This window comes from Streptomyces sp. NPDC023723 (genome assembly GCF_040639815.1).
Classification (GTDB): Bacteria; Actinomycetota; Actinomycetes; order Streptomycetales; family Streptomycetaceae; genus Streptomyces.
Genome location: NZ_JBFAAP010000038.1, coordinates 1 through 55,859 on the forward strand (window position 1 = coordinate 1; position 55,859 = coordinate 55,859).

Sequence of the window (55,859 nt, forward strand, 5' to 3'; positions counted from 1 at the left end):
CGATTTCCTCGGTGCTTTCCAGGTTTCCGCTTCCGCGTTTCCCTTTCCGGCGGTTCCGACTCTATCAGATCCTTTCGGGCCTGATTCCCAGTCAGTGGGCTTGTCTTCCCGGCTGTTTGGGCCGTTCCGACGAGTGAGACTTTAGCGGATTCACCGCCCTCGACCTAATCGCAGGTCGCATTCCGTAAATACGCATGCCAGTGGCACCTGAGGTGACTGGAGTACGTGCGGAATGGCTGTCCGGGGACCGACCGGACTCGGCGCTCACGTCGGACAACTCGGAGAACCTTACGGAGGTGGCACCGGTGTGTCAACTTCGGCGCCCCGATGGCGGGCGAGGCGCTGTTCTGTGTCGTGGATCTGCACGCGCTGACCGTGGAGCATGGTCCGGCGCGGGTGCGCAGGACCATGCGGGCCGTCACCGACAGCGCGGGGGTGGCGTCGAGCCAGAAGGGCCGGGCGTCAGCCGTTGTTGCCGGAGGCCAGTTCGCGGCTGCGGTCGCGGGCGGCCTCCAGGGCGGCGATCAGGGCGGCGCGGACGCCGTGGTTCTCCAGCTCGCGGATGGCGTTGATCGTCGTACCCGCGGGGGAGGTGACGTTCTCGCGGAGCTTGACCGGGTGTTCGCCGCTGTCGCGGAGCATGGTGGCGGCGCCGATCGCGGACTGCACGATCAGGTCGTGCGCCTTGTCGCGGGGCAGGCCGAGCAGGATGCCGGCGTCCGTCATGGCTTCGACCAGGTAGAAGAAGTACGCCGGGCCGGAGCCGGAGAGGGCGGTGCAGGCGTCCTGCTGGGACTCGGGGACGCGCAGCGTCTTGCCGACGGCGCCGAAGATCTCCTCGGTGTGCGCGAGGTGCGCGGCGGTGGCGTGGGTGCCGGCGGAGATGACGGACATGGCCTCGTCGACCAGGGCGGGGGTGTTGGTCATGACGCGGACCACCGGGGTGGCGGCCGCGAGGCGGTCCTCGAAGTAGGCGGTCGGGATGCCTGCCGCGCCGCTGATGACCAGGCGGTCGGCGGGGACGTGGGGGGCCAGTTCGTCGAGGAGGGTGCCCATGTCCTGCGGTTTGACCGTGAGGATCAGGGTGTCGGCGCTCTTGGCGGCCTCGGCGTTGGTGACCGGGGTGACGCCGTGCCGGGCGTGGAGCTCGGCGGCCCGTTCCGGGCGGCGGGTGGTGACCAGCAGGTCGGCCGGGGTCCAGCCGGCCCGGATCATTCCGCTGAGCAGGGCTTCGCCGATCTTGCCGGTGCCGAGGACTGCGACTTTCTGGGTCATGGCTGCGGGTGCCTCCGAGGGTGCGTCGTCCAGGGTCATCCTCGCATCCCGGGGGCGGGCGGGAGCGGTGCGTCCGGTGGGCGGGACGGCGGGCGGGACGGCGGGCTGGTTCAGGGCGCGGGGGCGAACAGGAGGATCAGGTCGTAGACCTCTTCGACGATTCCGTCCGGGAAGACGGTCAGGAGGCGCTCGCGCTCCGCGGTGAGGAAGGCAGTGCCCTCCTCGCCGCGGACGAGGAAGAGGGAGTGGCTGCCGAGGTTGGCCAGGTGGGTGTCGAGCGGGACGCGGCGGCTCCAGCGGATGACCCGGCGGACCGGAACGAGGCGGTCGGCGGGGTCGTTGAGGCCGGTGCTGGTGTCGCGCTGCTCGGCGGAGACGTCCAGCCGGAAGTGGCGCCGGACCCGTTCGGCCGCCTCGGCGATCCAGGGCACGCCGACGGCCTCGGTGTTCCACCACAGCGCCAGGGCGCCGCCGGGGCGCAGGACGCGCAGCGCCTCCGGCACGGCGGTGGCCGGGTCGGTCCAGTGCCAGGACTGGGCGTAGGTGAGCAGGTCGGCGGAGGCGTCGGCGAGCGGGAGGGCGTCGCCGGTGCCGCGGACGAGCGGGACGTCCGGGAGGGTGCGGCGGAGCTGGGCGGCCATGCCCGCGCCGGGTTCGACGGCGACCAGGTCGGCGCCGCGGGCGTGCAGCAGGGCGGTGGCTATGCCGGTGCCGGCGCCGATGTCCGCGACGCGGGCACCGGTGAGCGGGCGGCCGGTGAGTTCCTCGAGGGTGTCGAAGAGGGCGGGCGGGTAGCCGGGGCGGTTGGCGGCGTACTGGGCGGCGGCGCGGTCGAAGGAGCGGGCGCGGGCGGTGGTGGCGGGGCTGGGGGTGGTGGCGGGGCCGGGGGTGGGGGTCGGCCTGGGTGTCGTCATGGGGACATGGTGGCCGGGGGGCGCTGGGCGGGGGCCGCTTTTTTGAGGCTTTGGGCTAGCGGCGGCGTTTCTTCGGGTTGCCCGAGCGGCGGGTCGTGCGCTTTTCGTACTGGGTGCGGGCCGCCTCGTACTCGGTGCGGTGGAGTTTTTCGCCGGGGGCCTCGACCAGGCAGCGCACGGCGTAGGCGAGGAGGGAGCCGAGGAAGCCGATGGCGAGCAGGCCGCGCAGGGATGCCTGGCGGTCGGGGTCGGGGCGGGTGGTGAAGGCGCCCCAGGTGTGGCCGAAGGCCAGGGCGCTGCACACCGCGAACATCACGACGACCAGGACGGTGACGAAGCTGCCGATCTCCGCGATCTGGAGGCCCTGGTAGGCGATGCGCAGGACGAGGCAGGCGGCGGCCGTGAGGACCAGCGCGCCGGCGGCCAGACCGAGGCGGCGGGCGGTATAGCCGCCCTCGTGCCGCACCCAGGTCGTGCCGAAGAACCGGATGGGTTCCGGGCGAGGGCCACCGCCCGGGGCGGGGTCCGCCGGGGTGCCCGCGGTGGTGCCGGTGGTCTCGGGGCTGCCGTTCGCTGCGCTCACGCCTCGATTATGGCCGCCGGTCCCGCCGCGGGCGCCGGGTGGTGCGGTCGCGTGGTTCAGGAGCAGCGCGGCCGGATGTAGCCGTCGCTGCCGGTCTTGACGTAGGCGTCCGAGACGAACTGGCCGTTGTCGATGTTGTCCCAGATGGTGGTGGTGCCGTAGGTGCCGGTGACCCGGGTGCCCGGGGACTGGCAGAAGATCGGCACCTTGGCGCCCAGCGGCAGCACCTTCACCAGTGCGTACTGGGTGCCGGGGCCGCTGCGCACGTTGAGGCGCACGCCCGGCGCCACCGAGTAGTACGTGAGGTCCGCCGCCGCCGTGCTGACGGCCGCCGCTCCCTCGTCGCCGCTGGTGACTTCCGTGGTCTGTTCGATCGACATGAGAACTCCCCCCGCTGATACCTCGCGCCCCACGACTGCCGTGGGGTCACTTCGGTTTCGCACGCGGAGGCTAGCAAGCCCCCTCGGTCTCGCACGAGACTTCGACTAGGCTCCGTGCGTCGCGCGCGTGGACGAACAGCACGGGGGATCCGATGGCGCCGCAGCGAAGTACCGGTACGGATGCGGAAGCGGAACTTCCCGAGTACGCCGGTCACTACCGGCTGGAGTCCTGTCTCGGGTCGGGCGGCATGGGCGTCGTACATCTGGCGCGCAGCACCTCGGGGATGCGGCTCGCGGTGAAGGTGGTGCACGCCGAGTTCGCCCGGGACCCGGAGTTCCGGGGGCGGTTCCGGCAGGAGGTGGCGGCGGCGCGGCGGGTCAGCGGGGCGTTCACGGCGCCGGTCGTCGACGCCGATCCGGAGGCCGAACGGCCCTGGATGGCCACGCTGTTCATCGACGCGCCGACCCTCGCCGAGCAGGTGAAGCGGAACGGGCCGCTGAACGCCGACCGGTTGCGCCGGCTGATGGCGGGGCTGGCGGAGGCGCTGCGGGACATCCACCGGGTCGGGGTCGTGCACCGGGATCTCAAGCCGAGCAATGTGCTGCTCGACGAGGACGGGCCGAAGGTCATCGACTTCGGGATCTCGCGGCCGGCCGACAGTGAACTGCGGACCGAGACCGGGAAGTTGATCGGGACGCCGCCGTTCATGGCGCCCGAGCAGTTCCGGCGGCCGCGTCAGGTGGGGCCGGCCGCCGATGTCTTCGCGCTGGGCTCGGTGATCGTGCACGCGGCGACCGGGCGGGGGCCGTTCGACTCCGACAGTCCCTATGTCGTGGCGTATCAGGTGGTGCACGACGAGCCGGATCTGGCCGGGGTGCCCGAGTCGCTCGCCGCGCTGGTGCTGCGGTGTCTGGCGAAGGAGCCGGGCGAGCGGCCCACGCCGGACGAGGTGATGCGGCAGCTGAGGTCGGTGGCGGCGTCGTACGACACGCAGGCGTTCATACCGGCGCAGCGGGCGTCCGGGCCGGCCTCGGAGGCGGACGCGTCTGCTTCGGAGGCGGACGCGCCTGGCTCGGAGGCGGACGCGCCTGGCTCGGTGGGGCACGGGCCGGCCTCGGTGGGGGACGGGCCGGCCGAGGAGGTGGACGCGCCGACCCATGTCAAGGCGCCGGTCCGCCGGTCCTCCCGCCGGCTGCGCGACCGGCTGCTGCTGGCGGCGGGCGTGGTCTGTCTCGCGGCGGTCGGCACGCTGGTCCCGGTCCATCTGCTCGGCGGTACGGCGGCGGAGCCGGCCGGGGCCGCCGCCGGGACCGGGGCGGCGGCGCCGTTCGCCGGGTGGGCGACCGCGGTGGCGACCGGGGCGGGGAGTCCGGTGTGCGCGTACGGGGCCGGGCGGCTGCTGTGCGCGCGGGACGGGGCGGTGCTCGCCCTCGATCCCGACGACGGGACGCGGATGTGGCGGCGTACCGTCGCGGGCGGTTCCCGCGGCGGGCCGCCGGTGATCGCGGGCGGTCTGGTGCAGCCCGCGCTGAACGAGGGTGCCGCGCTGACGGCGTTCGACCCGGGCACCGGCGAGCCCGTCTGGCGCCGGGACGTGCCCGCGTACCAGGGGCTGCGTCCGGCCGCCGGCATGCTGCTGCTCACCGGCGCGGACGGCGAGGTCACCGGGGTGGACGGGGCGACCGGCGAGACCGTGTGGTCGCGGCGGATACCGGGGCAGGCGATGCCGTACTTCTCGTCGTTCGCCGGGGATTCGACCGCGTACGCGGCGAGCGGGTCCGGGGACGGGGCGAGCACCCGGGTCACCGCGGTGAACCCCGCGACGGGTGACGTGCGGTGGGCGGCGGAGCTCGCGGGGGAACTGGAGCCGGTGGGGGCGGCGGACGGTGCGGTCGTGCTGCTCGACACCGACGCGGTCTACGGCGAGACGCGCGCCGTCGTCCGCTACGACCCGGCGACGGAGACCGTGCGGCGGGTGCCGCTGCCGGTGCCGGTGGCCCGGGCGCAGGGCGCGGTACGCGGGGACACCGTGTACCTGATGGGCGCGGGCGGCACCCTGGCCGCCGTCGATCTGGCGGCGCGCGAGCAGCGGTGGAGCCTGGAGACGGGCGTGAGCCGGGGTTCGGCGCCGGTCACCGACGGGCGGCGGGTGTACGTCGCCGCTCCGGACGGGCGCCTGCTGGGGGTGGACGCCGGTACCGGGAAGCTGCTCGGGCAGACGGCGCCGCGGCTGGGGACCGGCTCGGACCAGGTGGCCGCCGCGCTGCCGGCCCCCGTCGTCGCCGGGGGCCGGGTGTACTCCGGGGCCCCCGACGGGACGGTCTTCGCGGTGGCGGGGCGGGATCCGGGCTCTTGGTGAGGGGTCCGGCCCCGCGTCGTGGCCGGGCGGGTCAGCCCAGCTTGCTGATGTCGCGGACCGCGCCCTTGTCCGCGCTGGTCGCCATCGCGGCGTAGGCGCGCAGCGCGACCGAGACCTTGCGGTCGCGGTTCTTCGGGACGTACTCGCCGTTCAGCGCCTGCTCGCGGCGGGCCAGCTCGGTGTCGTCGACCAGCAGCTCGAGGATGCGGCCCGGGATGTCGATGCGGATGCGGTCGCCGTCCTCGACCAGCGCGATGGTGCCGCCGGAGGCCGCCTCGGGGCTGGCGTGCCCGATGGAGAGGCCGGAGGTGCCGCCGGAGAACCGGCCGTCGGTGACCAGCGCGCAGGTCTTGCCCAGCCCCCGGCCCTTCAGGAAGGAGGTCGGGTGGAGCATCTCCTGCATGCCGGGGCCGCCCTTGGGGCCCTCGTAGCGGATGACCACGACGTCGCCGTGGGTGATCCGTTTGTTGAGGATCTTCTCGACGGCCTCCTCCTGCGACTCGCAGACCACCGCCGGACCCTCGAAGGTCCAGATCGACTCGTCCACGCCGGCCGTCTTGACGACCGCGCCGTCGACGGCGAGGTTGCCGCGCAGCACCGCGAGGCCGCCGTCCTTGGAGTAGGCGTGCTCGGCGGAGTGGATGCAGCCGTGCTCGGCGTCGAGGTCGAGGGTGTCCCAGCGCTCGGACTGGGAGAACGCCTCGGCGGAGCGGACGCAGCCGGGGGCCGCGTGCCACAGTTCGACCGCCTCGGGGGACGGGGAGCCGCCGCGCACGTCCCAGGTCTTCAGCCAGTCGGCGAGCGACGGGCTGTGCACGCTGTGCACGTCCTCGTTGAGTAGGCCGGCCCGGTGCAGCTCGCCGAGCAGGGCGGGGATGCCGCCCGCGCGGTGCACGTCCTCCATGTAGTACGTGCCGTTCTTGGTGACGTTCGGCGCGACCTTGGCGAGGCACGGCACCCGGCGGGAGACCGCGTCGATCTCCTCCAGGCCGAACTCGACGCCCGCCTCCTGGGCGGCGGCCAGCAGGTGCAGGATCGTGTTGGTGGAGCCGCCCATGGCGATGTCCAGCGCCATCGCGTTCTCGAACGCGGCGATCGAGGCGACGTTGCGCGGCAGGACCGTGTCGTCGTCCTCGTAGTAGTAGCGGCGGGTGATGTCCATGACCGTGGTCGCCGCGTTCTCGTACAGCGCGCGGCGGGCGGTGTGGGTGGCGAGCACCGAGCCGTTGCCGGGGAGGGAGAGGCCGATCGCCTCGGTCAGGCAGTTCATCGAGTTGGCGGTGAACATGCCGGAGCAGGAGCCGCAGGTCGGACAGGCGCTCTCCTCGATACGGAGCATGTCCGCGTCGGAGATGTTGTCGTTCACCGCGTCGGAGATCGCGTCGACCAGGTCGAGGGTCCGGACCGTGCCGTCGACCAGGGTGGCGCGGCCGGACTCCATCGGGCCGCCGGAGACGAAGACCGTCGGGATGTTGAGGCGCAGGGCGGCCATCAGCATGCCCGGGGTGATCTTGTCGCAGTTGGAGATGCAGACCATGGCGTCGGCGCAGTGCGCCTCGACCATGTACTCCACGCTGTCCGCGATCAGGTCGCGGGAGGGGAGGCTGTACAGCATGCCGCCGTGGCCCATCGCGATGCCGTCGTCCACGGCGATCGTGTTGAACTCGCGCGGGATGCCGCCGGCCGCCGTGACCGCCTCGCTGACGATCCGGCCGACGGGGGCCAGGTGGGTGTGGCCGGGCACGAACTCCGTGAAGCTGTTGGCGATCGCGATGATCGGCTTCCGGCCGATGTCCGCACCGGGTACACCGGAGGCGCGCATAAGGGCGCGGGCGCCCGCCATGTTGCGGCCGTGGGTGACTGTGCGGGACCTCAGCTCGGGCATCGTCGCTCGCTCCTTCAGAGAGTGCGGCCAGAGATTACTGACTGCCGTGAATGCCGACTGCCGTCAGCACTGACTGACGTCGAGCGTACGCCGGTCATCCACGGGGCGGGACGGAGTGTCCGGATCGCGGGACATACGTCTCGGGGAGCGGTGCCGTCGGGGGCCGGTGAGGTGGCGCTGGACGGCCGGGGCCAGGTGGGCGAGCGCCTGTTCGATGCCGGTCGGGGGGCGGTTTCGGCGCCGGGGTGCGCCCAGGCGGACGGGGTGCGTCCTGGCGGACGGGGTGCGTCCAGGCGGACGGGGTGCGTCCTAGCGGACGGGGTGCGTCCTAGCGGACGGGGTGTGTCCAGGCGGGCGGGGTGTGTCCAGGCCGGGCAGGGAGCGAGCGGGCCCCGGGCCGTCGCTCACCCGCGGGCGGCTCTGGTCGCGGCGGCCAGGTGGAGGCGGGTGAAGGCCAGCGCCTCGGCCAGGTCGGCCTCCCGCTCGGCGCCGGACATCGCCCGGCGGGTGTTGACCTCGATGACGACATGGCCGTCGAAGCCGGTCAGCGCGAGGCGCTCGAGCAGTTCGGCGCAGGGCTGGGTGCCGCGCCCGGGGACCAGGTGCTCGTCCTTGGCCGAGCCGCGGCCGTCGGCGAGGTGAACGTGGCCGAGCCGGTCGCCCATCCGGTCGATCATGCCGAGGGCGTCGGTGCGGGCGGTGGCGGTGTGGCTGAGGTCGATCGTGAAGTGCCGGTAGTCGTCCTTGGTGACGTCCCAGTCGGGGGCGTAGGCGAGCATCTCGCGGTCGCGGTAGCGCCAGGGGTACATGTTCTCGACGGCGAACCGGACGTCCGTCTCGTTCGCCATCCGCCACACGCCGTCGACGAAGGCGCGCGCGTACTGGCGCTGCCAGCGGAACGGGGGGTGCACGACGACCGTGCTCGCGCCGAGCTTCTCGGCGGCGGCGCGGGCGCGCTGGAGTTTGACCCAGGGGTCGGTGGACCAGACCCGCTGGGTGATGAGCAGACAGGGGGCGTGGATGGCCAGGATCGGGACCTGGTGGTAGTCGCTGAGTCGGCGCAGGGCCTCGATGTCCTGACTGACCGGGTCGGTCCAGACCATGACCTCGACGCCGTCGTAGCCAAGACGTGCGGCGATCTCGAAGGCCGTCGCCGTCGACTCCGGGTAGACGGAGGCCGTCGACAGGGCGACCTTCGCGTCCGGAATGCGTAGGGGCTCCGCCATGCGTTCAGGTTACGGGGTGCGGATGGGTGGGCCTGGCCGCCCGATCGCCGTTGTGGTGTTCGCCATAGGCGGGTGCGGTGCCGTCGCGGCTTGTCGCGCCCACGCGGCGGAGCCGCACATCGATACAGCCCCGCGCGCCCTGGTTCCTCACTCCTGCCCCATGTGATCGAGGCGGCGGAGGATTACTCCCTCCCGCAGCGCCCACGGGCAGATTTCCAGGGTCTCCACACCGAAGAGGTCCATCGCCGCCTCGGCCACCAGCGCGCCCGCGACCAACTGGTTGGCGCGGCCCTCGGAGACGCCGGGGAGTTCGGCGCGTTCGGCGGTGCTCATGGCGGCGAGGCGCGGGACCCAGCTCTCCAGGGAGGACCGTTTCAGTTCCCGCTGGACGTAGAGGCCCTCGGCGGAGCGGGCGGCGCCGGTGAGGCGGGCCAGCTGCTTGAAGGTCTTCGACGTGGCGACGACGTGGTCGGGGGCGCCGAAGCGGCTGAACTCGCCGACCGTACGGGCTATCTCGGTACGGACATGGCGGCGCAGGGCGCGGACGTCGTCCGGGTCGGGCGGGTCGCCGGGCAGCCGGCCGGCGGTCAGCCGGCCCGCGCCGAGCGGCAGCGAGACCGCGGCGTCGGGTTCCTCGTCGATGCCGTACGCGATCTCCAGGGAGCCGCCGCCGATGTCGAGGACGAGCAGCTTGCCCACGGACCAGCCGAACCAGCGGCGGGCGGCGAGGAAGGTGAGCCGGGCCTCGTCCGCGCCGGTCAGGACGGTCAGTTCGACGCCGGTCTCGGCCCGTACCCGGGCGAGGACCTCGTCGGCGTTGCCCGCCTCGCGCACCGCGGAGGTGGCGAACGGCAGCAGGTCCTCCACGCCCTTGTCCTCGGCGGCCTGGAGCGCCTCGGTGACCACCGATATCAGGCGGTCGACGCCGTCCGTGCCGATCGCGCCGTCCGGGTCGAGGAGTTGGGCCAGGCGCAGTTCGGCCTTGTGCGAGTGCGCGGGCAGCGGGCATGCGCCCGGGTGCGCGTCCACCACCAGCAGGTGGACCGTGTTCGAACCCACGTCGAGGACACCGAGTCTCATGTACGGAACGCTACTGCCAGGACGGCCGCCAGTGGTGGGGGTATCGGCGGCGGGCGACTTACCCTGGAAAGGTGCCAAAGACGAAGCAGGCGAAGGACGCGAAGCTGCCCAAGAAGGGCAAGCGGCAGAAGACCGACGCAAAGGTCGTGGACGTGCCGACAGGTGACGAGAAGGGGCTCGACTTCGCGCGCGCGTGGGTGGAGTTCCCGGATCCGGCCGACGACGAGCAGGTCTTCCGCTGCGACCTGACCTGGCTGACCTCTCGCTGGAACTGCGTCTTCGGCAGCGGCTGCCAGGGCATCCAGGCGGGCCGCGCGGACGACGGCTGCTGTTCGCTGGGGGCCCACTTCTCCGACGAGGAGGACGAGGCCCGGGTCGCCGGCCATGTGGCCAGGCTCACACCGGACATCTGGCAGCACCACGCCGAGGGCCGGGCGAACGGCTGGGTCTCCGAGGACGAGGAGGGCTCCCGGCAGACCCGGCCCTTCCAGGGCTCGTGCATCTTCCAGAACCGGCCCGGGTTCGCCGGCGGCGCGGGCTGCTCGCTGCACATCCTGGCGCTCCGGGAGGGCCGCGAGCCGCTGGAGACCAAGCCGGACGTGTGCTGGCAGCTTCCGGTGCGGCGGACCTACGAGTGGATCGACCGGCCCGACGACACCCGGGTGCTCCAGGTGTCGATCGGTGAGTACGACCGGCGCGGCTGGGGTCCCGGCGGCCACGACCTGCACTGGTGGTGCACGTCGGCCACCTCGGCGCACGGCGCGGGCGAGCCGGTGTACGTCTCCTACCGGCCGGAGCTGATCGAGCTGATGGGCAAGGCGGGCTACGACCGGCTGGCCGAACTGTGCGCGGAGCGGCTGGCCTCGCGGCTGCCGCTGCTGGCACCGCATCCGGCGGACCCGGCCGCACCGGCCGCACCGGTGACATGACCGCCGGGCCCGGTGGTTACGGGCCTGGCGGTTACGGGGCCGGTGGCTACGGCGCCGGTGGCATCGGGCCCAGCGGCTACAGGCCCGGCGGTTACGGGGCCGGTGGCTACGGGCCCAGCGGCTACAAGCCCGGCGGTTACGGCGCCGGTGGCATCGGACCCAGCGGCTACAAGCCCGGTGGCTACAGGTCCGGTGGCTACAGGTCCGGTGGCTACAGGTCCGGTGGTTACGGGCCCGGCGGGCTCGGGGCGGTGGTGCCGCCGGGTGGGGCCGAGGGGCCGCCCGGGTCGGTGGGGGCCGGGTCGTCGGGCGTGGGGTCGGGGGGCGTGGGAGTCGGCGTCGCGGTCGGGGTGGGGTCGGCCGGTGCCGGGGCGGTGAAGGTGGGGTCCGGGTCGGTGGGGGACGGGCGGTCCGGCGCGCTCGGTACGCCGGGGTGGGCGGGGCGGCCGGGCGCGCTGCCGTAGCCCTCGATGGAGACGACGGCGCCGACCGGCCCGACGGCCACCCGGGCGCTCCAGTGGCCGGCCGGTTCGCGCAGCTGATCGACGTAGACCTGGACCGTGGTGGTGGTGCCGGGGGCGAGGGTGCCCGCGGCGCGGTTCAGGTAGAGCCAGGGGGCGCCGGTCGAGGCGGACCAGCGCACCGGGGAGCTGCCGGTGGCGGTGAGGGTGATGACGGTGGCCCCGCCGGTGCGGGCGGCCGTCACCTCCATCTCGGCGGCGCCCTCGCGGCCGGCGCCGCCGAGGACCTTCACCGAGACGCCGGAGACGCCGGCCGGGCCGGTGGCCGTGCCGGGGGCGGTGCCGGTGCTGCTGGTGTTCTGGTAGCCGCCCGCCGCCATGTCGTCGGCGCCGTCGCCGTCGTGTGACTCGCTGGCGCTGGTGGTGCGGCCGTCCTCGGGGCCGGCCGCCGGGGTGCCCCGGTAGGCCGCCCACAGGGCGAGGACGGGGGCCGCCACGACGGTGGCGACGACGGTGGTGGTGACGGCACGCGCGCGTAGCCGCTCGCGGCGGGCGGCGCGGTCCCCGGGGTCCATCGGGAAACCCCGCCGGTCGAAGCGGGGCGCGGCGACTCGCGCGCGCGGGAGGTTCGCCGTCGCCGGACGCAGCGCCGCGCGGGGCGCGCTCAGCACCGGGAGTGCGGCGGGCGTGACGCTGGTGCCGGGCCAGCGGCCGGGGATGGCGCGCTCGGCGGTGCGGCGGCAGCGCGGGCAGTCGTCGACGTGCCGGACCAGTTCGCGGCGGAGCGGCACGCTCAGCGCCGGCCGGCCGTCGCCGGCGAACCGGGCGACGCCCGGGCAGCCGCCGGTCTCGACGACGGCGAGGGCCGCGCGGGTGCGCTCGACCTCGCAGGCGGCACCGGCGAGGAGTTCGCGCGCGGCGGCCGGGGCCAGGCCGAGGACGGCGGCGACCTCGTGGGCGGCCAGGTGGTGGCGGACGGCGAGTTCGAGGGCCTCGCGCTGCTCCGGGGTGGTGCCGGCCGCCTCCGGCCAGGCGAGCAGGGCCAGTTCGCGGCGGCGGTGCTCCTGGACGTCCGCGGGGATGCCGGGGACGGGCGGGCCGGACGGGACGGCGGACTCGGCGGGGGTGTCCGCGCGGCCCGCGGCGTGCGCGGCCTGACGTTTCTGCTGGGTCTCGGCCAGCTTGCGCAGACAGGCCCAGCGGGCCAGCGCGTACAGCCAGGCCCGGCGGTCGCCGGCGGCCTCGGGGCGCCGGTGGTGGCGGCGCTCGGCGACCGCGAGGGCGTCGCCCAGGGCGGCGGTCGCGGCGTCGTGGTCGCACAGCACGGAGAGGCAGTAGGTGAACAGGCCGTCCAGATACGGCTCGTAGGGCGTGGGCGGTCGCTGGGCCACCGTGCGCGCCGCGGAGCGGTCACGCGCTTCCCGGTGCGCCCGGTGTGCGCCGGTCGTGCGGGTCGTGGTCTGCGGACTGCTGCTGCTCATCCGGTGACCGTAGGGGGCTATGGGTGGCGCGGAGTGGCGCGTTCGCCACTTTTAACCCGTACGGGTGAAACGATCCCTCAATAGGGGACAGGAACCCTTTGTTCCGCCCTGGCGCTTTACGGCAGATGGCCGATGCGCGCCCGCCGACGCCGGGCCGACGCCGGGCCGACGCGCGCCCGGCGGTGGACCGTCGGCGGGGCTGTCAGTGGGTGCGGCTACGGTTTCGTGCATGGCTGCCCGTACGAAGACCACCAAGGACCGTCCGTCCTACCGCTGCACGGAGTGCGGCTGGCAGACGGCCAAGTGGCTCGGTCGCTGCCCCGAGTGCCAGGCGTGGGGGACGATCGAGGAGTACGGCACGCCCGCGGTCCGCACCACGGCGCCGGGCCGGGTCACCACCTCCGCGCTGCCCATCGGCCAGGTCGACGGCCGCCAGGCCACCGCCCGCTCCACCGGCGTGCCCGAGCTGGACCGGGTGCTCGGCGGCGGGCTGGTGCCGGGCGCGGTGGTGCTGCTGGCCGGCGAGCCCGGCGTCGGCAAGTCCACGCTGCTGCTCGACGTGGCGGCCAAGGCGGCCGACGACGAGCACCGGACGCTGTACGTCACGGGCGAGGAGTCGGCCAGCCAGGTCCGGCTGCGCGCCGACCGGATCGGCGCCCTCGACGACCACCTCTACCTGGCCGCGGAGACCGACCTCGCCGCCGTCCTCGGCCACCTCGACGCGGTCAAGCCGTCGCTGCTGATCCTGGACTCGGTGCAGACGGTGGCCTCCCCGGAGATCGACGGCGCGCCCGGTGGCATGGCGCAGGTGCGGGAGGTGGCGGGGGCGCTGATCCGCGCCTCCAAGGAACGCGGCATGTCCACGCTGCTGGTCGGCCATGTCACCAAGGACGGCGCGATCGCCGGACCCCGCCTGCTCGAGCACCTGGTGGACGTCGTGCTGAGCTTCGAGGGCGACCGGCACGCCCGGCTCCGCCTGGTCCGCGGCGTCAAGAACCGCTACGGCGCCACCGACGAGGTCGGCTGCTTCGAGCTGTCCGACGAGGGCATCGTGGGCCTGGCCGACCCCAGCGGACTGTTCCTGACCCGGCGGGCCGAGCCGGTGCCCGGCACCTGTCTGACCGTCACCCTGGAGGGCCGCCGTCCGCTGGTGGCCGAAGTGCAGGCGCTCACCGTCGACTCCCAGATCCCCTCCCCCCGGCGCACCACGTCCGGTCTGGAGACGTCCCGGGTGTCGATGATGCTGGCCGTCCTGGAGCAGCGCGGCCGGATCAGCGCGCTCGGCAAACGGGACATCTACTCCGCGACGGTCGGCGGCGTGAAGCTCTCCGAGCCCGCCGCCGACCTGGCCATCGCGCTCGCCCTGGCCAGCGCGGCCAGCGACACCCCGCTGCCGAAGAACCTGGTGGCGATCGGCGAGGTGGGTCTGGCCGGCGAGGTGAGACGGGTCACGGGCGTGCAGCGCAGACTCTCCGAGGCGCACCGCCTGGGCTTCACGCACGCGCTGGTACCGGGCGATCCGGGGAAGGTGCCGACCGGTATGAAGGTTCTGGAAGTGGCGGACATAGGGGACGCGCTGCGGGTGCTTCCGCGGTCCCGTCGCCGAGAGGCCCCACGGGAGACGGAGGACCGCCGGTAGACTTTGCCCTGGTCTCGCCCGTCCGTACGAACCGAGTGCGCGAAACGGGGGCGTCCCAGAACCAGCGACCGGAGGAGTGCAGTGGCAGCCAACGACCGGGCGGCGGCTCCCGGGAAATCCGGTGGGAGCACCGGTTCCGATGGCCTGATGCGCGCCTCACTGCGGGCCGTGGCGCCGGGTACGGCGCTCCGTGACGGCCTGGAGCGGGTGCTCCGCGGCAACACCGGCGGACTGATCGTGCTCGGCTCCGACAAGACCGTCGAGCTGATGTGCACCGGCGGCTTCGTGCTGGACGTGGAGTTCACCGCGACCCGGCTGCGCGAGCTGTGCAAGCTCGACGGCGGCATCGTGCTCTCCTCCGACCTGTCGACGATCCTGCGGGCCGGCGTCCAGCTGCTCCCGGACCCGACGATCCCCACGGAGGAGACGGGCACCCGGCACCGTACGGCGGACCGGGTCAGCAAGCAGGTCGGCTTCCCCGTCGTCTCCGTCTCCCAGTCCATGCGGCTGATCGCGCTCTACGTCGACGGGCAGCGCCGGGTCCTGGAGGACTCGGCGGCGATCCTGTCCCGCGCCAACCAGGCGCTGGCCACGCTGGAGCGGTACAAGCTGCGGCTCGACGAGGTGGCGGGCACGCTGTCCGCGCTGGAGATCGAGGACCTGGTCACCGTCCGGGACGTCTCCGCGGTCGCGCAGCGCCTGGAGATGGTCCGCCGGATCGCCACCGAGATCGCCGAGTACGTGGTGGAGCTGGGCACGGACGGGCGGCTGCTCGCCCTCCAGCTCGACGAGCTGATCGCGGGCGTGGAGCCGGAACGGGAGCTGGTGGTACGGGACTACGTGCCCGAGCCGACCGCGAAGCGGTCCCGCACGGTGGACGAGGCGCTGGCCGAGCTGGACAAGCTCAGCCATGCGGAGCTGCTCGAACTGTCCACGGTGGCGCGGGCGTTGGGGTATCCGGGCTCGCCGGAGACGCTGGACTCGGCGGTGTCGCCGCGCGGCTTCCGGCTGCTGGCCAAGGTGCCGCGGCTGCCGGGGGCGATCATCGACCGGCTGGTGGAGCACTTCGGGGGGTTGCAGAAGCTGCTCGCGGCGAGTGTGGACGACCTTCAGACCGTGGACGGGGTCGGGGAGGCTCGGGCCCGTAGTGTGCGGGAAGGGCTTTCGCGGTTGGCGGAGAGTTCTATTCTGGAGCGGTACGTGTAGCCTTCGGCGGTTTGGTGCCGGGTGTGGTTTCTGGGTGTGCGTTGTGGTTGCTCGCGCCGTTCCCCGCGCCCCTTGCGGGGCACGGTTCAGCTGGGTTCCAGTACGAAAGAGCTCTGCGCCTTGGTGAAGCCCGGGGCCTTCGCCTCCACCAAGTAGGTGCCGGCCTTGGCCGAACCGGCCTTGGGGGTGGCGCACTCGGGGGCGCTGGGCTTGCGGTCCCACTTCACGGTGTAGGTGATGCCACTGCCGGCGGGCACCCGGTACTGGAGGCTCTTGGCGCCCTTCACGCAGTCGTCGGAGGACCAGAACGCGTCGTCGCCGTCGGCCTGAGTGATCGTCACCACCGCGTTCTCCGGCCCGAGGTCGACCTTGCAGTCGCTGCCCGAGGTGTTGCGCGCGGTGAGTTCGAAGGCGGGGGTCTGGCCGGGCTCGTAGGTGTTGCGGACGCTGCGCAGGCTCAACTGGACCGCACCGGCCGTGCAGTCGGGCAGCGAGGTGCCGGCCGGCAGGGCGTCGCCCGAGCCGACACCGGCGGCCGTACCGCCGCCCGAGCCGCTTCCCGAGCCGGAATCGCCGCCCGCGGCACCGGAGTCACCGCCGGACTCCCCCGCACCGGAACCCGATCCGGTGCCGGACCCGTCGCCCGAGCCGTCCTCGTCGCCGGAGCCGGAGCCGGTGCCGCCGGACTCCTCGTCCCCCGACTCGTCCCGCCCGCCCGGCGCCTGGCTGATCGCGGGTCCGGAACCCGAGGGGCCCGGCGTGATCGAGGGAGCGGGATTCTTGCCGTCGGCACCGTCGTCGTGACCGCCCCCGCCGCCTCCGCCGCCCATCGTCACGATCCACGTGACCACGAGCGCCAACAGGGCGACGACGGACAGCAGTACGGCCCTCCGACGCCAGTAGATGGAGGAGGGAAGCGGCCCGACCGGATTGCGCAGAGATCCCACGGCGGAAACTGTACGAGAGATCGGTGCGTTACCTTGCGCCACCCGCCGTTCGGGTCATCAACTTTTGCGGATCATCATTCCGGAACCGGTTACTGACAGTGTGTCAGTCACTGGGGACTACGGTGTGGTCACTCGCTGTGACGACTGGTTCGCGGACGTTCGCGGACGTTCGCGGTCGCGGTGCTTGCAGCTCTGGCCATTGCTTGACCCACGTCGTCGGGTGGCGCTGCGCCCGCGAGGGCGTCCCCCCGTGGCAGGATCGGTAAGTCATGACTGCGCCCACGAAGCCCCCGCACACCGGTCCCGCCGATCCCGCCCCCGAGCCCGGCCCGGCCGAATCGCCGCTGCACTCCCCCGTCATCGACTGGTTCGACGAACACGCCCGCGACCTTCCGTGGCGGCGCCCGGAAGCCGGTGCCTGGGGCGTCATGGTCAGCGAGTTCATGCTCCAGCAGACGCCGGTCAGCCGGGTCCTGCCGGTCTACGAACAGTGGCTGGCCCGCTGGCCCCGGCCCGCCGACCTCGCCGCCGAGGCCCCCGGGGAGGCGGTCCGCGCCTGGGGCCGGCTCGGCTACCCGCGCCGCGCCCTGCGGCTGCACGGCGCCGCCGCCGCCATAACGGAACGGCACGGCGGCGACGTACCGTCCGATCACGCGGCGCTGCTCGCACTGCCCGGCATCGGCGAGTACACGGCCGCCGCCGTCGCCTCGTTCGCCTACGGTCGCCGGCACGCCGTGCTGGACACCAACGTCCGCCGGGTCTTCGCCCGCGCCGTCACGGGTGTGCAGTACCCGCCGAACGCCACCACCGCCGCCGAGCGCCGGCTCGCCCGTGAGCTGCTGCCGGACGACGAGCCGACCGCCGCGCGCTGGGCCGCCGCCTCGATGGAGCTGGGCGCGCTGGTGTGCACCGCGAAGAACGAGTCCTGCCACCGCTGCCCGATCGCCGCGCAGTGCGCCTGGCAACTGGCGGGCAAGCCCGCGCACGACGGTCCGCCGCGCCGCGGCCAGACGTACGCGGGCACCGACCGCCAGGTACGGGGCCGGCTGCTGGCCGTCCTGCGGGAGGCGCACGGTCCGGTGCCGCAGGCAGCGCTCGACCGGGTGTGGCACGAGCCGGTGCAGCGGGCCCGCGCGCTGGACGGCCTGGTCGCCGACGGCCTGGTGGAACCGCTGGCCGGCGGCCGGTACCGGCTGCCACTGAGCTGAGCCGCCGCCCCCACCGCCGCGACCGCAGCGGCCTCGGCGGCCTCGGCGACAAACCTCCCGCAACAGGACCGATCAGCCCCCTCCTTTATCTCGGCCTTACTTCCGTTACACAACCGACGGACAGCCGAGTGCCAGTCGCGGCCTTCCTCGCACAGCGTCGTGACAACGCTTCCCTAGCTTCGTTTCTGTGCCCTTCAGGCACAGCGGCAGCACGGAACACAACGGGGAACGGGAGGCGGTTCACCATGGCGCAGGCGCAGACGCAGGGCGAGGTGCTGGGCTTCGAGGAGTACGTCCGTACCCGGCAGGACGCGCTGTTGCGCAGTGCCCGCCGGCTGGTCCCGGACCCGGTCGACGCCCAGGACCTGCTCCAGACGGCGCTGGCCCGGACGTACGGCCGCTGGGAGACCATCGAGGACAAGCGGCTCGCGGACGCCTATCTGCGCCGGGTCATGATCAACACGCGGACCGAGTGGTGGCGGGCGCGCAAGCTGGAGGAGGTGCCGACCGAGCAGCTCCCGGAGCCCTGCGTGGACGACGCCGCCGAGCAGCACGCCGACCGGGCCCTGCTGATGGACGTACTGAAGGTGCTCGCCCCCAAGCAGCGCAGTGTGGTCGTCCTGCGACACTGGGAGCAGATGTCCACGGAGGAGACCGCCGCCGCGCTCGGCATGTCGGCGGGCACGGTCAAGAGCACGCTGCACCGGGCGCTCGCCCGGCTCCGCGAGGAGCTGGTCGCGCGCGAGTCGGACGCACGCGCGCTGGAGTACGAGGAGCGGGAGCGGTGCGCGGCCTGAGCGGCGGCCCACGGTCCGGACCGGACCGGGTGAGTGCCAGGGCGGCGGGTCCGGCGGTGGCCGGGACCGTCGCCGTCGCCGTGCTGCTCAGCGGCTGCGCGGCGGACGGCACCGGTGCCCGGGACGAGGGACCCGCCCGCGTCGAGTCGGTGACCGGCCCGGCGGCCGCCTCGCCGTCGGCCTCCCCGGCCAAGGCGGCCGGCCGGGTGGACGCGGTCCGCCTGGTCAAGGACGACCCGCAGGTCTCGGCGGAGGTCAAGCGGGAGCTGAAGCCGTGCGTCGCCGACGAGTACCCCGTCGACGTCAGCTACGGGGACCTGACCGGCAGCTCCGCCGAGGACATCGTCGTCAACGTCCTGACCTGCGGCGACGCGGTGGGCGTGGGCAGCTATGTGTACCGGGAGCAGAACGGCGGGTACCAGCACGTGTTCAAGGCGGAGGCGCCGCCGGTCTACGCGGAGATCGACCGCGGCGACCTGGTGGTGAGCAAGCAGGAGTACGAGAAGGACGACCCGGTGTCGAACCCGTCCGGCGAGAGCGTGATCACGTACCGCTGGTCGGCCGGCCGGTTCGTGGAGAAGTACCGCACGCACAACGACTACAGCAGCGCCGCCGGGACCGGTGCGTCGCCGGTGCCGGACAGCTGACCCGACGGAAAGCACTTGATGACCGAGCAGACCCATGTCCTCTTCGTCGAGGACGACGACGTCATCCGCGAGGCCACCCAGCTCACCCTGGAGCGGGACGGCTTCGCGGTCACCGCGATGCCCGACGGGCTGTCGGGCCTGGAGGCGTTCCGGGCCAGACGGCCCGACATCGCGCTGCTCGACGTCATGGTCCCGGGCCTCGACGGCGTCAGCCTGTGCCGCCGCATCCGGGACGAGTCGACGGTGCCGGTGATCATGCTGTCGGCGCGGGCCGACGCCATCGACGTGGTGCTGGGCCTGGAGGCGGGCGCCGACGACTACGTGACCAAGCCGTTCGACGCGGCGGTGCTGGTCGCCCGGATCCGCGCGGTGCTGCGCCGCTTCGGCCACGCGGGCGGCGACCGGCACGACGACCGGGGCGCCGCTTCCGGCGGGGTGCTGACCTTCGGGGCGCTGGAGGTCGACACCGAGGGCATGGAGGTGCGCCGGGCCGGTGAGCCGGTGGCGCTCACGCCGACCGAGATGCGGCTGCTGCTCGAGTTCTCCACCGCGCCGGGCACGGTGCTCTCCCGCGACCGGCTGCTGGAACGGGTGTGGGACTACGGCTGGGGCGGGGACACCCGGGTCGTCGACGTCCATGTGCAGCGGCTGCGGACGAAGATCGGCCAGGACCGGATCGAGACGGTCCGCGGCTTCGGCTACAAACTGAAGGCCTGAGGGGCTGAGGGCGTATGCGGCGGTTCCTCCGACGCCTGCGGGCCGCGACACCGCGTCGGCGCACGGATGCGGGTGGGAATGACGCGCACGCGGGCGGGCGTGGAAGTGGCGTGCACGCGGGCGGGCGCGGGGACGACGTGCACACGGGCGGGCGTGGGAGTGACGTGCACGCGAAGGTGCGTACGGGGCCGGGGGGCGGCGGGACGCCCCGCACCCCACTGCGCACCGTCCTGCTGCGGCGGGCCGCCATCCGTACCGGGCTGCGGTGGAAGCTGAGCGCGGCCATCGCGCTGGTCGGTGCGCTGGTCGCGGTCGTGCTCAGTCTGGTCGTGCACAACGCCGCCCGGGTGTCGATGCTGGACAACGCGCGGGACCTGGCCGACGAACGCATCCTGGTCGCCCAGCGCAACTACGAGCTGTCGGGGCGGCTCAACTTCCCCAACGCCCAGATCGACGACCGGGGGCTGCCCGCCGAGCTGCGCGAGAAGGCCGAGCAGGGGCGCCGGGCGACCTTCGTCTCCGACCGGGCGGGCGGCGCCGCCGACATCTGGGCCGCCGTACCGCTCAAGGACGGGCACGTGATGTCGCTGCACACCGGGTTCACCGACCGCAGCTCCGACATCCTCGAAGACCTCGATCAGGCCCTGGTCATCGGCTCGATCGCGGTCGTACTGGGCGGCAGCGCGCTCGGCGTGCTCATCGGCGGTCAGCTCTCGCGCCGGCTGCGCAAGGCCGCCGCCGCCGCGAACCAGGTCGCCGCCGGCGAGACCGACGTACGGGTGCGGGACGCCATCGGCGGGGTGGTGCGGGACGAGACCGACGACCTCGCGCGGGCGGTGGACGCGATGACGGAGACGTTGCAGCAGCGGCTGGAGGCGGAGCGCCGGGTCACCGCCGACATCGCGCACGAGCTGCGCACCCCGGTGACGGGACTGCTGACCGCCGCCGAGCTGCTGCCGCCGGGTCGGCCGACCGAGCTGGTGCTGGACCGGGCCAAGGCGATGCGCACCCTGGTCGAGGACGTGCTGGAGGTGGCCCGGCTGGACAGTGCCTCGGAGCGGGCCGAGTTGCAGGACATCGTGCTGGGCGAGTTCGTGGCCCGGCGGGTGGCGGCCAAGGGCGGGGACGTACGGGTGCGGGTGCTGCACGAGTCGGCGGTCACCACCGATCCGCGCCGGCTGGAGCGGGTGCTGTTCAACCTGCTCGCCAACGCCGCCCGGCACGGCCGGCCGCCCATCGAGGTCAGCGTCGAGGGCCGGGTGGTGCGGGTGCGCGATCACGGGCCGGGCTTTCCCCAGGGGCTGCTCGCCGAGGGCCCGAGCCGTTTCCGCACCGGCAGCGCGGACCGGGCCGGCCGGGGGCACGGGCTGGGGCTGACCATCGCGGCGGGACAGGCCCGGGTACTGGGCGCACGGCTGACCTTCCGCAACGTACGGCCCCCCGGGGCCCTCGACGACGCGCCCGCCGAGGGAGCCGTCGCCGTCCTGTGGCTGCCGGAACACGCGCCGACGAACACCGGCAGCTACCCGATGCTCCCGGACCGGACGACTCGGACGGACCGAACGGCTCAGGCAGACCGAACGGCTCCCCGAACGGCTCGGGCGGACCTGCCGGATCAGCCGAACCTGCCGGATCAGCCGGACCGCTGAGGTGTGGGCGAAGCCCCCGCGACCGCGGACCGCGGTTCCGGGGGCTTCACCTACGGGTCAATGGGGGGCTGAATCAGACCGCCTCGACCGCCGGTGTCTTCAGCGCCGCGCCCTCGGCCGGGCCGTCGCCCGGCTCCTGGTCCGTCTTCGGGCCCGTCCCCTTGAGCGGGACCTCCTTGACGAACACGGCCGCGATCAGCGCGAGCACCGCCACCCCGGCGCCGAGCAGGAACGCCCCGTGGGTGCCCGCGGACACCGCGTGCTGGTACGCCTCCCGGGCCAGCTCCGGCAGCTTGGCAAGGCTCGCCGCGTCGAGCTGGGCGGACTGCTCGGTCACCTTCGAGCCGAGGTCACCGGCGCGCTCGGCCATGACGTCCTGGACGCGGTGGTTGAACAGGGCGCCCATGATCGCGACGCCGAAGGAGGAACCCAGGGTGCGGAACAGGGTGGTGGACGAGGAGGCCACGCCCATGTCCTTCATCTCCACGCTGTTCTGCGCCACCAGCATGGTGATCTGCATCAGACAGCCCATGCCGAGACCGACGACGGCCATGTACACCCCGGAGGTGAACCGCGAGGTGTCGGTGTCCATCAGCGACAGCAGGAACAGTCCGACCGTCATCAGCGCCCCGCCGGCGATCGGGAAGATCTTGTACCGGCCGGTGTTGGTGGTCACCCGCCCCGCCACCATCGAGGTGACCAGCATCGCGCCGAGCATCGGCAGGAGCAGCAGCCCGGAGTTGGTCGCGGACGCGCCCTGCACCGACTGCTGGTAGAGCGGCAGGAAGAGCGTCGCGCCGAACATCACGAACCCGACGATGAAGCCGATGAGGGACATCAGCGTGAAGTTGCGGCTGCGGAAGATGTGCAGCGGCATGATCGGCTCGGCGGCCTTGGTCTGCCAGAACACGAACCCGACCAGGGCCGCGACCCCGATGCCGATCAGCTCCATGATCCGCGCGGAGGTCCAGGCGTACTCCGTGCCGCCCCAGGTGGTGACCAGGACGATCGCGGTGATGCCGATGGTCAGCAGCGCGGCGCCGAGATAGTCGATGCGCGCCTGGGCCCGCTTCTTCGGCAGGTGCAGTACGAGGCTGATGGCGACCAGCGCGATCACGCCGAGCGGCAGGTTGATGTAGAAGGACCAGCGCCAGCCCCAGTTGTCGGTGATGGTGCCGCCGACCAGCGGTCCGCCGATCATCGCCAGCGCCATGACGCCGGCCATCATGCCCTGGTACTTGCCGCGCTCGCGGGGCGGTATCAGGTCGCCGATGATCGCCATGACGCCGACCATCAGACCGCCGGCGCCCAGGCCCTGCACCGCGCGGAAGGCGATGAGCTGGCCCATGTCCTGGGCCATGCCGCTGAGCGCCGAGCCGATCAGGAAGAGCACGATCGACGTCATGAACGTGCCCTTGCGGCCGTACAGGTCGCCGAGCTTGCCCCACAGGGGGGTGGCGGCCGCGGTGGCCAGCGTGTACGCCGTCACCACCCACGCCAGGTGTTCCAGCCCGCCGAGCTCGCCGACGATGGTCGGCATCGCGGTGCCGATGATCATGTTGTCCAGCATCGCGAGCATCATCGCGATCATGAGCGCCAGCAGGACGACCCGCACGCTCTTCGGTTGCTTCTCGCCGGTCGCCCCGGCTGTCGCTGTCTCCGCCATAACTCCCACTCCCCCAGCACCCGGGGTCTCTCCCGGGGGACTTACTTGCCGCCCGGCTAGTGACTACACTTGAAGGTAGCCGCGCAACTAGCCGGGCGTCAAGTAAGTTTCTCGGAACGTGCGCGGAACGGAGGTGACATAGGAAGATGGGCGACACGATGGACGGCACCAAGCAGCAACGACGCCGCGGGGACACCCGCCAGCGCATCCAGGACGTGGCGCTCGAACTCTTCGCCGAGCAGGGCTACGAGAAGACCTCCCTGCGCGAGATCGCCGAGCGCCTGGAGGTCACCAAGGCGGCCCTGTACTACCACTTCAAGACCAAGGAAGAGATCCTGGTCAGCATCTTCGCGGACCTCACCCAGCCCATGGAGCAGCTGATCCAGTGGGGCCTGGAGCAGCCCCGCTCGCTGGAGACGAAGCAGGAGATAGTGCGCCGCTACAGCGCGGCCCTGGCGGGCGCCGCCCCGCTGTTCCGCTTCATGCAGGAGAACCAGGCGACGGTACGGGAGCTGCGCATCGGCGAGATGCTCAAGAGCCGCACGCTGAGTCTGAAGGACATCCTGGTCGACCCGGAGGCGGAGCTGACCGACCAGGTGCGCTGCGTCAGCGCGATGTTCACGCTGCACGCCGGGATGATCGTCCTCCAGGACCTCGAAGGCGACCCCGAGGCCAAGCGCAAGGCCGCGCTCGAGGTCGCCATCGATCTGATCACCCAGGCCCATCAGGGCCGCTGAGCCTCTTGTCGGGACGTACCGCCGGTCAGACGGTCACACCCTTGGAACGCAGGAACGCGACCGGGTCGACCGCCGAACCGTAGTTCGCGGTGGTACGGATCTCGAAGTGCAGGTGCGGGCCGCTGGAGTTGCCGGTGGAGCCGGACAGGGCTATGTGCTGGCCGGTCGTGACGACCTGGCCGACCTTCACGTCGATCCGCGACAGGTGGGCGTACTGGGAGTACGTGCCGTTGCCGTGCTTGATGACGATGGCGTTGCCGTAGGCGGGGCCGTCACCGGCGCCGTTGCCGCCGGCCTTGACGACGGTGCCGCCGTGCGCGGCCATCACCTCGGTGCCGGTGGGGACGGCGAAGTCCTGGCCGCTGTGCTTGTGCGACCACATGCCGCCGGCCTGGTTGAAGGTGGCGCTGAGGGTGTACTTCTTCACCGGGTCGACCCAGGAGGCGGCCTTCTTGGCGGCGGCCTGCTTGGCCTCGGTCTTGGCGGTGGCGGCCTTGGCCTGAGCCTCGGCCTGCGCCTGGACGGCGCCGGCGGTGCTGGAGGCCGCCGTGGTGTCGGCGGCTGCCGCGACCCCGGCTCCCAGCGCGACCGAGGCTCCCAGGCCGGCGGCCAGGACTGCGGCGCGGGTGCGAAGGGTCGTACGGGAAGAGCGGGACGTGACACGCGAAGACATTCGAACCTCATGGGGACGGGATCAGGGAAACGCCCATCCGACGAACGGTCGCTCACCGGGCGGGCTCCACCTTGGTAACCCACCCGCCCGTACCGGCACAAAGGTGTGACCTACGACCGCATCTAGTAATTGACCCCGAAACCACTCACCTCTTGACGTCCTTCTCATTCAGGACAAAGCAGGTCAGGGAGTCGGGGACAGGGCCCTCCAGGGTGACGATATGCCCGATTTCTTACTTATCGCCCCTGCCACTATTCCCCGTAGTACCGCCTGGATCGCCTGTGCGGCATGTCACCGGGGAGCATGATCGAGGACCGGCCGAATGTGACCCGGGCTACGCCCGATCCGGCAGGCCACACCGGGCGGAGGGCAGGGCGTGCGCCCCATGCGGCCGCATGGGGCCTCCCTGTGGTGGTTCCGGGAACGACGGTCGCTCCCGAACCTGGCGGCGGCCGGCGGGCGAACCGCTACTGGTCGTGGCGCCCGCGGTCTGACCGCGGACGTCTTCCAGCGCCCGCCCGACGCCCGCCCGACGCCCGCCCGACGCCCGGCTGCCGACGGGCTGCCGACGGGCCCTCCGACGCGGCGCGACCCTTGAGAACCTCACGCATGGCCCTGGGCCGCCCTGTGCCAGCCGTTCGGCCATCGGGCGGCGTCAGACTCCCGTTCCGGCTGTGTCCTGACCGCCGGCCGGGTGCGGACACCGACAAACACTGAGGGGCTGCCCCCGGGACCGAAGTCCCGGGGGCAGCCCCTCAGTCAGCGCATCCCCGAAGGGCTACGCCTCCTTGCTCAGGTTCGGGCCGGCGCCGCCGGCCGCCTGCTCGATCGGCGGGGCGTCGGGCAGGGCCGACTTCTCCTCGCCGCGGAAGGTGAAGGTCTGGGTCTCCCCCTCGCCCTCGGTGTCCACGACCACGATGTGACCGGGGCGCAGCTCGCCGAAGAGGATCTTCTCCGACAGCGTGTCCTCGACCTCGCGCTGGATCGTGCGGCGCAGCGGACGCGCGCCCAGCACCGGGTCGTAGCCCTTCTTGGACAGCAGCTCCTTGGCGGACTGGGAGAGCTCCAGGCCCATGTCCCGGTCCTTGAGGCGCTCGTCCACCTTGCCGATCATCAGGTCGACGATCGCGAGGATGTCGGCCTGGGTCAGCTGCGGGAAGACGACCACGTCGTCGACGCGGTTGAGGAACTCGGGCCGGAAGTGCTGCTTCAGCTCGTCCGAGACCTTGTTCTTCATGCGCTCGTAGTTGGTCTTCGTGTCACCCGCGGCGGCGAAGCCGAGGTTGAAGCCCTTGGAGATGTCCCGGGTGCCGAGGTTGGTCGTCATGATGATGACCGTGTTCTTGAAGTCCACGACCCGGCCCTGGGAGTCGGTCAGCCGACCGTCCTCCAGGATCTGGAGCAGCGAGTTGAAGATGTCCGGGTGGGCCTTCTCCACCTCGTCGAAGAGGACGACGGAGAACGGCTTGCGGCGCACCTTCTCGGTGAGCTGGCCGCCCTCTTCGTAGCCGACGTAACCGGGGGGCGAGCCGAAGAGCCGCGAGACCGTGTGCTTCTCGCTGAACTCCGACATGTCGAGGGAGATCAGCGCGTCCTCGTCGCCGAAGAGGAACTCGGCGAGCGCCTTGGACAGCTCGGTCTTACCGACACCGGACGGGCCGGCGAAGATGAACGAGCCACCGGGGCGCTTCGGGTCCTTCAGACCGGCCCGGGTACGGCGGATCGCCTTGGAGAGCGCCTTGACGGCGTCCTTCTGGCCGATGACCCGCTTGTGCAGCTCGTCCTCCATGCGGAGCAGCCGCGAGGACTCTTCCTCGGTGAGCTTGAAGACCGGAATGCCGGTCGCGGTCGCGAGGACCTCGGCGATCAGCTCGCCGTCGACCTCGGCGACGACGTCCATGTCGCCGGCCTTCCACTCCTTCTCCCGCTTGGCCTTCGCGGCGAGGAGCTGCTTCTCCTTGTCACGGAGGGAGGCGGCCTTCTCGAAGTCCTGCGAGTCGATCGCGGACTCCTTGTCACGGCGGACGCCGGCGATCTTCTCGTCGAACTCGCGGAGGTCCGGCGGCGCGGTCATCCGGCGGATGCGCATCCGGGAGCCGGCCTCGTCGATCAGGTCGATCGCCTTGTCGGGGAGGAACCGGTCCGAGATGTAGCGGTCGGCCAGGGTGGCCGCCTGGACCAGGGCCTCGTCCGTGATCGAGACGCGGTGGTGGGCCTCGTAGCGGTCCCGCAGGCCCTTGAGGATCTCGATGGTGTGCGGGAGCGAGGGCTCGGCGACCTGGATGGGCTGGAAGCGGCGCTCCAGGGCCGCGTCCTTCTCCAGGTGCTTGCGGTACTCGTCCAGCGTGGTGGCGCCGATGGTCTGGAGCTCACCGCGGGCCAGCATCGGCTTCAGGATCGAAGCGGCGTCGATGGCGCCCTCGGCGGCACCCGCACCGACCAGCGTGTGCAGCTCGTCGATGAACAGGATGATGTCGCCGCGGGTGCGGATCTCCTTGAGCACCTTCTTGAGGCGCTCCTCGAAGTCACCGCGGTAGCGGGAACCGGCCACCAGCGCGCCGAGGTCCAGGGTGTAGAGGTGCTTGTCCTTGAGGGTCTCGGGCACCTCGCCCTTGACGATGGCCTGCGCGAGGCCCTCGACGACGGCGGTCTTGCCGACGCCGGGCTCGCCGATCAGCACCGGGTTGTTCTTGGTACGGCGGGACAGCACCTGCATGACCCGCTCGATCTCCTTCTCGCGCCCGATGACCGGGTCGAGCTTGGACTCACGAGCGGCCTGGGTGAGGTTCCGGCCGAACTGGTCGAGGACCAGGGACGTCGAGGGGGTGCCCTCGGCAGGGCCGCCGGCGGTGGCGGTCTCCTTGCCCTGGTAACCGGAGAGCAGCTGGATCACCTGCTGCCGCACCCGGTTGAGGTCTGCGCCCAGCTTGACCAGGACCTGGGCGGCGACGCCCTCGCCCTCGCGGATCAGGCCGAGCAGGATGTGCTCCGTGCCGATGTAGTTGTGGCCCAGCTGAAGGGCCTCGCGGAGCGACAGCTCCAGGACCTTCTTGGCACGGGGGGTGAAGGGGATGTGCCCGGACGGGGCCTGCTGGCCCTGGCCGATGATCTCCTCCACCTGCTGGCGGACCGCCTCGAGCGAAATCCCGAGGCTCTCAAGGGCCTTGGCGGCGACACCCTCACCCTCGTGGATCAGGCCCAGGAGGATGTGCTCGGTGCCGATGTAGTTGTGGTTGAGCATCCGGGCCTCTTCCTGAGCCAGGACGACAACCCGCCGCGCGCGGTCGGTGAACCTCTCGAACATCGTTAATCGCTCCTCAGAGCGGTCAGGCAGTAAGGGGAACTTCCCCTCCCTGTCCTTCCGCAGCTTAGTCCCGCAAGCGGGGACCGCTCATTCCAACTGCCGACACCGTCGATGGCCTCCTGACCCGCAACGCCGACATCTGCTCCAACCCGATGGTGCGAGACGATGTTCCCGCAGGCCAGGCACTTACCCCAGTCGCCAGTACGCCGATGGCGAACGCGAGCCGGCCTTTTCTGCGTGTCGCCCCCTCTCACTAGGGATGTCTTACCCGCCCCGACTGACAGTCCATGCCGCGCACACCGTTTCCCTCCGCTACGGGCGAACAACCTTGTGCCTCGCCGTGCCCCTTCACGCCCCCGCCGTGAGTACTCCTCGCATTCACCCGCATACCCATCGTGACTCGCGGGCCCTCGGGGCGGTTGCTCCGGCATGGTCGATGCCGGTGCCGAGGGGACCTGGGAGCGACGGGTCCGGCGGTGGTACGAGAGCGGGCTGGGCTGGGAGACGGCACCGGGCACTCCGGTGCGGCTGCGCACCGGCGTCCGCTTCGACGTCCTGGACGTTCCGGCCGAGGCCGGACGGGCGGCCCTGTGGCGGCTCGGCGGGCACGCTCCGGTGGCGCTGCGGGGCGACCGGATGCTGCTGCTGGTGGCCGCGGGCAGCGCGGAGGAACTGCCCGGGCTGCTGGAGTGGCTGGAGTGGGGGACGCTGCCGCTGGATCTGTCGGCGCGGGGGGCGGGGGAGCTTGTGGAGGCTCCCGTGCCGTGGGGGATGAGGGGGCCGAGGGAGCCGAGGGGGCCGGCGGGGGATTTGCCGCGGGGCGGGTGCCTCGGCCGGTGCGGGGAGGGTGGTCTCCCGGAGGTGGCGTCCCCGGAGGTGGCGTCCCCGCAGGTGGCGTCCCCGGAGGTGACATCCCCGGAGGTGGCGTCGTCGGCTCGCGGGGCGGGTGGGGGCGGTGAGGAGAGCGGGGCGGGTGTGGAGGGGGGCCTCGTCGGGGTTCCGGCGGGCGGGCCCGGGGGGTGTTGTCGGCAGGGGGCCGCCGTGTGGCTGCGGCCCCCTGTGCCGGGGGGCGAGGTCGAGGCCTCGCTGCCGACGCTGTCGGCTCCGGGGGACGGTGGGGGCGCCCCCGGTCTCGCACCCGATCTGGTACGGCTGGTCGACACGGTGGCGACGCACTGCCACCGCGTCCGGCTGCGGGGCGCGGGCGGGCCGCGCTCGCAGAGGTGCCGGTGAGTTCGCCGCCCGCGTCGTCGCCGGGCGTCCGGCGGCGGTGGGGACGGCCGTCCCGGTGATCAGCCGTTGGCCTTCTCGTACGCCTCGCGAATGGTCGCCGGGACGCGGCCGCGGTCGTTGACCTCGTAACCGTTCTCCTTCGCCCAGGCGCGGATCGCCGCGGTGTCCTGGCTGCCGCCGGCCGCGGCGCGGGCCTTGCCGCGTCCGCCGGAAGAGCGGCCTCCGGTGCGGCGGCCGCCCTTCACGTACGGGTCGAGAAGGCCACGGAGCTTGTCCGCATTGGCAGTCGTGAGATCGATCTCGTACGTCTTGCCGTCCAACGCGAACGTCACGGTCTCGTCCGCCTCGCCGCCGTCGAGGTCATCAACAAGAAGGACCTGAACCTTCTGTGCCACCGGATTTCCTTTCATCGATAACTTGAGGGCTCGCCGCCCCTTGTTATATGCAGTACTGCAGTACGTCGGAAAGCAAACCGCTTTTGCCGGAAAAACACAAACCCCCGGCGGAGAGCAGTGGCTCCACAGCGGGCCGGAAGATGCGCGTTTCGGACAAAGGGCACCCTTGCGGGGTGGCGTAGGGAGAATAAACCTGGCGGATGTCGTGCGGACGGCAGTACCGGCGCCGACGATCACAGATGCAGAAGCATCCGGCTGTTGCCCAAGGTGTTCGGTTTCACTCGTTCGAGACCGAGGAACTCCGCGACGCCCTCATCATAGGAACGGAGCAGCTCCGCGTAGACATCGGTGTCGACCGGCGTCTCGCCGATCTCCACGAAGCCGTGCTTGCCGAAGAAGTCCACTTCGAAGGTCAGACAGAAAACCCGGCGAACGCCGAGCCAGCGTGCGGTCTCCAGCAACTTCTCCAGCAACTGATGACCGACGCCCGCGCCCTTGAGGCCGGGCTTCACCGCGAGAGTCCGTACTTCCGCGAGGTCCTCCCACATGACGTGCAGGGCGCCGCAGCCGACCACCTCGGCGTTGTCGTCCCGCTCCGCGACCCAGAACTCCTGGATGTCCTCGTAAAGCGTCACCGTCGCTTTGTCGAGCAGGATGCGGCCGCGTACGTAGGCGTCGAGGAGCCGGCGGACGGAGGAGACATCGCTGGTGCGGGCCCGGCGTACGGTGATGGCTTTTGCGGTGACTTCGGGGCTCACTGCTGACATGAGCGGACGCTATCGCTCATCGGGTTCGGGGGCGGAGTCGGGGTTCCGTTCGGAGTCCGGGTTCGGTTCGGAGACCGGGTTCTGGGACTGCGGGTTCTGGGGTTCCGGGGTTTCAGGGCCCTGGGCGATGCGGATGGCGTCTCTCAGGGCCTGCCGCTGTTCCTCGCTCATCATGCCGAAGAAGGCGATGAGGGCGGCGGCCGGGTTGTCGCTCTGGGACCACGCGTCGTTCATCAGGGCGGCGGCGTAGGCGGCGCGGGTGGAGACGGCCTCATATCGATAGGCCCGGCCTTCGGCCTCGCGGCGGACCCAGCCCTTCTGATGAAGATTGTCCAGAACGGTCATCACCGTGGTGTAGGCGATCGACCGTTCCTGCTGGAGATCTTCAAGGACTTCTCGAACGGTCACCGGGCGGTTCCACTTCCACACCCTGGTCATGACCGCGTCTTCGAGTTCTCCCAATGGGCGAGGCACGTTCAGCACACTAGTGGGAGATTCTTCCCGGGGCGTGCTGGACGTGCGGTTTACCGGCAAATGGGATGAAGGGCTCAGGCCTCGGTGTGCGGGGCGGACGGCGGGCGGGCGGCCTCCGACTGGGCGAGGGCGGCGTCGACGGCCGCGTCCTCCTTGGCCTTGTTGGCGCCGCCCTGGGTCTTCACGATCACCCTGATCACGGCGATGAAGAGCACGGCCATGACGACCGGGGGCACGAGCGCGGAGACGTAGTCCATGACCCCAGGGTAGCCACCGGGTCGGCTCAGCCTGCCGCGAGGTGCTGTCCGGGGGCGGGCGGGGGTGGGGCCGGCTTGCGGCGGGGGAAGACCTCGCCCGGGGTGGGGACGGGGCGCTTGGGGGTGGGCGGCGGCGAGGCGGGGCGGGGCTGGGGCTGCGGCTGGCGTTGGGGCCGGCGCTGGGGCTGGGCGGGGGTGCCGGGTTTCTCGGCGGGGCCGCCGTGCGGGACTGCGAGCAGGCGGGTGCGGGCGGCGGGGATGGAGGGGGCGGGGGTGGGGGTGAGGGCGGGGGTGGTGAGGGTGGCCGTGATGGGGGTGGGGGCCTGGCAGCGTCTGAGGAGGGCGGCGGCGGTGGGGTTGCCGCGGAGGGCGCCGAGCGCGGCGAGGTCGTCCCGGGTCGGGCGGTGGCCGGCGCCGAGGGCCTCGTCCAGGAGGGCCAGGTAGCCGGTGGCGGTGCCGGGGAGGGCGGCGCGGTACCGGGCGAGGTCGGCCAGGAGGAAGGTGCGCAGCCGGGCGCTCTCCCGCGTCGCCTCGTCGAGCGACTCGGCCAGCCGGAGGCAGTCCTGGGCTTCCTCGGCCGAGACGGGGCTGGGGTTCAGGGCGAGGGCGAGGGCGCGGCGGAGCACACGCAGCTCCTCCACACCGAACGCCAGGCCGCCGCGGGATCCGTATGGCGTGGGCATGCGGCGACGATACGCGCTAATCAGACAAACTCGGCACAGGGTGTGAGGTGTGGCGTATCGGTCCCACTCGGGTGGGGGGTGGGGGGTGGGGTGCCTGCGGCGGCCTGTGCGGGTTTGGTGGGGGTGCGCGTAGCGCCCTCGGTTTGGTTTGGGTCGGGGCCGGGGTGGGGGGTGTCCGTCCTCGGAACGGCGCGGAATCGGTTTTTTACGGGGGTGGAACGGGTTGACGCGCCAACCGCTGCGGGCGGACACCCCCCGCCCCGTCCCCTTCCCGCCGTACGCGAGTGCGGGTACGTACCCACTCGGGCGCGCCCACCCGCCGGGCAGCGGCGGGGCGCCGTTCAGAGCCGGGACACGTTCCGCTCATAGACCAGACGGAGGCCGATCAAGGTCAGCCACGGCTCGTGTTCGTCGATGACCGAGGACTCGCCGAGGACCATGGGGGCCAGTCCGCCGGTCGCGATGACCGTGACGTCGTCGGGGTCGTCGGCCAGCTCGCGGGCCATGCGGCCGACCACCCCGTCGACCTGGCCGGCGAAGCCGTACACGATGCCCGCCTGCATCGCCTCGACCGTGTTCTTGCCGATCACGCTGCGCGGGCGGGCCACCTCGATCTTGCGGAGCTGCGCGCCCTTGACGCCGAGCGCCTCGACCGAGATCTCGATGCCGGGCGCGATGACCCCGCCGACGTATTCCCCGCGCGCGGACACCGCGTCGAACGTCGTCGCCGTGCCGAAGTCGACGACGACGGCGGGGCCGCCGTAGAGGTCGACGGCGGCCACGGCGTTGATGATGCGGTCGGCGCCGACCTCCTTGGGGTTGTCGGTGAGGATCGGGACGCCCGTCTTGACGCCCGGTTCGACGAGGACGGCCGGGACGTCGCCGTAGTAGCGGCGGGTCACCTCGCGCAGTTCGTGCAGGACGGACGGGACGGTCGCGCAGATGGCGATGCCGTCGATGCCGTCGCCCAGTTCGTCGCCGAGCAGCGGGTGCATGCCCATCAGGCCCTGCAGCAGGACCGCCAGCTCGTCGGCGGTGCGGCGGGCGTCGGTGGAGATGCGCCAGTGTTCGACGATCTCGTCGCCGTCGAAGAGGCCGAGGACGGTGTGGGTGTTGCCTACGTCGATGGTCAGCAGCATGGTTCGCCTACTCCGCCGGGCGCAGGTCGAGGCCGATGTCGAGGATGGGCGAGGAGTGGGTGAGGGCTCCTACGGCCAGGTAGTCGACGCCGGTCGCGGCGTAGGTCTTGGCGTTGTCGACGGTGAGGCGGCCGGAGGCTTCGAGGGCGGCTCGGCCGTCCACCAGGGCGACCGCCTCCTCGCATTCGCCGGGGGTGAAGTTGTCCAGGAGGATCAGGTCTGCGCCCGCGGCCAGGACCTCGCGGAGCTGGTGCAGGGTGTCGACCTCGACCTCGATGGGGAGCTCGGGGAAGCGGTCCCGGACCGCCTGGAAGGCTTCCGCGACGCCGCCGGCGGCCACCACGTGGTTGTCCTTGACCAGGGCCGCGTCCGAGAGGGACATGCGGTGGTTGACGCCGCCGCCGCAGCGGACCGCGTACTTCTCCAGGCTGCGCAGGCCGGGGGTGGTCTTGCGGGTGTCGCGGACCTTCGTCTTCGTACCGTCCAGGGCGTCCGCCCAGGCGCGGGTGGCCGTCGCGATGCCGGAGAGGCGGCACAGGACGTTCAGCGCGCTGCGTTCGGCGGTGAGCAGGTCGCGGGTGAGGGAGGTGACGGAGAGGAGGGTTTGGTTCGGCTCGACGCGGTCGCCGTCCTCCACGTGGCGTTCTACTTCGAATTCGTCCGTGCAGACCACGGACAGGACCGCCTCGGCGACCCTGAGGCCGGCCACGACGCCGGCCTCGCGGGCGGTGAAGTCGGCGGTGGCGACCGCGTCCTCGGGGATGGTGGCGACCGTCGTCACGTCCACGCCGCCGGCCAGGTCCTCCTGGACGGCGACGTTGGCGATGTCCTCGATCTCCACCGGGTCGAGACCGGCCTCGGTCAGCAGCTGGGCGAGCGCGGGGTCCAGGCCGCACTCCAGGTAGTCCTGGTCTTCGTCGGTACCGGCTCCGCAGGCGCAGCCGTCGCCGCAGCCTCCGTCGGGGGCGAGGGGGAGGTCGTGGGTGGTCACGTCGTCACTGCTCCTGGAGAGGTCGGGGGTTTCGCCGCGCCGGCTGTCCGGTCGGGGGAAAGTCTGCGGTCTGCGTGGTGTGCACGGCGAGGGTACGGTCCGGGTTCAGACGTACGACGATGTGGCGGCGCCAGGTGTCGTCGTCGCGGTCGGGGGTGTCCTCGCGCCAGTGGCAGCCCCTGGTCTCGGTGCGCAGCGCGGCGGCGGTGAGCAGGGCGCTCGCCACGCACAGGAGGTTGGTGGTCTCCCAGGTGTCGACGCCCGGCTCGGTGGTCTTGCCGTGCTGGTCGAGGGCCTCGCGGGCCTGGTCGTGGAGGTGCTGGAGGCGGTCCGCCGCCCGGGTGAGGGACTCGGCGGAACGCAGCACGCCGGCGCCCTCGGTCATGATCCGCTGGAGGGTGAAGCGGGCCTCCGGGGGGAGCAGCGGGTGCGGGTCGCGGGCCGGTGCGGGGGTGTGCGGTGTGCGGGGGGTGAGGGTGCCGGACGCCTTGCGGGCGGCCAGGTCGGCGGCGATGCGCTCGGCGTAGACCAGGCCCTCCAGCAGGCTGTTGGAGGCCAGCCGGTTGGCGCCGTGCACGCCGGTGCAGGCGGTCTCGCCGCACGCGTAGAGGCCGGGGACGGTGGTGCGGCCGGTGGAGTCGGTGCGGATGCCGCCGGAGGCGTAGTGGGCGGCCGGGGACACCGGGATGGGTTCGGTGACCGGGTCGATGCCGTGCGCACGGCAGGCGGCGAGGATGGTCGGGAAGCGGGTCTCCCACATGGCCGGGCCGAAGTGGCGGGCGTCCAGGTACATGTGCTCGGCCCGCTGTTCGAGCATCCGGCGGGTGATGGCCTTGGCGACGATGTCCCGGGGGGCCAGTTCGGCCAGTTCGTGCCGGCCGAGCATGAAACGGGTGCCGGCCGCGTCGACCAGGTGGGCGCCCTCGCCGCGTACCGCCTCCGAGACCAGCGGCTGCTGGCCCTCCGCGTCCGGGCCGAGGAAGAGCACGGTCGGGTGGAACTGGACGAATTCGAGGTCGCTCACCTCGGCGCCGGCCCGCAGGGCGAGGGCCACTCCGTCGCCGGTGGACACGGACGGGTTGGTCGTCGCCGAGAAGACCTGGCCCATGCCGCCGGTGGCGAGGACGACGGCGGGCGCGTGCACCGCTCCCACGCCGTCGTGCTGGCCCTCGCCCATGACGTGCAGGGTGACGCCGGCGGTGTGGCCCTCGGCGTCCGTGAGGAGGTCGAGGACGAGCGCGTTCTCGACGGTCGGGATGGTGCGGGCGCGGACCGCCTCGACCAGGGCGCGGGAGATCTCCGCGCCCGTGGCGTCGCCGCCCGCGTGGGCGATGCGGCGGCGGTGGTGGCCGCCCTCGCGGGTCAGCTCCAGGGCGCCGTCGGCCGCCGCGTCGAAGTGCGCGCCGGTCGCGATCAGCCGGTGTACGGCGTCGGGGCCCTCGGTGACCAGGATGCGGACCGCCTCCTCGTCGCACAGGCCGGCGCCCGCGACCAGGGTGTCGTCCAGGTGCTGGCCGGGGGTGTCGCCCTCGCCGAGGGCCGCGGCGATGCCGCCCTGCGCCCAGCGGGTGGAGCCGGCGTCCAGCCGGGCCTTGGTGACGACGACGGTACGCAGTCCGGCCGCCTCGCAGCGCAGGGCGGCGGTGAGACCGGCCACGCCGGAGCCGACCACGACCACGTCCGCGTCGATGGACCAGCCGGGGGCGGGAGCGTGCAGTCGCGGTCGCGGTTCCCGTCGCGGATGCGATCGCGCTGGTATGCCTGTGCCGGTCATACGGCGGCTCCGGGGGTGGTGGCGAAGGTGAGGGGGAGGTTGTCGATCAGGCGGGTGGTGCCGACGCGGGCGGCGACGGCGAGGACCGCCTCGCCGGTGAAGTCCTCACCGGCCTCGGTGAAGTCGGCGGGGTCCACCAGGGCCAGGTAGTCCAGGAGCAGGGGCGGGGTGGCGCGGGCGGCGTCGTCCAGGACCGCGCGGGCGGCGGCGCGGACGGCCGCTGGGCCGCCGCCGGTGCGCGGGGCGGCCTGGGCGACGGCGTGCGTGTCGGCCGCCGCGCGGGACTCGCCGAGCCTGCCGAGCGCGTCGGCCCGCGCCTGCGTGGCGGGCACCTCACGGGCCCGGGCGCGCAGCGCCTCCTGGGCGGCGTGCCGGTCGCGGCCGGCGAACAGGGCCGCGGAGAGGGCGAGGGCGGTACGCCGTTCCGCGGCCGAGAGGTAGCGGTTGCGGCTGGAGAGGGCGAGGCCGTCCGCCTCGCGGGCGGTGGGGACGGCGACGATCTCGATGCCGAAGTTCAGGTCGCGGACCATGCGGCGGATCAGCGCGAGCTGCTGGGCGTCCTTCTGCCCGAACAGCGCGGCGTCCGGACGGGTCAGGTGCAGCATCTTGGCGACGACCGTGAGCATGCCGTCGAAGTGGCCGGGGCGGGAGGCGCCCTCCAGGCGTTCGCCCATCGGGCCGGCGGAGATGCGGACCTGGGGTTCGCCGCCCGGGTAGACCTCGTCGGCGGACGGCGCGAAGACGGCGTCGGCACCGGCCTGTCCGGCCAGCGCGAGGTCGGCGTCCAGGGTGCGCGGGTAGCGGTCGAGGTCCTCGCCGGCGCCGAACTGGAGCGGGTTGACGAAGACGGTGACGACCACCTCGCCGTCCGGGCCGGCCAGCTCGCGGGCGGCCCGGATCAGGGTGGCGTGGCCCTCGTGCAGCGCGCCCATCGTCATCACGAGGGCGCGGCGGCCCCGGCGCTCACGCGCGTGCAGTTCGGCGGCGGTGCTGAGGAGGACGGTGGCGGCGGCGGTCATCGTGCGGTCCCTTCGGGGCCTTGGGTGCCTTCAGGGTTTTCGGGGGGTTGGGGGGCTTGGGGGCCGCGCTCAGGGGCTTCGGGGCCTTGAGGGCCTTCAGTGTCGTCAGGGGCTTCGGGGTCTTCGGGGCCCTGCGTTCCTTCGGCGAGTACGCCGAGCAGGTCCTCGGCGAGCCGTGGCTCCAGCAGGCCGTGGGCCAGGGCCCGGTCGGCGGTCGCGCGGGCCATCGCCAGGTAGCCGGCGACGGTGGCCGGGGCGTGCGCGCGCAGTTCCTCGATGTGCGCGGCGACCGTGCCCGCGTCCCCGCGCGCGACCGGGCCGGTCAGGGCCGCGTCGCCGGAGCGCAGGGCGTTGTCCAGGGCCGCGCCGAGCAGCGGGCCGAGCATCCGGTCGGGGGCGCCGACGCCGGCGGTGCGCAGCAGTTCCAGGGACTGGGCGACCAGGGTGACCAGGTGGTTGGCGCCGAGGGCGAGGGCCGCGTGGTACAGCGGGCGCTTCTCCTCGTCGATCCACTCCGGCTCGCCGCCCATCTCGATGACCAGGGCCTCGGCGGCCAGCCGCAGTTCCGCCGGCGCGGTGACGCCGAAGGAGCAGCCGGCCAGCCGCTGTACGTCGACGGGGGTGCCGGTGAAGGTCATCGCCGGGTGCAGCGCCAGCGGTAGGGCGCCGGCCCGCAGGACGGGGTCCAGGACCCGGGTGCCGAACCGTCCGGAGGTGTGCACGAGCAGCTGGCCCGGGCGGACGGCGCCGGTCTCGGCGAGGCCGGTCACCAGGGCGGGCAGGGCGTCGTCGGGGACGGTGAGCAGCACGAGTTCGGCGCGGCGCAGCACCTCGGCGGGCTCCACCAGCGGGACGTCGGGGAGCAGGGCGGCGGCGCGGCGCCGGGAGGCGTCGGAGACGCCCGAGGCGGCGACCGGGCGGTGCCCGGCGAGCTGGAGGGACGCGGCCAGCGCGGGGCCCACCCGGCCGGCGCCGACGACGCCTACGGTGAGCCGCGCGGGGCGGTCCCTGGGATCGGGCGGTGGGGTTGTGTTCACGCGACGACGGCCTTCCCGTTCCAGTCCGCACTGGGTACCGGACGATTTCTCGTCATGTTAACGCGATCGGTTCCCGGGCGGTCGGTTGTCCACAGGCTGTGGGTGGATAACCGCTGTCGTCCACGGGCCGCCGCCCTGCATGATCGGCTGCATGGCTGATGACGTGACAGACGTGGCAGATGGCGTGACAACAGTGGATGACGTGACAGATGACGTCGAGCCGAGCGGGCCGGTGACCGAGGAAGAGCGCGGGCAGCGGCTGCGGAAGCGGCGCGGCGCCGCCCACCGCACCGCGCGGCGGGTGCTCGCCCGCCCCGGCTTCCTCGCCTCGCTCCGGGACCGGCTCGCCGTGCTGGACGGCGCCGGAGAGCTGTACGGCCTGGACGAACCGGCCGACCAGTACGGCAACGGCGTCGTCACCGCCCTGGAGGAGCGGGTCGCCACGCTGCTCGGCAAGGAGGCCGCCGCCTTCTTCCCGACCGGCACGATGGCCCAGCAGGTGGCCCTGCGCTGCTGGGCGGGGCGCACCGGCAGCCAGGTGGTCGCCCTGCACGGACTCGCCCATCCCGAGGTGCACGAACGGGACGCCTTCAGCCAGGTGAGCGGTCTGCGTCCGGTGCGGCTGACGAGCGCGCCCCGGCAGCCGACCGCCGAGGAGGTACGGGACTTCGAGGAGCCGTTCGGGACGCTGATGCTGGAGCTGCCGCTGCGCGACGCCGGCTACCTGCTGCCCACCTGGGCGGAGCTGACCGAGGTGACCGGGGCCGCCCGGGAGCGGGACGCCGTGGTCCACTTCGACGGGGCCCGCCTGTGGGAGACCAGTACGCACTTCGGTCGGCCGCTGGACGAGATCGCCGGCCTCGCGGACAGCGTCTACGTGTCGTTCTACAAGTCGCTGGACGGCTTCGGCGGCGCCGCCCTCGCCGGTCCCCGGACCCTGGTGGAGGAGGCGCGCACCTGGCGGCACCGGTACGGCGGCATGGTCTTCCAGCAGTTCCCGACGGCGCTGGCGGCACTGGCCGGGCTGGAGCGGGAGCTGCCCCGGCTGCCGGACTACGTGCGGCACGCGCGCGTGGTGGCCGGCGCGCTGCGGGAGGGTTTCGCGGCGGCGGGCGTGCCGTGGGCCCGGGTCCACCCCGAGGTGCCGCACACCCACGAGTTCCAGCTCTGGCTGCCGTACGACGCCAACACCGTCACCGAGGCGGCGATCCGGCAGGGCGAGGAGACGGGCGACCTGCTCTTCTCCCGCCCCTGGGACGCGCCCGGCCCGGGTCTCGCCGTGACGGAGGTCTCGGTGGGGGCCGCCGGGCTGGAGTGGACGGCGCAGGACGTACGGGCGGCGGTGGCCGACTTCGTGGGGCGGCTGACGGAAGCCCGTTGATCACTCGGGCGGGCGGTTGTACCGCGCGATGGTGTCTTTCCGCCGTGCGCCTGCCCGCGCTGCGCCGCCCGGCCGGAGGAGAAGCGGTGACCGTCCGTTCAGCCCCTGCCGCCCGCCCGCACCAGCCCCGTCTCATAGGCCAGCACCACCACCTGTACCCGGTCCCGGAGGCCCAGCTTGGTCAGGATGCGGCCCACGTGGGTCTTCACCGTGGCTTCGGACAGGACCAGGCGGGCCGCGATCTCGCCGTTGGACAGGCCCTGGGCCACCAGCACCATCACCTCCCGTTCCCGGTCGGTGAGCCGCTGGAGGCCGGCGTGCGAGGGCTGCTGGGTGCCGCTGGGCAGCATCGGGGCGAAGCGGTCCAGCAGGCGCCGGGTGGTGGAGGGGGCGACCACCGCGTCGCCGCTGTGCACCGAGCGGATGGCGGCGAGGAGTTCGGCGGGCGGCACGTCCTTGAGCAGGAAACCGGAGGCGCCCGCCTTCAGCGCCGAGAAGGCGTACTCGTCGAGGTCGAAGGTGGTCAGGATGAGCACCTTGGGAGCGCCGGGCTCCCCGCAGATGCGCCGGGTGGCCTCCACGCCGTCCAGTTTGGGCATCCGGACGTCCATCAGGACGACGTCCACGGCGGTGCCGCGCAGCACCTGGAGGGCCTCGACACCGTCCCCCGCCTCCGCCACGACCTCCATGTCCGGCTGGGCGGCGAGCACCATCCGGAACCCGGTGCGCAGCAGTGCCTGGTCGTCGACGAGCATGACGCGGATCGTCGGCAGCGTCGTCATTGGGTTCTTCCGTCCTTCGGTGGCTCAGTGGGCGGGTTTCAGGGGCAGCAGGACGCTGATGCGGAATCCTCCGCCGGGGCGCGGACCCGCGTCCAGGGTGCCGCCCACCATGCCGACCCGTTCCCGCATGCCGATCAGGCCGTGGCCCTGTCCGTCCAGCCCGCCCTCCTCGTACATCTCGTGCGGGGCGCCCTTGCCGTCGTCCTCGACCAGCAGGCCGAGCCCGTCGTCGAAGTAGACCAGCCGGACGCTCGCCCCGGCGTTCGGGCCGCCGTGCTTGCGGGTGTTGGTGAGCGCCTCCTGCACGATGCGGTACGCGGTCAGCTCGACGCCGCTGGGCAGCGGGCGCGGGGTGCCCTCGACCTCGAAGTCGACCGGCAGCCCGGAGCCCCGGCACTCCTGGACCAGGTGCTCGATCTGCTGGACGTCGGGCTGCGGGACGTACTCCCCGGCCTCCTGGTGCTCGCCGGTGCGCAGGACGCCGAGCAGCCGGCGCATCTCGGCGAGGGCCTGGCGGCCGGTGGAGGAGATCGTCTCCAGGGCCTTCTTGGCCTGGTCGGGCGCCGCGTCCAGGACGTACGCGGCGCCGTCGGCCTGCACCACCATCACCGACACGTTGTGCGCGACCACGTCGTGCAGCTCCCGGGCGATCCGGGCCCGCTCGGCGGCCACCGCGACCTTGGCCTGCGCCTCGCGCTCCTTCTCCAGCCGGGCGGCGCGCTCCTCCAGTTGCGCGAAGTAGGCGCGCCGGGTGCGGATGGAGTCGCCGAGCACCCAGGCCAGCGCGAACGGCACCGTCATGAACACGGTCAGCGCGATGTTGCCCGACACGCCCGTCTGCTCGCTGGGCCAGCGCAACTGCGCCACCGGCGCCGCGCACAGCCCCATGGCCAGCGCCAGCCGGGACGCCCAGCGGGCGCCGGTGGCGGCCACCGTGTAGACGATCACCAGCATCGAGAAGTCGGCGGGCATGACGGAGACGTCCAGCACCAGCTGCCCCGCGCCCAGCACGGCGGACAGCAGCAGCATCTTCTCCGGCAGCCGCCGGCGCAGCGCCACCACCAGGCAGAGCAGTACGGCGAACGGGACGATCAGCGCCGCGGCGTCGGTCCCCCGTCCGTCCCGGCTCGCGCCCGTGGACACCAGGGACATCCCGAGCAGGACGAGGGCCCAGAAGGCGTCCACCCCGGTCGGGTGCCTGCGGAGGAAGTCGTAGAGGCGCTGCACGTAACCCAGCGTAGGGAAGCCCGATAGGTGCAGGGGTCAACCGGAGGGCCGATCCCAAGCGGGCGCGCGTACTCCGCAAGGTGGAGGCCGTGCGCATCCGCGCGCCCCCGCTCCGTAGCCTGAGGCGGTGACAGCAGTGGCAGCGGATCAGTGGTGGGGCTGGCGGGACGCCTGGGAGACCGCGCTGTACGGACCGGACGGTTTCTACCGCCGGCCCGAGGGCCCGGCCGGGCACTTCCGTACGTCGGTGCACGCGTCGCCGCTGTTCGCCGCCGCCGTGGCGCGGCTGCTGTGCCGCCTCGACGAGGCGCTGGGCCGGCCGGCCGAGCTGGACTTCGTGGACATGGCGGCCGGGCGCGGGGAGCTGGCCGGCGGAGTGCTCACCGCGCTGCCCGCCGACGTGGCCGCCCGGACCCGGGTGCACGCCGTCGAGGTGGCCGGCCGGCCCCCGGGGCTGGACCGCCGGATCGAGTGGCGGAGCGAGCCGCCGCGCGGTGTCACGGGGCTGCTGTTCGCCAACGAGTGGCTGGACGACGTACCGGTGGAGGTCGTGGAGATTGACGCCGAGGGGGTGGCACGGCGGGTCCTGGTCCGGGGCGACGGGGCCGAGCGGCTCGGGGAGCCGGTCGGCGGGACCGGCGCCGGGTGGCTGGCGCGCTGGTGGCCGCTGCCGCCCGAGGCGGGGCGGCGGGCCGAGATCGGGCTGCCCCGGGACACCGCCTGGGCCGCGGCGGTGGCCACCCTGGACCGGGGGCTCGCGGTCGCCGTCGACTACGCGCACACGGCGGCCGCCCGGCCGCCCTTCGGAACGCTGACCGGGTTCCGCGCCGGCCGGGAGACACGGCCGGTGCCGAACGGGTCGTGCGACATCACCGCGCACGTCGCGCTCGACGCCTGCGCGCTCCCCGGTGGCCGCCTGCTGACCCAGCGCGCCGCCCTGCGCGCCCTGGGCCTCTCCGGCGCGCGCCCCCCGCTCGCCCTGGCGTCCAGCGACCCCGCCGCCTACGTACGCGCCCTCGCGGGCGCCGGACAGGCCGCCGAACTCACCGCTCCGGGCGGGCTCGGCGACTTCGGGTGGCTGCTCCAGCCGGTCGGCGTCGCGGCACCGCTACTTGTCGATGTCCCCGACCACGAAGAACAGTGACCCCAGGATCGCCACCATGTCCGCCACCAGCGTCCCGGGCAGCAGCTCGGCCAGCGCCTGGATGTTGTTGTACGAGGCCGAGCGCAGCTTCAGCCGGTACGGGGTCTTCTCGCCCTTGCTGACCAGGTAGTAGCCGTTGATGCCGAGCGGGTTCTCGGTCCACGCGTAGGTGTGGCCCTCGGGTGCCTTCAGGACCTTCGGGAGCCGCTGGTTGACCGGGCCGGGCGGCAGCTCGGCGAACCGGTCCAGGCAGGCGTCGGCGAGGTCGAGGGCGTTGTGCGTCTGCTCCAGCAGGCACTCGAAGCGGGCCAGGCAGTCGCCCTCCGCGCGGGTGACGACCCGCAGGGTGTCCTGGAGCTCCGGATAGGCCAGGTAGGGCTCGTCGCGGCGCAGGTCGAAGTCGACGCCGCAGGCGCGGGCGATCGGGCCGCTCACCCCGTACCCGTGCACGGCCTCCGGCGACAGCACGCCCACCCCCCGGGTCCGCCCCCGGAAGATCTCGTTGCCGAGCACCAGGTCGTCGAAGACGTCCATCCGGGAGCGCACCGCGGAAACGGCCGCACGCGCGCGTGCCGTCCAGCCGGCCGGCAGGTCCTCCTTGAGGCCGCCGACCCGGTTGAACATGTAGTGCATGCGCCCGCCGGAGACTTCCTCCATGACGTTCTGGAGCGCCTCCCGCTCCCGGAACGCGTAGAACATCGGCGTGATGCCGCCCAGCTCCAGCGGATAGGAGCCGAGGAACATCAGGTGGTTGAGCACCCGGTTCAGCTCGGCGAGCAGCGTGCGCAGCCAGACCGCCCGCACGGGCACCTCCATGCCGAGCATCCGCTCCACGGCGAGCACCACGCCCAGCTCGTTGGAGAACGCCGACAGCCAGTCGTGGCGGTTGGCCAGCATGATGATCTGCCGGTAGTCACGCGCCTCGAACAGCTTCTCCGCGCCCCGGTGCATATAGCCGATCACGGGCTCCGCGCGCACGATGCGCTCGCCGTCCAGGACGAGCCTCAGACGCAGCACCCCGTGCGTGGAGGGGTGCTGCGGGCCGATGTTCAGCACCATGTCGGTGCTCTCCGCGGCGCCGCCGATGCCGACCATGGTCTCCGTCGTGGGAGTCATGCGCCCAGTCTCCCCTACGTACGCTGGGCCCATGGAGACGGGGAGTCCGGACGACGCGGGTACGGCGGCCGCGGCGGAACCGGTGTGGACGGGACTGCCGCCGGGACTGCTGCGGATACGGCGGCTGCTGCTGACGGTGTGGCTGGGGGCGGCGGCAGTCGCCGCCGGGGTGCTCCTCGGCCTGTTCGCGGGACCCGCCTGGGCCGCCTTCGCCCTGCTCCCGCTCGCCGCGCTGGCCTGGGGCCGGGTGCTGCTGGAGCGCAACTGGCGCTCCTGGCGGTACGCCGAGCGCGCCGACGACCTGCTGATCACGCGGGGCGTGCTGTGGCGCAAGGAGACGGTGGTGCCGTACGGGCGGATGCAGCTGGTGGAGGTCACCTCCGGGCCGGTGGAACGGTACTTCGGGCTGGCCAGCGTGCAGCTGCACACGGCCGCCGCCGCGACCGACGCCACCATCCCCGGCCTGGACCCGGCGGAGGCGGAACGGCTGCGCGACCGGCTCACCGAGCTGGGCGAGGCCCGGTCGGCGGGGCTGTGAAGACCGCCGGCGAGCAGGCCGGGGAGGTCGTCGAGCGGCGGCTGCACCCCGTCACCCCGCTGCGGCGCGCCTGGGCCCCGGTCGCCGTCCTGGTCGGCTGGGCGGTGCACGACCCCGACCAGGCCCAGCGCCAGCTGACCCGGCTGACCACGACCACCCTGCTGATCGGCGTCGCCGTCCTCATCCCGGCCGCCGCCCTCTACGGCTTCCTGACCTGGTGGTTCACCCACTATGCGGTGACCGGCACGGAACTGCGCATCCGCACCGGGCTGCTCTTCCGGCGCACCGCGCACATCCGGCTCGAACGCATCCAGGCCGTCGACATCACCCAGCCGCTGCTGGCCCGGGTGGTGGGTGTGGCCAAGCTCCGGCTCGACGTGGTGGGCACCGACAAGAAGGACGAACTGGCCTTCCTGGGCGCCGAGCACGCCCGGTCGCTGCGCGCCGAACTGCTCGCCCGGGCGGCCGGTTTCGCCCCCGAGGCCGCCGCCGGGGTCGGCGAGGCCCCCGCCCGGCAACTGCTGCGCGTGCCGCCCGGGGTCATCGCCGTCTCCCTGCTGCTCACCGGCGCGACCTGGGGCACGCTGCTGGCCGCCGTGGTCGTACCGACGCTGCTGTGGCTGGCCACCCACAGCCTGTGGACGGTACTGGCGACCGCCGTACCGCTGCTGGGCGGCGCGGGCGCGCGCAGCGTGGGGCGGTTCGTCGGCGAGTACGACTGGACGCTGGCCGAGTCGCCGGACGGGCTCCGCATCGACCACGGGCTGCTGGACCGCACGCACGAGACGGTGCCGCCGGGACGGGTGCAGACGGTACGGATCGTGGAGCCGGTGCTGTGGCGGCGCCGGGGCTGGGTCCGGGTCGAACTCGACGTGGCCGGCTCCGCCAACTCCGTGCTGCTGCCGGTCGCCCCGCGCGCGATCGCCGAGTCCGTCGTCGCGCGGGTGCTGCCCGGGGTGACGGTGCCGCCGCCCGCCGCCCTGGCGCCCGTGCCGCGCCGCGCGGGGCGCCGGGTGCCGCTGTGGCGGCGCGGCTACGGGCTGGCCGTGACCGACGAGGTGTTCGCCGCGCGGTACGGGCTGCTGCGCCGGGTCCTCGCCCTGGTCCCGCACGCCAAGGTGCAGAGCGTCCGGCTCACCCAGGGTCCCTGGCAGCGGACGCTGCGACTGGCGAACGTACGGGTGGACACGGGGGCCAACAAGACGGTGACGGCGTGGCAGCGGGACGCCGGGGAGGCGGCGAAACTCCTGCGCGCCCAGGCCGAACGCTCCCGCACGGGGCGCCGGGACGCGGGGCCGGATCGGTGGATGGCGGGGGGTTGATGCGGGAGGGCTGATCCGGGGGGTTGATCCGGGAGAGCTGACCCGAAGGGCTGATCCGGGAGAGCTGACCCGAGGGCCGATCCGTGGGGGCTGACCCGAAGGGCTGATCCGAGGGGCTGATCCAGGAGAGCTGACCCGTGAGGGCAGACCCGACGGGCTGAACCAGGAAAGCTGACCCGAAGGGCTGACCCGACGGGCTGATCCAGGAAAGCTGACCCGAGGGGCCGATCCGTGGGGGCTGACCCGAAGGGCTGATCCGGGAGCGGGCTGCTGCAAGCGGCCGTCCGTCAGGACACCGCGCTGCGCAGCCCCTCCACGTCGATCTGCTCGGTCTCGTCGTGCGCGGTCAGGTCGATGACCTGGCCCACGCCCCGGGACTCCGCGCCGGCCGGCTTGAACCCGGCCTCCTCCTCGGCCTTGTGCAGGGCGAGGGCCTCCTGGCCCACCACGTCGGCCAGATCCTCGTTCTGTACGGCCTCCAGGGCGCCGGCGGTGCCGTCCGCTCCCGCGCCGGGCCGCTGCGGCGTCTTGTTGCCGAAGAAGTCGAAGCCGCCCTCGACCACCGGGCGCCGCGCGGGTGCCGCGGCCGGCACGACGGCCACCGCGGTCGGCACGGTGAAGTGCCCAAGGGCCCGCCGCGTGGGCTGGGCGGGCTGCTCCGGCCCGTTCGCGTCCGCCGGGTCCTCCGCCACCGCGCGCTGGTGCCCGCCGGCCGCCTCGGGGCCCTGCGGCGCCCGGGGGCCTTCCGCCGCCCGGGACCCCTCCGGCGCCTCGGCGCCGCCCGGTGTCCCGTCCCGCGAGGCGTCGGGCTCGGCCGCCGCGCCGGCCTCCCGGCCGCCGCCACCGCCGCCGTCCCCGTCGTCCCCGCCGTCCCCGTCCGCGTCGGCCCGGCTGCCGCCGTCGCCGTCACCGTCCCCGTCCGCGCGCACCTCCGGGTCGGCGTCCAGCCGGGCCAGCGCCGACCGGGCCCGCAGGAACAGCCGTGAACCTTCCGGCGAGAAGACCGCGGGCGCCGCCACGTCCCCGGCCCCGTCACCGTCCCCGTCCTTGGATTCCTGCTCCGGGTTCTCCCCAGACTTCGGATTCGGCTTCGGCACCGGCGCCGCGTCCGGCGCCGAACGTGCCGCCGGCAGGGCGGGCGCCCCGGGCGCCGCCTCCAGTTCCAGGCGCCGGCGGCTTTCCAGGACACTGGCCCGCTCGGTCTCCGCCGTGGCGTACCGGCGCAGCAGCGCGGCGTGCTCATTGCGCAGTCCGGCGAGTTCCGCGCGCTTGGCGCGCAGCCGCTGCTCCAGCTTGCCGCGCAGTTCGCGCGACTCCTCCAGATCGGATTCCAGTTCCGCCACGCGTTCCTCGAAACGCCACTCGTCGCTCGCCCGCGCGCGCGTGAGGTCGGCGACCTGGCGGCCGGCCTGCGCGTCCCAGTGCCGCATGACGACCGCGCCGAGCACCGCGGTCACCGCCGCGGCCGCGGCCAGCGCGCGCAGCACCAGCGTTTCGCTGAACACCCAGGGGCCCACGGCACAGACGACGGAGACGCCTGCGATCGCCGACGGGGGAAGCAGCCTGTGCAAGGGCGGGGAATGGCGGTGACGTCCACGTGGCATGGCCAGAAACTTACCGCGCGTAGGCGTTTCTTGACGCCTCGACCCCGCAAAAAGACAGCTGTCCCGTAAGTGTTCACAGGGCATCAGGAAACAACACCCGGACAAGGCGCCATTTGATCAAGATCATTTATTGCCGATCGCTTCTTCATTAACGGCACGGAAAGCCAGGTCGGCCCGATTCCGCGCCCCTCCCCGCCCCCGGCCCGCGGCGGAGGACGGCCGCCCCCTGGGCCTACGCTGAACACATGAGCAAGCAGACCGGCCGCCGCCACGTGGCGGGACTGACCGCATGGGACCGCTGCGCGGTCATGGGGGTCGTCAACGTGACCCCCGACTCCTTCTCCGACGGCGGCCGCTGGTTCGACACGACGGCCGCCATCAAGCACGGCCTCGACCTGGTCGCCCAGGGCGCGGACCTGATCGACGTCGGCGGCGAGTCCACCCGGCCCGGCGCCACCCGGGTCGACGAGGCCGAGGAGCTCAAGCGCGTCGTCCCGGTGGTGCGGGGCCTGGCCTCCGAGGGGGTCACGATCTCCGTCGACACCATGCGCGCCAGCGTCGCCGAGCGGTCCCTGGCGGCCGGCGCCGCGCTGGTCAACGACGTCTCAGGCGGCCTGGCCGACGACCGGATGATCCCGGTCGTCGCGGACGCCGGCGCCCCCTTCGTGGTCATGCACTGGCGCGGCCTGCTGGCGGGCGGCAACGTCCGCGGCAGCTACGCCGATGTCGTCACCGAGGTCGCCGACGAACTGCACGCGCGCGTGCAGGCGGTGCTGGCGGGCGGCATCGCCCCGGACCGCGTCGTCGTCGACCCCGGCCTCGGCTTCTCCAAGGACGCCGAGCACGACCTGGTCCTGCTGGCCCACCTGGACCGGATCCTGGACCTGGGCCACCCCGTCCTGGTCGCCGCCTCCAGGAAGCGGTTCCTCGGCCGGGTGCTGGCCGGGCCGGGCGGCCCGGTGCCGCCCGCGCGGGAGCGCGACGCCGCCACCGCCGCCGTGTCGGCGCTCGCCGCCCGGGCCGGCGCCTGGGCGGTGCGGGTGCACGAGGTCCGCGCCACCGCCGACGCCGTACGCGTCGCCCGCGCCGTCGAACAGGCCGCCGGCCACGACCCGGAAGGAGCCGAGTGAGCGCCCCGCACCTCGATGTGGAGCAGGTCGAGGCGGCCAACACCGCCTTCTACGAGGCACTGGAGGAAGGCGCCTTCGAACAGCTGAGCGAACTCTGGCTCACCCCGTCCGACGTCGGCGTCGACGAGACCTACCACGACCCGGCCGACACCGGCGTGATCTCCTGCGTGCACCCCGGCTGGCCGGTCCTCACCGGCCGCGGCGAGGTACTGCGGTCGTACGCGCTGATCATGGCGAACACCGACTACATCCAGTTCTTCCTCACCGACACGCACGTCTCCGTCACCGGCGACACCGCAGTGGTCACCTGCACGGAGAACATCCTCAGCGGCGGCCCCGCCCCCGAGGAGGGCGACGAACTGGGCCCGCTGGTCGGCCAGCTCGTGGTCGCCACGAACGTGTTCCGCCGCACCCCCGCCGGCTGGAAACTCTGGTCCCACCACGGCTCACCGGTCCTCGCGGAGACCGACGAGGACGACGAGGAGGAGACGCCCTCCTGAGGCCCTCCAGGCTCCCTCCTGGCACTCTCCTGACCGGGGCTCCCCGGCCCCGGCCGCGGAAAGTGGTTGGAATCACCGACCGGCGGGTAGGGACGGCTACCACCCGGTGAGCCACCGGCTCCGCCCGGGAGAACGCACGGTGAAACCTCCCGGCGCCCGCCGGGCCGACCGCCCCCGCGGCCCGGGGTTGTCAGTGCTCACGGGTAGATTCGACGGTGGCTGAAGTGCCGTCCGCACCCGGCGGGGGGACCGGCCGAGACCTACGACGGCAGGAGTGATCGCGTGGATCGTGTCGCGCTGCGCGGCCTGAAGGCCCGCGGGCACCACGGTGTCTTCCCCAAGGAGCGCGAGGAGGGCCAGACCTTCCTCGTGGACGTCGTCCTGGGCCTGGACACCCGGCCGGCCGCGGCCGACGACGACCTGACCAAGACCGTGCACTACGGCATCGTGGCCGAGGAGGTCGTCGCCGTCGTCGAGGGCGAGCCCGTCAACCTCGTCGAGACGCTGGCGGAGCGCATCGCCCAGGTCTGCCTCAAGCACGAAGGGGTCCAGCAGGTCGAGGTGTGCGTGCACAAACCGGACGCCCCGATCACGGTCCCCTTCGACGACGTGACCGTCACCATCACCCGGAGCCGTGTATGAGCGCCCCCTTCCTCAAGGGCCCCAGCGACCCGACCGTCCAGCCGGTGCCCGCCTCGGTCGTCGACCAGGTCGACGCCGCCGACACCACGCTGTCCAACCCCAGGCGCGCGGTGATCGCCCTCGGCGCCAACCTCGGCAACCGGCTGGAGACCCTCCAGGGCGCCATCGACGCGCTGGAGGACACCCCGGGCGTCCGCGTCAAGGGCGTCTCCCCCGTCTACGAGACGGAGCCGTGGGGCGTCGACCCGGGCTCCCAGCCCTCGTACTTCAACGCGGTGGTGGTCCTGAAGACCACCCTCCCCCCGTCCTCCCTCCTGGAGCGCGCACACGCCGTGGAGGAGGCCTTCCACCGGGTCCGGGAGGAGCGCTGGGGCCCGCGCACCCTGGACGTCGACATCGTCGCGTACGCCGACGTGGTCTGCGACGACCCGCAGCTCACCCTGCCCCACCCCCGCGCCCACGAACGCGCCTTCGTCCTCGCCCCCTGGCACGACGTGGACCCCGACGCGGCCCTGCCCGGCCGCGGCCCGGTCGCCGACCTGCTGGGCGCCGTCGGCCGCGAGGGCGTGTCCCCCCGCGCCGACCTGGAACTCCGGCTGCCCGAGTAGTCGTTAAGGTCAACACGGGGGTCATGCACGGACGTCAGGCATGACCACGTGCGGAGATCGGCGAAGGGACACCGTGAAAGAGCTGCGCATCCGGGTGCTGGCCGGCGTCTTCGTCGTGGCCGGAATCCTCTCCTGGGCGGGCGCCCGCCTGTGGAACTCGGTCGGGACGCTGCCCAGCGTCCCGCTGGCCGCCCCGATCGTGCTGGCCCTGATCGCCGTGGTCCTGCTGGCCACGGCCCTCTCCCTGCGCGCCCGCCTCAAGGCCCAGCGCGACCGGGCCCCCGGCGCCAAGGGCGTCGACCCCCTGATGGCGGCCCGGGCGGTCGTCTTCGGCCAGGCCAGCGCCCTGGTCGCCGCCCTGGTCGCCGGAATGTACGGCGGCACCGGCGTCTTCCTGCTGGAGCAGCTCGACATCCCCGCCCGCCGCGACCAGGCCTACTACGCGGGCTTCGCCGTCCTGGCCGCCATCGGCGTGATAGCGGCAGCCATCTTCCTGGAGCGCGTCTGCAAACTCCCGGAGGACGAGGACGACGACCACCCGGGCGCGGCCTCGGCGGCCTGAGCCTCCCTGAGAGCCGTCAGCGGGCCATTATGAGGCTCATCGCCTCGGCCCGGGTCGCCGCGTCCCGCAGCTGACCGCGCACCGCCGAGGTCAGCGTCTTGGCGCCGGGCTTGCGGATGCCCCGCATCGACATGCACATGTGCTCGCACTCGACCACCACGATCACCCCGCGCGGCTCCAGTATCGCCATCAGGGAGTCCGCGATCTGCGTGGTGAGCCGCTCCTGCACCTGCGGGCGGCGGGCGTAGACGTCCACCAGCCGGGCGAGCTTGGACAGGCCGGTGATCTTGCCGCTGGTGGCCGGGATGTAGCCGACGTGCGCGACGCCCCGGAACGGGACCAGATGATGTTCACAGGTCGAGTAGACCTCGATGTCCTTCACGAGCACCATCTCGTCGTGCCCGAGGTCGAACGTCGTCGTCAGCACATCCTCCGGCTGCTGCCACAGCCCGGCGAATATCTCCTTGTACGCCCGCGCCACCCGCGCCGGCGTCTCCCTCAGCCCCTCGCGGTCCGGGTCCTCGCCGACCGCGATCAGCAGTTCGCGCACGGCGTTCTCGGCGCGCTTCTCGTCGAACTCGCCGATGGAACCCTCGCCGTCCAGCGTCACGGGGTCGGTCATGTGGTGCCTCGTTCCTGTCACGGTCCTGCTGGTCGCCCTACGGCATGACACTGCCGCGCCCCCCAGGCTAGAACCTGGGGGGCGCGGCAGGCATTCCTGGCCTGGTGGGGCCGGTGGGAGAGCGGTCAGCTCTCCGGTCGGTCCTCCGGGGCCCGCTCCGGAGCCGGCGCGGGGGCCGGGTCCGGGGTGGTGCTCTTGGCGGTGATCGACGCCGTGGTGCCGTTGGCCCCGTTCGTCAGCGCCAGCTCCTTGGGGGAGAGCACCGGCGGACGGGTGGACGGCGTACGGCGCGAGGAGCCGGTCCAGGCGGGCCTGGCCGGGCGCTTGACGATCTGCGCGAAGACCTCGGCGATCTCGTCCTTGCCCAGCGTCTCCTTCTCCAGGAGGGCCAGGACCAGGTTGTCGAGGACGTCGCGGTTCTCGACCAGGATCTCCCACGCCTCGTTGTGCGCGGTCTCGATGAGCTTCTTGACCTCTTCGTCGACCAGCGCGGCGACCTCTTCCGAGTAGTCGCGCTGGTGAGACATCTCACGCCCGAGGAACGGCTCGGTGTTGTCGCCACCGAACTTGATCGCGCCGAGCCGCTCGGTCATGCCGTACTGGGTGACCATCGCCCGAGCCAGGCCGGTGGCCTTCTCGATGTCGTTGGCCGCGCCGGTGGTCGGGTCGTGGAAGACCAGTTCCTCGGCCGCCCGGCCGCCCAGCATGTAGGCGAGCTGGTCCAGCATCTCGTTGCGGGTGGTGGAGTACTTGTCCTCGTCCGGGAGCACCATCGTGTAGCCCAGGGCGCGGCCCCGGGACAGGATGGTGATCTTGTGGACCGGGTCGGAGTTCGGTGAGGCCGCCGCGACCAGGGCGTGTCCGCCCTCGTGGTACGCGGTGATCTTCTTCTCCTTGTCGGACATGATCCGGGTCCGCTTCTGCGGGCCCGCCACCACCCGGTCGATCGCCTCGTCCAGCATGTGGTTGTCGATCAGCTTGCGGTCGCTGCGGGCCGTCAGGAGCGCGGCCTCGTTCAGCACGTTGGCCAGATCGGCACCGGTCATGCCGGGGGTGCGGCGGGCGACGGCCGACAGGTCGACGTCCGGGGCGACCGGCTTGCCCTTCTGGTGCACCTTGAGGATCTCGAGGCGGCCCTGCATGTCCGGACGGTCGACGGCGATCTGCCGGTCGAAGCGGCCGGGACGCAGCAGCGCCGGGTCGAGGATGTCGGGCCGGTTCGTCGCGGCGATGAGGATCACGCCGCCCTTGACGTCGAAGCCGTCCATCTCGACGAGCAGCTGGTTCAGGGTCTGCTCGCGCTCGTCGTGACCGCCGCCGAGGCCGGCGCCGCGGTGCCGGCCGACCGCGTCGATCTCGTCGACGAAGACGATCGCCGGGGCGTTCGCCTTGGCCTGCTCGAACAGGTCACGGACCCGGGAGGCACCGACACCGACGAACATCTCGACGAAGTCGGAACCGGAGATCGAGTAGAACGGGACGCCCGCCTCGCCCGCGACGGCCCGCGCGAGCAGCGTCTTGCCGGTGCCGGGCGGCCCGTAGAGCAGGACGCCCTTGGGGATCTTGGCGCCGACGGCCTGGAACTTGGCCGGTTCCTGGAGGAACTCCTTGATCTCGTGGAGCTCCTCGACGGCCTCGTCGGACCCGGCGACGTCGGAGAACGTCGTCTTGGGGGTGTCCTTGGTGATGAGCTTGGCCTTGGACTTCCCGAAGTTCATCACTCGGGAGCCGCCGCCCTGCATCTGATTCATCAGGAACAGGAAGACGACCACGATGAGGACGAACGGCAGCAGGGAGAGCAGGATCCCGAGGAACGGGTTCTGCTTGGCCGGCGAGACCGTGTAACCGTCCGGGATCAGCTTGTCCTGGTACTTGTTCTGCAGCGTGTTGGCGATGTCCACGCCCTGATCGCCGATGTAGCTCGCCTGGATCTTCGAGCTGCCTTCGACCTTTTCGCCGTCCTTGAGCTGGACCTTGACGGTCTGCTCGTCGCCGGTGGTGAGTTTGGCCGATTCGACCTTGTTCTGATTGATCGCCTGGACGACCTGGCCTGTGTCCACCGTCTTGTAGCCGCCGGACGAGCCGACGACCTGCATCAACACGACCACGGCAAGGACGGCCAGCACGATCCACATGACCGGCCCACGGAAGTATCGCTTCACGTCCATCCACACGGAGCGGTGCCGCCCCGTCCCTCCTGCCATAGTGAGTTTGATAAGACAGTTCTTCTGACGGTACCCCAGCTTGGTGGCCCGCAGCCGCACGGGATGGCTGGCATCCCCGTCTGCATGCTCCAACGGTGCGAGGGCCGCCTGGGTTCCCGCCCGTCCCGCACAGGTGTGTCAGCCGCCGTAGACGTGGGGCGCGAGCGTGCCGACGAACGGGAGGTTCCGGTACTTCTCGGCGTAGTCGAGGCCGTAGCCGACGACGAACTCGTTGGGGATGTCGAAGCCGACCCACTGCACGTCGATGGCGACCTTGGCGGCGTCGGGCTTGCGCAGCAGCGTGCACACCTTCAGGGAGGCGGGCTCGCGCGAGCCGAGGTTGGACAGCAGCCAGGACAGCGTCAGACCGGAGTCGATGATGTCCTCGACGATCAGGACGTGCTTGCCCTTGATGTCGGTGTCGAGGTCCTTGAGGATGCGCACGACCCCGGAGGACTGGGTGCCCGCGCCGTAGGAGGACACGGCCATCCAGTCCATGGTGACCGGGGTGGACAGCGCCCGGGCGAGGTCGGCCATGACCATCACCGCGCCCTTGAGGACTCCGACGATGAGCAGGTCCTTGCCCGCGTACTCAGCGTCGATCTCCGCGGCCAGCTCGGCCAGCTTCGCGTCGATCTCTTCCTTGGTGATGAGTACCCGCTGAAGGTCGGCACCCATGTCGTTCGCGTCCACCCGCATCACTTTCGTCGTCCCGCATGTACGGCCTCCGGCTGCCCGGTCCGGCCGCCGGAGTCTGGCTCCGGGCGGTCGTGCTCAGCCTTGCCGAATCACCAGTCTGCCACCCTGCCGACGGGCGACGACCTTGCCGGGCAGGTTGATGGCCCCCTGACCGCGCCAGCCGGTGATCAGCTTGTCGATTTCCTCGACGTGCCGGGCGAACAGCGAACCGGCCGGGGCGCCCGCCTCGATGACGGCCCGGCGCAGGATGCGGCGGCGCACGGCGGGCGGCAGGGCGTAGAGCTTGCCGCACTCCAGCAGCCCCGCCGCGTCCCGGACCTCGGGCTCGGCCCGCCGGGCCCAGCCGTCGAGGGCGTCGGCGTCGTCGCGGGAGAGCTGGGCGGTGCGGGCCAGCGCCTCGACGACACCCTTGCCGAGCGCCTTCTCCAGGGCGGGCAGGCCCTCGTGGCGCAGCCGGGAGCGGGTGTAGGCCGGGTCGGTGTTGTGCGGGTCGTCCCAGACCGGCAGGGACTGGGCCATGCAGGCCCGGCGGGCGGTCTGCCGGTCGAGCTGGAGGAACGGGCGCCGGTAACGGCCGCCGGCCCCCGAGACCGCGGCCATGCCGGACAGGGAGCGGATGCCGGAGCCGCGGGCGAGGCCCAGCAGGACCGTCTCGGCCTGGTCGTCGCGGGTGTGGCCGAGCAGGACGGCGGCGGCGCCGTGCCGCTCGGCGGCGGCGTCCAGGGCGTCGTAGCGGGCGTCGCGGGCCGCTGCCTCGGGGCCGCCGCCGCGGCCGACCGTCACGGCGGTGGACTCGACCGGGTCGAGGCCGAGCGCGCGCAGCCGCAGCACGACCTCCGCGGCCCGCAGGTCGGAGCCGGCCTGGAGGCCGTGGTCGACGGTGACGCCGCCGGCCCGGATGCCGAGCCGGGGTGCCTCGAAGGCGAGGGCGGAGGCGAGCGCCATGGAGTCGGCGCCGCCGGAGCACGCCACGAGCACGAGCGGGGCGGGGCGCTCCGGTGCCGGGGAGTACGCGGAGGAGCGCGGGAGCGCGGCGGCGGTGACGCCCCGGTGCGCGCTGTGCCGCTCTTCGCGATGGCCGCCGGGCTGCTCGCTGTGGTGTTCGGTGAGGATGTCGTGGAGGACGCGGCGGACCGCCAGGCGTATCGCCGCGACCGCAGGATGGGGACCCATGTCCGGTGCCCTTCATGAAGTTTTCTGGGGGGGTGCCCGTAGTCGGTCACGCAGAGTGTGTAGATGGTGACAGAAACGGGCCGTTACCCGAGCATCGCACGCCTGCCGGAGCCCGACGGTCCCTCGGACGGGTGATTGAAGGGGCGTTCATCTGCCGCCGGCGGGCCCCTTCGCACGCCCCTGAGCCCCGCTCACGACTCGGACTTGCGGTGCACCCGCGCGATCCAGTCCGCCGGTTTGGCGATCTCCGTCTTGGTGGGCAGGGTGTTGGGCGAGGTCCACACCCGGTTGAAGCCGTCCATGCCGACCTCGTCGACGACGGCCCGCACGAAGCGTTCGCCGTCCCGGTACTGGCGCAGCTTGGCGTCCAGGCCGAGCAGCTTGCGCAGCGCGAGGTCGAGCCGGGAGGCGCCCTTGGCGCGGCGCTGCTGGAACTTCTCGCGGATCTCCCCGACGGTCGGCACCACCTCGGGCCCGACGCCGTCCATGACGAAGTCGGCGTGCCCTTCCAGCAGGGACATCACGGCGGTGAGCCGGCCGAGGATCTCCCGCTGGGCCGGGGTCTGCACCAGTTCCACGAGCGACCGGCCGCCGTCGTCCTCCTCGCCCTCGGGGCGTCCGCCGGCCAGCGTCTGGGCGGCCTCGCGGACCCGTTCCAGGACGGTCATGGGGTCGACGTCGGTCTCCCCCAGGAAGGACTGGATCTCGCTCTCCAGGTGGTCCCGCAGCCAGGGCACCGCCGTGAACTGCGTGCGGTGCGTCTCCTCGTGCAGGCACACCCACAGCCGGAAGTCGTGCGGGTCGACGTCGAGTTCGCGCTCGACGTGGACGATGTTGGGGGCGACGAGCAGCAGCCGGCCGCCGCCGCTGCCGGCCGGCAGGTCGCGGGTGGCCGGGGCGAAGGTCTCGTACTGGCCGAGGACCCGGGAGGACATGAACGACAGCAGCATGCCCAGTTCCACGCCGGTGACCTTGCCGCCGACGGCGCCGAGGACCGCGCCGCCCGGGGAGCCGCCGCGGCGCTCCTCCATCTTGTCCAGCAGGGGTTTGAGCAGTTCCCGGAAGCCCGCGA

Annotated in this window: 51 protein-coding genes (1 of these 51 running past the window's edge); 20 read left to right on the forward strand and 31 right to left on the reverse strand. The window is 72.7% G+C overall.

The genetic code is table 11. The annotated features are described in order from the left end of the window. Window positions 1-462 precede the first annotated feature (462 nt). From proC to AB0G32_RS29440, 4 genes are all read right to left on the reverse strand, one after another. Window positions 463-1,275, reverse strand: a complete 813-nt coding sequence (gene proC / locus AB0G32_RS29425) for a pyrroline-5-carboxylate reductase (RefSeq protein WP_361169785.1) — start codon at window positions 1,273-1,275, stop codon at window positions 463-465. A 110-nt stretch (window positions 1,276-1,385) separates the two neighbouring features. Continuing rightward, a complete protein-coding gene (locus tag AB0G32_RS29430) occupies window positions 1,386-2,189 on the reverse strand; it encodes a class I SAM-dependent methyltransferase (protein ID WP_361169788.1) in 804 nt (267 codons plus the stop codon). 55 nt (window positions 2,190-2,244) lie between these two features. After that, window positions 2,245-2,772 carry an EamA/RhaT family transporter gene (locus tag AB0G32_RS29435; RefSeq protein WP_361169791.1) on the reverse strand — a complete coding sequence of 176 codons (528 nt, stop codon included), beginning with the start codon at window positions 2,770-2,772 and terminating at the stop codon, window positions 2,245-2,247. Between the two features lie 56 nt (window positions 2,773-2,828). Then, on the reverse strand, window positions 2,829-3,152 hold the full coding sequence (locus tag AB0G32_RS29440; protein WP_361169794.1) for an SH3 domain-containing protein: 324 nt from the start codon (window positions 3,150-3,152) through the stop codon (window positions 2,829-2,831). A gap of 152 nt (window positions 3,153-3,304) precedes the next feature. Here AB0G32_RS29440 and AB0G32_RS29445 point away from each other — a divergent pair, with 152 nt between their 5' ends. Further along, complete coding sequence (locus AB0G32_RS29445) at window positions 3,305-5,512, forward strand: PQQ-binding-like beta-propeller repeat protein (protein ID WP_361169797.1); 2,208 nt, start codon at window positions 3,305-3,307, stop codon at window positions 5,510-5,512. A gap of 31 nt (window positions 5,513-5,543) precedes the next feature. Here the strand turns inward: AB0G32_RS29445 and ilvD are convergent, their stop codons facing one another. From ilvD to AB0G32_RS29460, 3 genes are all read right to left on the reverse strand, one after another. Then, window positions 5,544-7,397 (reverse strand): dihydroxy-acid dehydratase, encoded by a 1,854-nt coding sequence (ilvD, locus tag AB0G32_RS29450; protein WP_361169800.1) that lies wholly within the window; start codon window positions 7,395-7,397, stop codon window positions 5,544-5,546. Between the two features lie 404 nt (window positions 7,398-7,801). After that, window positions 7,802-8,623: a sugar phosphate isomerase/epimerase gene (locus AB0G32_RS29455; protein WP_361169803.1), complete on the reverse strand. Its 822-nt coding sequence runs from the start codon at window positions 8,621-8,623 to the stop codon at window positions 7,802-7,804. Between the two features lie 147 nt (window positions 8,624-8,770). After that, the gene (locus AB0G32_RS29460) at window positions 8,771-9,703 is read right to left on the reverse strand and encodes a Ppx/GppA phosphatase family protein (protein ID WP_361169806.1); all 933 of its coding nucleotides are present in this window, start codon (window positions 9,701-9,703) and stop codon (window positions 8,771-8,773) included. Between the two features lie 71 nt (window positions 9,704-9,774). Here AB0G32_RS29460 and AB0G32_RS29465 point away from each other — a divergent pair, with 71 nt between their 5' ends. Beyond that, window positions 9,775-10,632, forward strand: coding sequence for a hypothetical protein (locus tag AB0G32_RS29465; RefSeq protein WP_361169809.1), 858 nt, complete (start codon window positions 9,775-9,777; stop codon window positions 10,630-10,632). 226 nt (window positions 10,633-10,858) lie between these two features. Here the strand turns inward: AB0G32_RS29465 and AB0G32_RS29470 are convergent, their stop codons facing one another. Then, on the reverse strand, window positions 10,859-12,574 hold the full coding sequence (locus AB0G32_RS29470; protein ID WP_361169812.1) for a hypothetical protein: 1,716 nt from the start codon (window positions 12,572-12,574) through the stop codon (window positions 10,859-10,861). A gap of 229 nt (window positions 12,575-12,803) precedes the next feature. On the opposite strand from AB0G32_RS29470, the gene radA reads away from it, so the two are divergent. Beyond that, window positions 12,804-14,213 carry a DNA repair protein RadA gene (gene radA / locus AB0G32_RS29475; protein WP_361169815.1) on the forward strand — a complete coding sequence of 470 codons (1,410 nt, stop codon included), beginning with the start codon at window positions 12,804-12,806 and terminating at the stop codon, window positions 14,211-14,213. 81 nt (window positions 14,214-14,294) lie between these two features. Beyond that, window positions 14,295-15,419, forward strand: a complete 1,125-nt coding sequence (gene disA, locus AB0G32_RS29480) for a DNA integrity scanning diadenylate cyclase DisA (RefSeq protein WP_361169818.1) — start codon at window positions 14,295-14,297, stop codon at window positions 15,417-15,419. Window positions 15,420-15,505: 86 nt separating this feature from the next. On the opposite strand, the gene AB0G32_RS29485 is transcribed toward disA, so the two are convergent. Next, complete coding sequence (locus AB0G32_RS29485; RefSeq protein ID WP_361169821.1) at window positions 15,506-16,366, reverse strand: hypothetical protein; 861 nt, start codon at window positions 16,364-16,366, stop codon at window positions 15,506-15,508. Between the two features lie 269 nt (window positions 16,367-16,635). Here AB0G32_RS29485 and AB0G32_RS29490 point away from each other — a divergent pair, with 269 nt between their 5' ends. The 5 genes from AB0G32_RS29490 to cseC all read left to right on the forward strand — a co-directional run bounded on the left by AB0G32_RS29490 (window position 16,636) and on the right by cseC (window position 21,384). Beyond that, the gene (locus AB0G32_RS29490) at window positions 16,636-17,574 is read left to right on the forward strand and encodes an A/G-specific adenine glycosylase (RefSeq protein WP_361169824.1); all 939 of its coding nucleotides are present in this window, start codon (window positions 16,636-16,638) and stop codon (window positions 17,572-17,574) included. 245 nt (window positions 17,575-17,819) lie between these two features. Continuing rightward, window positions 17,820-18,371, forward strand: a complete 552-nt coding sequence (locus AB0G32_RS29495) for a SigE family RNA polymerase sigma factor (protein ID WP_361169826.1) — start codon at window positions 17,820-17,822, stop codon at window positions 18,369-18,371. Beyond that, a complete protein-coding gene (locus tag AB0G32_RS29500; RefSeq protein WP_361169972.1) occupies window positions 18,368-19,018 on the forward strand; it encodes a hypothetical protein in 651 nt (216 codons plus the stop codon). Before AB0G32_RS29495 ends, AB0G32_RS29500 begins: the two co-directional genes overlap by 4 nt. Window positions 19,019-19,036: 18 nt before the next feature. Further along, the gene (cseB, locus tag AB0G32_RS29505) at window positions 19,037-19,735 is read left to right on the forward strand and encodes a two-component system response regulator CseB (RefSeq protein ID WP_361169829.1); all 699 of its coding nucleotides are present in this window, start codon (window positions 19,037-19,039) and stop codon (window positions 19,733-19,735) included. Between the two features lie 14 nt (window positions 19,736-19,749). Then, entirely contained in the window at window positions 19,750-21,384 is a 1,635-nt protein-coding gene (gene cseC, locus AB0G32_RS29510) for a two-component system sensor histidine kinase CseC (RefSeq protein ID WP_361169832.1), read from the forward strand. Window positions 21,385-21,457: 73 nt separating this feature from the next. On the opposite strand, the gene AB0G32_RS29515 is transcribed toward cseC, so the two are convergent. After that, the gene (locus AB0G32_RS29515) at window positions 21,458-23,050 is read right to left on the reverse strand and encodes an MDR family MFS transporter (RefSeq protein WP_361169835.1); all 1,593 of its coding nucleotides are present in this window, start codon (window positions 23,048-23,050) and stop codon (window positions 21,458-21,460) included. A 146-nt stretch (window positions 23,051-23,196) separates the two neighbouring features. On the opposite strand from AB0G32_RS29515, the gene AB0G32_RS29520 reads away from it, so the two are divergent. After that, complete coding sequence (locus AB0G32_RS29520; protein ID WP_361169838.1) at window positions 23,197-23,787, forward strand: helix-turn-helix domain-containing protein; 591 nt, start codon at window positions 23,197-23,199, stop codon at window positions 23,785-23,787. A 25-nt stretch (window positions 23,788-23,812) separates the two neighbouring features. Here the strand turns inward: AB0G32_RS29520 and AB0G32_RS29525 are convergent, their stop codons facing one another. Both AB0G32_RS29525 and AB0G32_RS29530 read right to left on the reverse strand, forming a co-directional pair. After that, the gene (locus AB0G32_RS29525; RefSeq protein WP_361169841.1) at window positions 23,813-24,460 is read right to left on the reverse strand and encodes a M23 family metallopeptidase; all 648 of its coding nucleotides are present in this window, start codon (window positions 24,458-24,460) and stop codon (window positions 23,813-23,815) included. 778 nt (window positions 24,461-25,238) lie between these two features. Then, window positions 25,239-27,764, reverse strand: a complete 2,526-nt coding sequence (locus AB0G32_RS29530; protein ID WP_361169844.1) for an ATP-dependent Clp protease ATP-binding subunit — start codon at window positions 27,762-27,764, stop codon at window positions 25,239-25,241. Window positions 27,765-28,193: 429 nt separating this feature from the next. On the opposite strand from AB0G32_RS29530, the gene AB0G32_RS29535 reads away from it, so the two are divergent. After that, window positions 28,194-28,997 (forward strand): SCO3374 family protein, encoded by an 804-nt coding sequence (locus tag AB0G32_RS29535; protein ID WP_361169847.1) that lies wholly within the window; start codon window positions 28,194-28,196, stop codon window positions 28,995-28,997. A 59-nt stretch (window positions 28,998-29,056) separates the two neighbouring features. On the opposite strand, the gene AB0G32_RS29540 is transcribed toward AB0G32_RS29535, so the two are convergent. The 10 genes from AB0G32_RS29540 to AB0G32_RS29585 all read right to left on the reverse strand — a co-directional run bounded on the left by AB0G32_RS29540 (window position 29,057) and on the right by AB0G32_RS29585 (window position 37,533). Then, complete coding sequence (locus AB0G32_RS29540; protein ID WP_361169850.1) at window positions 29,057-29,392, reverse strand: Lsr2 family protein; 336 nt, start codon at window positions 29,390-29,392, stop codon at window positions 29,057-29,059. A gap of 233 nt (window positions 29,393-29,625) precedes the next feature. Further along, on the reverse strand, window positions 29,626-30,159 hold the full coding sequence (locus AB0G32_RS29545; RefSeq protein ID WP_361169853.1) for an amino-acid N-acetyltransferase: 534 nt from the start codon (window positions 30,157-30,159) through the stop codon (window positions 29,626-29,628). A gap of 9 nt (window positions 30,160-30,168) precedes the next feature. After that, a complete protein-coding gene (locus AB0G32_RS29550; protein ID WP_361169975.1) occupies window positions 30,169-30,633 on the reverse strand; it encodes a BlaI/MecI/CopY family transcriptional regulator in 465 nt (154 codons plus the stop codon). Between the two features lie 74 nt (window positions 30,634-30,707). After that, entirely contained in the window at window positions 30,708-30,890 is a 183-nt protein-coding gene (locus AB0G32_RS29555) for a hypothetical protein (protein WP_361169855.1), read from the reverse strand. A 26-nt stretch (window positions 30,891-30,916) separates the two neighbouring features. After that, window positions 30,917-31,573 (reverse strand): hypothetical protein, encoded by a 657-nt coding sequence (locus AB0G32_RS29560; protein ID WP_361169858.1) that lies wholly within the window; start codon window positions 31,571-31,573, stop codon window positions 30,917-30,919. 341 nt (window positions 31,574-31,914) lie between these two features. Then, window positions 31,915-32,712, reverse strand: a complete 798-nt coding sequence (locus AB0G32_RS29565; RefSeq protein ID WP_361169861.1) for a type III pantothenate kinase — start codon at window positions 32,710-32,712, stop codon at window positions 31,915-31,917. Window positions 32,713-32,719: 7 nt separating this feature from the next. After that, entirely contained in the window at window positions 32,720-33,703 is a 984-nt protein-coding gene (gene nadC / locus AB0G32_RS29570) for a carboxylating nicotinate-nucleotide diphosphorylase (RefSeq protein WP_361169864.1), read from the reverse strand. A 4-nt stretch (window positions 33,704-33,707) separates the two neighbouring features. Beyond that, complete coding sequence (locus AB0G32_RS29575; protein ID WP_361169867.1) at window positions 33,708-35,477, reverse strand: L-aspartate oxidase; 1,770 nt, start codon at window positions 35,475-35,477, stop codon at window positions 33,708-33,710. Beyond that, on the reverse strand, window positions 35,474-36,496 hold the full coding sequence (gene panC / locus AB0G32_RS29580; RefSeq protein ID WP_361169870.1) for a pantoate--beta-alanine ligase: 1,023 nt from the start codon (window positions 36,494-36,496) through the stop codon (window positions 35,474-35,476). Before panC ends, AB0G32_RS29575 begins: the two co-directional genes overlap by 4 nt. After that, window positions 36,493-37,533 (reverse strand): DUF2520 domain-containing protein, encoded by a 1,041-nt coding sequence (locus tag AB0G32_RS29585; protein WP_361169873.1) that lies wholly within the window; start codon window positions 37,531-37,533, stop codon window positions 36,493-36,495. The genes panC and AB0G32_RS29585 overlap by 4 nt, the downstream gene beginning before the upstream one ends. A 151-nt stretch (window positions 37,534-37,684) precedes the next feature. Here AB0G32_RS29585 and AB0G32_RS29590 point away from each other — a divergent pair, with 151 nt between their 5' ends. Beyond that, on the forward strand, window positions 37,685-38,914 hold the full coding sequence (locus AB0G32_RS29590) for a beta-eliminating lyase-related protein (RefSeq protein ID WP_361169877.1): 1,230 nt from the start codon (window positions 37,685-37,687) through the stop codon (window positions 38,912-38,914). Window positions 38,915-39,012: 98 nt separating this feature from the next. Here the strand turns inward: AB0G32_RS29590 and AB0G32_RS29595 are convergent, their stop codons facing one another. Further along, window positions 39,013-39,696 carry a response regulator transcription factor gene (locus tag AB0G32_RS29595; protein ID WP_361169880.1) on the reverse strand — a complete coding sequence of 228 codons (684 nt, stop codon included), beginning with the start codon at window positions 39,694-39,696 and terminating at the stop codon, window positions 39,013-39,015. A 24-nt stretch (window positions 39,697-39,720) separates the two neighbouring features. Then, window positions 39,721-40,923 carry a sensor histidine kinase gene (locus AB0G32_RS29600; protein ID WP_361169883.1) on the reverse strand — a complete coding sequence of 401 codons (1,203 nt, stop codon included), beginning with the start codon at window positions 40,921-40,923 and terminating at the stop codon, window positions 39,721-39,723. 127 nt (window positions 40,924-41,050) lie between these two features. On the opposite strand from AB0G32_RS29600, the gene AB0G32_RS29605 reads away from it, so the two are divergent. Beyond that, complete coding sequence (locus AB0G32_RS29605) at window positions 41,051-42,067, forward strand: SAM-dependent methyltransferase (RefSeq protein ID WP_361169886.1); 1,017 nt, start codon at window positions 41,051-41,053, stop codon at window positions 42,065-42,067. Here AB0G32_RS29605 and AB0G32_RS29610 read toward each other — a convergent pair. Next, the gene (locus AB0G32_RS29610; RefSeq protein WP_361169889.1) at window positions 42,032-43,183 is read right to left on the reverse strand and encodes an NADH-quinone oxidoreductase subunit D; all 1,152 of its coding nucleotides are present in this window, start codon (window positions 43,181-43,183) and stop codon (window positions 42,032-42,034) included. The genes AB0G32_RS29605 and AB0G32_RS29610 overlap by 36 nt on opposite strands. A gap of 31 nt (window positions 43,184-43,214) precedes the next feature. On the opposite strand from AB0G32_RS29610, the gene AB0G32_RS29615 reads away from it, so the two are divergent. Both AB0G32_RS29615 and AB0G32_RS29620 read left to right on the forward strand, forming a co-directional pair. After that, window positions 43,215-43,721 carry a PH domain-containing protein gene (locus tag AB0G32_RS29615; protein ID WP_361169892.1) on the forward strand — a complete coding sequence of 169 codons (507 nt, stop codon included), beginning with the start codon at window positions 43,215-43,217 and terminating at the stop codon, window positions 43,719-43,721. Next, the gene (locus tag AB0G32_RS29620; protein WP_361169896.1) at window positions 43,718-45,043 is read left to right on the forward strand and encodes a PH domain-containing protein; all 1,326 of its coding nucleotides are present in this window, start codon (window positions 43,718-43,720) and stop codon (window positions 45,041-45,043) included. Before AB0G32_RS29615 ends, AB0G32_RS29620 begins: the two co-directional genes overlap by 4 nt. Window positions 45,044-45,330: 287 nt before the next feature. On the opposite strand, the gene AB0G32_RS29625 is transcribed toward AB0G32_RS29620, so the two are convergent. Further along, entirely contained in the window at window positions 45,331-46,647 is a 1,317-nt protein-coding gene (locus tag AB0G32_RS29625) for a hypothetical protein (RefSeq protein WP_361169899.1), read from the reverse strand. Window positions 46,648-46,892: 245 nt separating this feature from the next. Between AB0G32_RS29625 and folP the strand changes: the two genes are divergently transcribed. From folP to AB0G32_RS29650, 5 genes are all read left to right on the forward strand, one after another. Beyond that, window positions 46,893-47,777, forward strand: a complete 885-nt coding sequence (folP, locus tag AB0G32_RS29630) for a dihydropteroate synthase (protein WP_361169902.1) — start codon at window positions 46,893-46,895, stop codon at window positions 47,775-47,777. Next, the gene (locus tag AB0G32_RS29635; RefSeq protein ID WP_361169905.1) at window positions 47,774-48,277 is read left to right on the forward strand and encodes a nuclear transport factor 2 family protein; all 504 of its coding nucleotides are present in this window, start codon (window positions 47,774-47,776) and stop codon (window positions 48,275-48,277) included. The genes folP and AB0G32_RS29635 overlap by 4 nt, the downstream gene beginning before the upstream one ends. A gap of 282 nt (window positions 48,278-48,559) precedes the next feature. Next, entirely contained in the window at window positions 48,560-48,919 is a 360-nt protein-coding gene (gene folB / locus AB0G32_RS29640) for a dihydroneopterin aldolase (protein WP_361169908.1), read from the forward strand. Beyond that, entirely contained in the window at window positions 48,916-49,527 is a 612-nt protein-coding gene (folK, locus tag AB0G32_RS29645) for a 2-amino-4-hydroxy-6-hydroxymethyldihydropteridine diphosphokinase (protein WP_361169911.1), read from the forward strand. The genes folB and folK overlap by 4 nt, the downstream gene beginning before the upstream one ends. 73 nt (window positions 49,528-49,600) lie before the next feature. Then, entirely contained in the window at window positions 49,601-50,089 is a 489-nt protein-coding gene (locus AB0G32_RS29650) for a DUF3180 domain-containing protein (RefSeq protein WP_361169914.1), read from the forward strand. Window positions 50,090-50,105: 16 nt separating this feature from the next. Here AB0G32_RS29650 and folE read toward each other — a convergent pair whose 3' ends face one another. The 5 genes from folE to AB0G32_RS29675 all read right to left on the reverse strand — a co-directional run. Further along, window positions 50,106-50,711 carry a GTP cyclohydrolase I FolE gene (gene folE, locus AB0G32_RS29655; RefSeq protein ID WP_361169917.1) on the reverse strand — a complete coding sequence of 202 codons (606 nt, stop codon included), beginning with the start codon at window positions 50,709-50,711 and terminating at the stop codon, window positions 50,106-50,108. A 125-nt stretch (window positions 50,712-50,836) separates the two neighbouring features. Continuing rightward, window positions 50,837-52,879 carry an ATP-dependent zinc metalloprotease FtsH gene (ftsH, locus tag AB0G32_RS29660; protein WP_361169920.1) on the reverse strand — a complete coding sequence of 681 codons (2,043 nt, stop codon included), beginning with the start codon at window positions 52,877-52,879 and terminating at the stop codon, window positions 50,837-50,839. A 174-nt stretch (window positions 52,880-53,053) separates the two neighbouring features. Continuing rightward, complete coding sequence (hpt, locus tag AB0G32_RS29665) at window positions 53,054-53,614, reverse strand: hypoxanthine phosphoribosyltransferase (RefSeq protein ID WP_361169923.1); 561 nt, start codon at window positions 53,612-53,614, stop codon at window positions 53,054-53,056. Between the two features lie 75 nt (window positions 53,615-53,689). Further along, on the reverse strand, window positions 53,690-54,787 hold the full coding sequence (gene tilS / locus AB0G32_RS29670; protein WP_361169926.1) for a tRNA lysidine(34) synthetase TilS: 1,098 nt from the start codon (window positions 54,785-54,787) through the stop codon (window positions 53,690-53,692). 191 nt (window positions 54,788-54,978) lie between these two features. Beyond that, on the reverse strand, window positions 54,979-55,859 hold the 3' portion of the coding sequence (locus tag AB0G32_RS29675; protein WP_361169929.1) for a zinc-dependent metalloprotease. The gene runs 250 nt beyond the window's last position; 881 of the gene's 1,131 nt are visible here — the last part of the coding sequence; its start codon lies beyond the right edge, outside the window; the stop codon is at window positions 54,979-54,981.

Bases quoted from the DNA above. Each gene is read 5' to 3' on its own strand.
- ftsH (WP_361169920.1), bottom strand. From the start codon at position 52,879: ATGGACGTGAAGCGATACTTCCGTGGGCCGGTCATGTGGATCGTGCTG.
- folE (WP_361169917.1), bottom strand. From the start codon at position 50,711: ATGACCGACCCCGTGACGCTGGACGGCGAGGGTTCCATCGGCGAGTTC.
- radA (WP_361169815.1), top strand. From the start codon at position 12,804: ATGGCTGCCCGTACGAAGACCACCAAGGACCGTCCGTCCTACCGCTGC.
- AB0G32_RS29430 (WP_361169788.1), bottom strand. From the start codon at position 2,189: ATGACGACACCCAGGCCGACCCCCACCCCCGGCCCCGCCACCACCCCC.
- AB0G32_RS29615 (WP_361169892.1), top strand. From the start codon at position 43,215: ATGGAGACGGGGAGTCCGGACGACGCGGGTACGGCGGCCGCGGCGGAA.
- panC (WP_361169870.1), bottom strand. From the start codon at position 36,496: ATGACCGCCGCCGCCACCGTCCTCCTCAGCACCGCCGCCGAACTGCAC.
- AB0G32_RS29545 (WP_361169853.1), bottom strand. From the start codon at position 30,159: ATGTCAGCAGTGAGCCCCGAAGTCACCGCAAAAGCCATCACCGTACGC.
- AB0G32_RS29595 (WP_361169880.1), bottom strand. From the start codon at position 39,696: ATGACGACGCTGCCGACGATCCGCGTCATGCTCGTCGACGACCAGGCA.
- cseB (WP_361169829.1), top strand. From the start codon at position 19,037: ATGACCGAGCAGACCCATGTCCTCTTCGTCGAGGACGACGACGTCATC.
- AB0G32_RS29575 (WP_361169867.1), bottom strand. From the start codon at position 35,477: ATGACCGGCACAGGCATACCAGCGCGATCGCATCCGCGACGGGAACCG.
- AB0G32_RS29490 (WP_361169824.1), top strand. From the start codon at position 16,636: ATGACTGCGCCCACGAAGCCCCCGCACACCGGTCCCGCCGATCCCGCC.
- AB0G32_RS29445 (WP_361169797.1), top strand. From the start codon at position 3,305: ATGGCGCCGCAGCGAAGTACCGGTACGGATGCGGAAGCGGAACTTCCC.
- AB0G32_RS29515 (WP_361169835.1), bottom strand. From the start codon at position 23,050: ATGGCGGAGACAGCGACAGCCGGGGCGACCGGCGAGAAGCAACCGAAG.
- AB0G32_RS29440 (WP_361169794.1), bottom strand. From the start codon at position 3,152: ATGTCGATCGAACAGACCACGGAAGTCACCAGCGGCGACGAGGGAGCG.
- hpt (WP_361169923.1), bottom strand. From the start codon at position 53,614: ATGCGGGTGGACGCGAACGACATGGGTGCCGACCTTCAGCGGGTACTC.
- cseC (WP_361169832.1), top strand. From the start codon at position 19,750: ATGCGGCGGTTCCTCCGACGCCTGCGGGCCGCGACACCGCGTCGGCGC.
- AB0G32_RS29460 (WP_361169806.1), bottom strand. From the start codon at position 9,703: ATGAGACTCGGTGTCCTCGACGTGGGTTCGAACACGGTCCACCTGCTG.
- ilvD (WP_361169800.1), bottom strand. From the start codon at position 7,397: ATGCCCGAGCTGAGGTCCCGCACAGTCACCCACGGCCGCAACATGGCG.
- proC (WP_361169785.1), bottom strand. From the start codon at position 1,275: ATGACCCAGAAAGTCGCAGTCCTCGGCACCGGCAAGATCGGCGAAGCC.
- AB0G32_RS29525 (WP_361169841.1), bottom strand. From the start codon at position 24,460: ATGTCTTCGCGTGTCACGTCCCGCTCTTCCCGTACGACCCTTCGCACC.
- AB0G32_RS29625 (WP_361169899.1), bottom strand. From the start codon at position 46,647: ATGCCACGTGGACGTCACCGCCATTCCCCGCCCTTGCACAGGCTGCTT.
- AB0G32_RS29555 (WP_361169855.1), bottom strand. From the start codon at position 30,890: ATGGACTACGTCTCCGCGCTCGTGCCCCCGGTCGTCATGGCCGTGCTC.
- AB0G32_RS29535 (WP_361169847.1), top strand. From the start codon at position 28,194: ATGGTCGATGCCGGTGCCGAGGGGACCTGGGAGCGACGGGTCCGGCGG.
- AB0G32_RS29530 (WP_361169844.1), bottom strand. From the start codon at position 27,764: ATGTTCGAGAGGTTCACCGACCGCGCGCGGCGGGTTGTCGTCCTGGCT.
- AB0G32_RS29520 (WP_361169838.1), top strand. From the start codon at position 23,197: ATGGGCGACACGATGGACGGCACCAAGCAGCAACGACGCCGCGGGGAC.
- AB0G32_RS29470 (WP_361169812.1), bottom strand. From the start codon at position 12,574: ATGAGCAGCAGCAGTCCGCAGACCACGACCCGCACGACCGGCGCACAC.
- AB0G32_RS29610 (WP_361169889.1), bottom strand. From the start codon at position 43,183: ATGACTCCCACGACGGAGACCATGGTCGGCATCGGCGGCGCCGCGGAG.
- AB0G32_RS29560 (WP_361169858.1), bottom strand. From the start codon at position 31,573: ATGCCCACGCCATACGGATCCCGCGGCGGCCTGGCGTTCGGTGTGGAG.
- AB0G32_RS29565 (WP_361169861.1), bottom strand. From the start codon at position 32,712: ATGCTGCTGACCATCGACGTAGGCAACACCCACACCGTCCTCGGCCTC.
- AB0G32_RS29455 (WP_361169803.1), bottom strand. From the start codon at position 8,623: ATGGCGGAGCCCCTACGCATTCCGGACGCGAAGGTCGCCCTGTCGACG.
- AB0G32_RS29590 (WP_361169877.1), top strand. From the start codon at position 37,685: ATGGCTGATGACGTGACAGACGTGGCAGATGGCGTGACAACAGTGGAT.
- tilS (WP_361169926.1), bottom strand. From the start codon at position 54,787: ATGGGTCCCCATCCTGCGGTCGCGGCGATACGCCTGGCGGTCCGCCGC.
- folP (WP_361169902.1), top strand. From the start codon at position 46,893: ATGAGCAAGCAGACCGGCCGCCGCCACGTGGCGGGACTGACCGCATGG.
- AB0G32_RS29495 (WP_361169826.1), top strand. From the start codon at position 17,820: ATGGCGCAGGCGCAGACGCAGGGCGAGGTGCTGGGCTTCGAGGAGTAC.
- folK (WP_361169911.1), top strand. From the start codon at position 48,916: ATGAGCGCCCCCTTCCTCAAGGGCCCCAGCGACCCGACCGTCCAGCCG.